Annotated in this window: 46 protein-coding genes (1 of these 46 running past the window's edge); 23 read left to right on the top strand and 23 right to left on the bottom strand. The window is 70.1% G+C overall.

Features of this window, described 5'->3' with window-relative positions; genetic code table 11:
• A protein-coding gene (locus ACEU5R_RS04890) for a filamentous haemagglutinin family protein (RefSeq protein ID WP_392409299.1) crosses the window boundary here: on the top strand, positions 1-8,058 show its 3' portion. The gene continues 4,497 nt to the left of window position 1, outside the view; 8,058 of the gene's 12,555 nt are visible here — the last part of the coding sequence; its start codon lies beyond the left edge, outside the window; its stop codon occupies positions 8,056-8,058.
• An 84-nt stretch (positions 8,059-8,142) separates the two neighbouring features.
• Here the strand turns inward: ACEU5R_RS04890 and ACEU5R_RS04885 are convergent, their stop codons facing one another.
• A complete protein-coding gene (locus ACEU5R_RS04885) occupies positions 8,143-9,318 on the bottom strand; it encodes a hypothetical protein (RefSeq protein WP_392409298.1) in 1,176 nt (391 codons plus the stop codon).
• Positions 9,319-9,749: 431 nt separating this feature from the next.
• Here ACEU5R_RS04885 and ACEU5R_RS04880 point away from each other — a divergent pair, with 431 nt between their 5' ends.
• From ACEU5R_RS04880 to hcaB, 4 genes are all read left to right on the top strand, one after another.
• Complete coding sequence (locus ACEU5R_RS04880) at positions 9,750-11,849, top strand: TonB-dependent siderophore receptor (protein ID WP_392409297.1); 2,100 nt, start codon at positions 9,750-9,752, stop codon at positions 11,847-11,849.
• Between the two features lie 150 nt (positions 11,850-11,999).
• Positions 12,000-12,812 (top strand): 2-keto-4-pentenoate hydratase, encoded by an 813-nt coding sequence (locus ACEU5R_RS04875; RefSeq protein ID WP_392409296.1) that lies wholly within the window; start codon positions 12,000-12,002, stop codon positions 12,810-12,812.
• A 145-nt stretch (positions 12,813-12,957) separates the two neighbouring features.
• Positions 12,958-13,872, top strand: coding sequence for a LysR family transcriptional regulator (locus ACEU5R_RS04870; RefSeq protein ID WP_103274299.1), 915 nt, complete (start codon positions 12,958-12,960; stop codon positions 13,870-13,872).
• A 181-nt stretch (positions 13,873-14,053) separates the two neighbouring features.
• The gene (gene hcaB / locus ACEU5R_RS04865) at positions 14,054-14,869 is read left to right on the top strand and encodes a 3-(cis-5,6-dihydroxycyclohexa-1,3-dien-1-yl)propanoate dehydrogenase (RefSeq protein WP_392409295.1); all 816 of its coding nucleotides are present in this window, start codon (positions 14,054-14,056) and stop codon (positions 14,867-14,869) included.
• A 48-nt stretch (positions 14,870-14,917) separates the two neighbouring features.
• On the opposite strand, the gene ACEU5R_RS04860 is transcribed toward hcaB, so the two are convergent.
• The 3 genes from ACEU5R_RS04860 to ACEU5R_RS04850 are packed head-to-tail and all read right to left on the bottom strand — an operon-like array spanning position 14,918 to position 17,811.
• The gene (locus ACEU5R_RS04860) at positions 14,918-15,913 is read right to left on the bottom strand and encodes a VOC family protein (protein ID WP_103274300.1); all 996 of its coding nucleotides are present in this window, start codon (positions 15,911-15,913) and stop codon (positions 14,918-14,920) included.
• A 14-nt stretch (positions 15,914-15,927) separates the two neighbouring features.
• Complete coding sequence (locus tag ACEU5R_RS04855) at positions 15,928-16,818, bottom strand: alpha/beta fold hydrolase (protein ID WP_392409294.1); 891 nt, start codon at positions 16,816-16,818, stop codon at positions 15,928-15,930.
• 39 nt (positions 16,819-16,857) lie between these two features.
• Positions 16,858-17,811 (bottom strand): PDR/VanB family oxidoreductase, encoded by a 954-nt coding sequence (locus tag ACEU5R_RS04850; RefSeq protein WP_392409293.1) that lies wholly within the window; start codon positions 17,809-17,811, stop codon positions 16,858-16,860.
• 324 nt (positions 17,812-18,135) lie between these two features.
• Here ACEU5R_RS04850 and ACEU5R_RS04845 point away from each other — a divergent pair, with 324 nt between their 5' ends.
• From ACEU5R_RS04845 to ACEU5R_RS04810, 8 genes are all read left to right on the top strand, one after another.
• The gene (locus ACEU5R_RS04845) at positions 18,136-19,479 is read left to right on the top strand and encodes an aromatic ring-hydroxylating dioxygenase subunit alpha (protein WP_392409292.1); all 1,344 of its coding nucleotides are present in this window, start codon (positions 18,136-18,138) and stop codon (positions 19,477-19,479) included.
• Complete coding sequence (locus tag ACEU5R_RS04840) at positions 19,464-20,027, top strand: 3-phenylpropionate/cinnamic acid dioxygenase subunit beta (protein WP_103274304.1); 564 nt, start codon at positions 19,464-19,466, stop codon at positions 20,025-20,027. The genes ACEU5R_RS04845 and ACEU5R_RS04840 overlap by 16 nt, the downstream gene beginning before the upstream one ends.
• 94 nt (positions 20,028-20,121) lie before the next feature.
• Positions 20,122-21,450, top strand: coding sequence for an MFS transporter (locus ACEU5R_RS04835; RefSeq protein ID WP_103274305.1), 1,329 nt, complete (start codon positions 20,122-20,124; stop codon positions 21,448-21,450).
• Between the two features lie 114 nt (positions 21,451-21,564).
• On the top strand, positions 21,565-22,560 hold the full coding sequence (locus ACEU5R_RS04830) for an ABC transporter substrate-binding protein (protein ID WP_392409291.1): 996 nt from the start codon (positions 21,565-21,567) through the stop codon (positions 22,558-22,560).
• A gap of 6 nt (positions 22,561-22,566) precedes the next feature.
• Positions 22,567-23,448, top strand: a complete 882-nt coding sequence (locus ACEU5R_RS04825) for an FAD binding domain-containing protein (protein ID WP_392409290.1) — start codon at positions 22,567-22,569, stop codon at positions 23,446-23,448.
• Complete coding sequence (locus tag ACEU5R_RS04820; RefSeq protein ID WP_392409289.1) at positions 23,445-23,948, top strand: (2Fe-2S)-binding protein; 504 nt, start codon at positions 23,445-23,447, stop codon at positions 23,946-23,948. The genes ACEU5R_RS04825 and ACEU5R_RS04820 overlap by 4 nt, the downstream gene beginning before the upstream one ends.
• On the top strand, positions 23,945-26,314 hold the full coding sequence (locus tag ACEU5R_RS04815) for a xanthine dehydrogenase family protein molybdopterin-binding subunit (RefSeq protein ID WP_392409287.1): 2,370 nt from the start codon (positions 23,945-23,947) through the stop codon (positions 26,312-26,314). The genes ACEU5R_RS04820 and ACEU5R_RS04815 overlap by 4 nt, the downstream gene beginning before the upstream one ends.
• Positions 26,314-27,099 carry an SRPBCC family protein gene (locus tag ACEU5R_RS04810; RefSeq protein ID WP_392409286.1) on the top strand — a complete coding sequence of 262 codons (786 nt, stop codon included), beginning with the start codon at positions 26,314-26,316 and terminating at the stop codon, positions 27,097-27,099. The genes ACEU5R_RS04815 and ACEU5R_RS04810 overlap by 1 nt, the downstream gene beginning before the upstream one ends.
• A 37-nt stretch (positions 27,100-27,136) precedes the next feature.
• Here ACEU5R_RS04810 and ACEU5R_RS04805 read toward each other — a convergent pair whose 3' ends face one another.
• A complete protein-coding gene (locus ACEU5R_RS04805) occupies positions 27,137-27,550 on the bottom strand; it encodes a hypothetical protein (RefSeq protein ID WP_392409285.1) in 414 nt (137 codons plus the stop codon).
• A gap of 148 nt (positions 27,551-27,698) precedes the next feature.
• On the opposite strand from ACEU5R_RS04805, the gene ACEU5R_RS04800 reads away from it, so the two are divergent.
• Both ACEU5R_RS04800 and ACEU5R_RS04795 read left to right on the top strand, forming a co-directional pair.
• Positions 27,699-28,547: a hypothetical protein gene (locus ACEU5R_RS04800; protein ID WP_392409284.1), complete on the top strand. Its 849-nt coding sequence runs from the start codon at positions 27,699-27,701 to the stop codon at positions 28,545-28,547.
• A 60-nt stretch (positions 28,548-28,607) separates the two neighbouring features.
• A complete protein-coding gene (locus ACEU5R_RS04795; RefSeq protein ID WP_103274311.1) occupies positions 28,608-29,486 on the top strand; it encodes a hypothetical protein in 879 nt (292 codons plus the stop codon).
• A 22-nt stretch (positions 29,487-29,508) separates the two neighbouring features.
• Here ACEU5R_RS04795 and ACEU5R_RS04790 read toward each other — a convergent pair whose 3' ends face one another.
• Complete coding sequence (locus ACEU5R_RS04790; RefSeq protein ID WP_392409283.1) at positions 29,509-30,435, bottom strand: LysR substrate-binding domain-containing protein; 927 nt, start codon at positions 30,433-30,435, stop codon at positions 29,509-29,511.
• Positions 30,436-30,573: 138 nt separating this feature from the next.
• On the opposite strand from ACEU5R_RS04790, the gene pcp reads away from it, so the two are divergent.
• A complete protein-coding gene (gene pcp / locus ACEU5R_RS04785) occupies positions 30,574-31,221 on the top strand; it encodes a pyroglutamyl-peptidase I (RefSeq protein WP_392409282.1) in 648 nt (215 codons plus the stop codon).
• An 11-nt stretch (positions 31,222-31,232) separates the two neighbouring features.
• Positions 31,233-32,126 (top strand): alpha/beta fold hydrolase, encoded by an 894-nt coding sequence (locus ACEU5R_RS04780; RefSeq protein WP_103274314.1) that lies wholly within the window; start codon positions 31,233-31,235, stop codon positions 32,124-32,126.
• A 102-nt stretch (positions 32,127-32,228) separates the two neighbouring features.
• On the opposite strand, the gene ACEU5R_RS04775 is transcribed toward ACEU5R_RS04780, so the two are convergent.
• The 3 genes from ACEU5R_RS04775 to ACEU5R_RS04765 form a co-directional block, all read right to left on the bottom strand.
• Complete coding sequence (locus tag ACEU5R_RS04775; protein WP_103274315.1) at positions 32,229-34,325, bottom strand: PhoX family phosphatase; 2,097 nt, start codon at positions 34,323-34,325, stop codon at positions 32,229-32,231.
• A gap of 106 nt (positions 34,326-34,431) precedes the next feature.
• Entirely contained in the window at positions 34,432-35,397 is a 966-nt protein-coding gene (locus tag ACEU5R_RS04770) for a helix-turn-helix domain-containing GNAT family N-acetyltransferase (RefSeq protein WP_103274316.1), read from the bottom strand.
• Between the two features lie 111 nt (positions 35,398-35,508).
• Entirely contained in the window at positions 35,509-36,396 is an 888-nt protein-coding gene (locus ACEU5R_RS04765) for a LysR family transcriptional regulator (RefSeq protein WP_392409281.1), read from the bottom strand.
• 146 nt (positions 36,397-36,542) lie between these two features.
• Here ACEU5R_RS04765 and ACEU5R_RS04760 point away from each other — a divergent pair, with 146 nt between their 5' ends.
• From ACEU5R_RS04760 to ACEU5R_RS04750, 3 genes are all read left to right on the top strand, one after another.
• Positions 36,543-37,733 (top strand): MFS transporter, encoded by a 1,191-nt coding sequence (locus tag ACEU5R_RS04760; protein ID WP_392409280.1) that lies wholly within the window; start codon positions 36,543-36,545, stop codon positions 37,731-37,733.
• Positions 37,734-37,829: 96 nt separating this feature from the next.
• Positions 37,830-38,756: a sulfurtransferase gene (locus ACEU5R_RS04755; RefSeq protein ID WP_103274319.1), complete on the top strand. Its 927-nt coding sequence runs from the start codon at positions 37,830-37,832 to the stop codon at positions 38,754-38,756.
• Positions 38,756-39,931, top strand: coding sequence for a YeeE/YedE family protein (locus ACEU5R_RS04750; protein WP_392409279.1), 1,176 nt, complete (start codon positions 38,756-38,758; stop codon positions 39,929-39,931). The genes ACEU5R_RS04755 and ACEU5R_RS04750 overlap by 1 nt, the downstream gene beginning before the upstream one ends.
• An 87-nt stretch (positions 39,932-40,018) precedes the next feature.
• Here ACEU5R_RS04750 and ACEU5R_RS04745 read toward each other — a convergent pair whose 3' ends face one another.
• The 12 genes from ACEU5R_RS04745 to ACEU5R_RS04690 form a co-directional block, all read right to left on the bottom strand.
• A complete protein-coding gene (locus ACEU5R_RS04745; RefSeq protein WP_392409278.1) occupies positions 40,019-40,693 on the bottom strand; it encodes a PepSY-associated TM helix domain-containing protein in 675 nt (224 codons plus the stop codon).
• Positions 40,690-41,763: a YncE family protein gene (locus ACEU5R_RS04740; protein ID WP_392409277.1), complete on the bottom strand. Its 1,074-nt coding sequence runs from the start codon at positions 41,761-41,763 to the stop codon at positions 40,690-40,692. The genes ACEU5R_RS04745 and ACEU5R_RS04740 overlap by 4 nt, the downstream gene beginning before the upstream one ends.
• Positions 41,764-41,765: 2 nt before the next feature.
• Positions 41,766-44,174, bottom strand: a complete 2,409-nt coding sequence (locus ACEU5R_RS04735; protein WP_392409276.1) for a TonB-dependent siderophore receptor — start codon at positions 44,172-44,174, stop codon at positions 41,766-41,768.
• Positions 44,175-44,317: 143 nt separating this feature from the next.
• Positions 44,318-45,277, bottom strand: a complete 960-nt coding sequence (locus tag ACEU5R_RS04730) for a FecR domain-containing protein (protein WP_392409275.1) — start codon at positions 45,275-45,277, stop codon at positions 44,318-44,320.
• Complete coding sequence (locus tag ACEU5R_RS04725; RefSeq protein WP_392409274.1) at positions 45,274-45,789, bottom strand: sigma-70 family RNA polymerase sigma factor; 516 nt, start codon at positions 45,787-45,789, stop codon at positions 45,274-45,276. The genes ACEU5R_RS04730 and ACEU5R_RS04725 overlap by 4 nt, the downstream gene beginning before the upstream one ends.
• A gap of 169 nt (positions 45,790-45,958) precedes the next feature.
• The gene (locus ACEU5R_RS04720; RefSeq protein WP_103274321.1) at positions 45,959-46,450 is read right to left on the bottom strand and encodes a heme-binding protein; all 492 of its coding nucleotides are present in this window, start codon (positions 46,448-46,450) and stop codon (positions 45,959-45,961) included.
• Between the two features lie 170 nt (positions 46,451-46,620).
• Positions 46,621-47,367 carry a class I SAM-dependent methyltransferase gene (locus ACEU5R_RS04715; RefSeq protein ID WP_392409273.1) on the bottom strand — a complete coding sequence of 249 codons (747 nt, stop codon included), beginning with the start codon at positions 47,365-47,367 and terminating at the stop codon, positions 46,621-46,623.
• Positions 47,368-47,383: 16 nt separating this feature from the next.
• Positions 47,384-48,421 (bottom strand): cytochrome P450, encoded by a 1,038-nt coding sequence (locus tag ACEU5R_RS04710; RefSeq protein ID WP_392409272.1) that lies wholly within the window; start codon positions 48,419-48,421, stop codon positions 47,384-47,386.
• Between the two features lie 582 nt (positions 48,422-49,003).
• On the bottom strand, positions 49,004-49,645 hold the full coding sequence (locus ACEU5R_RS04705) for a response regulator transcription factor (protein WP_103274324.1): 642 nt from the start codon (positions 49,643-49,645) through the stop codon (positions 49,004-49,006).
• Positions 49,642-51,090: a sensor histidine kinase gene (locus tag ACEU5R_RS04700; RefSeq protein WP_392409271.1), complete on the bottom strand. Its 1,449-nt coding sequence runs from the start codon at positions 51,088-51,090 to the stop codon at positions 49,642-49,644. Before ACEU5R_RS04700 ends, ACEU5R_RS04705 begins: the two co-directional genes overlap by 4 nt.
• 86 nt (positions 51,091-51,176) lie before the next feature.
• Positions 51,177-52,313, bottom strand: coding sequence for an HPP family protein (locus tag ACEU5R_RS04695; protein ID WP_392409270.1), 1,137 nt, complete (start codon positions 52,311-52,313; stop codon positions 51,177-51,179).
• Between the two features lie 78 nt (positions 52,314-52,391).
• A complete protein-coding gene (locus tag ACEU5R_RS04690) occupies positions 52,392-53,288 on the bottom strand; it encodes a LysR family transcriptional regulator (protein ID WP_392409269.1) in 897 nt (298 codons plus the stop codon).
• A 177-nt stretch (positions 53,289-53,465) separates the two neighbouring features.
• On the opposite strand from ACEU5R_RS04690, the gene argC reads away from it, so the two are divergent.
• Together argC and ACEU5R_RS04680 are read left to right on the top strand one after the other, a co-directional pair.
• Entirely contained in the window at positions 53,466-54,395 is a 930-nt protein-coding gene (argC, locus tag ACEU5R_RS04685; protein ID WP_103274328.1) for an N-acetyl-gamma-glutamyl-phosphate reductase, read from the top strand.
• 134 nt (positions 54,396-54,529) lie between these two features.
• Complete coding sequence (locus tag ACEU5R_RS04680) at positions 54,530-54,874, top strand: DNA-binding protein (RefSeq protein WP_249205050.1); 345 nt, start codon at positions 54,530-54,532, stop codon at positions 54,872-54,874.
• 235 nt (positions 54,875-55,109) lie between these two features.
• Here ACEU5R_RS04680 and ACEU5R_RS04675 read toward each other — a convergent pair whose 3' ends face one another.
• Together ACEU5R_RS04675 and ACEU5R_RS04670 are read right to left on the bottom strand one after the other, a co-directional pair.
• Positions 55,110-56,012 (bottom strand): MBL fold metallo-hydrolase, encoded by a 903-nt coding sequence (locus ACEU5R_RS04675; protein ID WP_392409268.1) that lies wholly within the window; start codon positions 56,010-56,012, stop codon positions 55,110-55,112.
• Between the two features lie 101 nt (positions 56,013-56,113).
• The gene (locus tag ACEU5R_RS04670; protein WP_233772428.1) at positions 56,114-57,034 is read right to left on the bottom strand and encodes a LysR family transcriptional regulator; all 921 of its coding nucleotides are present in this window, start codon (positions 57,032-57,034) and stop codon (positions 56,114-56,116) included.
• Positions 57,035-57,170: 136 nt separating this feature from the next.
• Between ACEU5R_RS04670 and ACEU5R_RS04665 the strand changes: the two genes are divergently transcribed.
• Positions 57,171-57,671 (top strand): AMP-binding protein (locus ACEU5R_RS04665; protein ID WP_392409267.1); only part of this gene is annotated, 501 nt, incomplete at its 3' end.

Here is a 57,671-nt window from a genome sequence, read left to right as displayed (position 1 = left end):
GGCGACGCCACCACCGAGTTGGGCACCAACGGGGACCTGCGCATCACCAGCGCGCAGCTCTATCCGGCCACCGGCGCCAGCGCGACCATCTGGGGCGGCTATGAGACCGGCCGCCGCCTGGAAATCCTGCGCCAGCCCGGCACGGAGTCGGTGGCGCCGCCGCTGTCGGTGTTCGGCTCGCTGAGCCTGGGCGCGGACACGGTGATCCAGGCGGGCACCGTGCGCGCGCCCATGGGCTCGATCAGCCTGGGCCAGGATGCCCGTGGCAGCGACAGCTGGCGCGCGCGCTCGGTCGAGCTGATGCCCGGCAGCCTGACTTCTGTCAGCGGCGCCGGCGTCATGGTGCCTTATGGCGGCACGGCGGATGGCCTGACGTACACCTATGCCGGCGCGCCGCTGAAACCGCGCGAGCAGAATGCCGGCGGCATTGCGTTCTCCGGCCATACGCTGACGGGCCGCCAGGGCGCGGTGCTGGACCTGAGCGGCGGCGGCGAGCTGCGCGGCGCCGCCTTCGTGGCCGGGCGCGGCGGTTCGGTGGACATTCTGCGCACACCGCTGGTCAACGCCAATCCGACATTCGCCAATAGCGCGGCCGGCAATGCGATCTACGCCATCGTGCCGGGCCATGCCGGCGGCTACGCGCCGGTCGCGCCCGACACGGCGGGCAGCGAACCCGTCGTGGGCCAGACGCTGACGTTGACGCAGGACGCGGGCGGGTTGAAGGCCGGCGTCTACACGCTGATGCCGGCGGCCTATGCGCTGATGCCGGGCGCCTACCGCGTCGAGCTGGGCCCGGAGACCTTGCAGCCTGGCGCGGCGCCGACGCCGCAGGGCTCGCTGGTGGCGTCGGGCTACCTGGGCGTGTCCAACACCGGCCTGCGCGCCGCGTTGCCGCGCCAGCTGCTGCTGACGCCGGGAGAACGGGTGCGCTCGCATTCGAATTACAACGAGATGAGCCATGACGCCTTCGTGGCGGCGGACGCGGCGCGCAAGGGCGGCCTGCGCGGCCAGATCACGGCCGACGCCCGCACCCTGCGTCTGAACTACGAGCGCGTCCTGCCGCAGGAAGGCAAGCCCATGCTCGGCTTCGACGGCGTGGCGCGTTTCGCGGCCGCCAAGGGCGGGGTGGACGGTACGCTGGAGGTCCTGGCCAACGACGTGGAACTGCTGGCCGATGGCGCGGGTCGGACGGCGGGCTTCAACGGCGCGTCGCTGTCCGCGTCCGCCCTGAACCGTTTCAACCCGGTACGCATGATGATCGGCGGCCGGCTGGATCTGAAGCCGGGCGACAACTACGCGACCTTCGTGTCCAGCACCAACAACGTGACCGTGCGCGCGGGGGCCGCGCTCAGCGCCGCCGAGGTGTTCCTGATCAGCGGCGCCACCTGGGGCGGCATCACGGTGGAAGAGGGCGTCGCCATCTCGACCATCGGCCGTGGCAAGCCGGCCTACGATTCCAGCACGGGCTTGGTGTACGCCGCCGGCAGGACCGGCGTGCTGGGCCTGAGCAACGGCACGATCAACCTGCTGCCGGCCACGCCGGAGATGGCGCAGGGGCCGGGCTACATCAATATCGGGGCCTGCGCCGGCGCCTGCACGGGCGCGGCCACCACGCTGGCCGCTGAAGGCACCCTGCTGGTCGCCACCGACCGCGCCTTCACGCTGGCCGACAATGCGCGCTATGGCGCGCGCAACCTGCTGCTGGCGATGTCCACGCTGAACCTGGGCGACGAGGCCGCGCTGGCGCGGGCGGCGGCCGCCGGCGCCTTGCCGAACGGGCTGATGCTGAACCAGCGCGTGCTCGACAGGCTGCTCAAGGGCAATGCCGGCCCCGGCATTCCCGCCGTCGAAACCCTGATCCTGAACGCGCGCGATTCGGTCAATGTGTTTGGCTCGGTGACGCTGGACGCCACGCAGGGCAAGGGCGTGGGCCGGCTGGTGCTGGGCGCGCCGGCCATCTACGGTTATGGCGGCGCCGCCGACACCGCGACGATCCGCTCGCGCGAACTGGTGTGGACCGGCGTGTCCGCGCGTCCCTCCGATCTTTCGGGCCAGTACGATCCCGCGATACCGGGAGCGGCCATCGCGGACCGGCTGGGCGACGGCCGGCTGCGATTGGCCGCCGAGCGCATCGTGTTCGGCTACGGCCCGGACACCCAGCCCGTGAACTGGCTGTCGGCCCAACGCCTGGCGCTGGGCTTCGCCGGCGTCGACCTGCTGGCCGGCGAGCGCGTGACCGCCAATGGTCAGGGCACGCTCAAGGCCTATCACCGCCAGGGCGCGTACCAGGCGGGCAAGGGGTATGCCTACAGCGGCGGCGACCTGAACATCGTGACGCCGCTGCTGACGGGCGAGGCGAGCGCGTCCATGGCCTTCACGGCGGGCGGCAGCCTTACGCTGCGCCGGCCGCAGGGCGCGGCGGCGCTGCCCGGGCAAGCCGGCGCGCTGGGCGCGCAGCTGACGCTGGCGGGCGGTTCGGTGGACCTGGACGGCGCGATCGCGCTGGCCTCGGGCAAGCTGAAGATCAAGGCCGAGCGCGACCTGCGCCTGGGCGCGCAATCGCGCCTGGACCTGGCTGGCCGCGAAGTGCTGTTCTACGACCAGGCGCGCTACACCTGGGGCGGCGACCTGACGCTGGATAGCGCGGCGGGCAATATCGAGCAGGAGGCCGGCTCGGTCATCGACCTGTCGGCGCGCAAGCAGCGCGGCGGCACGCTGGCCGCGACGGCGCTTGGCGCCGGCGCCGGCCGGATCGACCTGCGCGGTTCCATTCTGGGCGGCGCGTCCGGCCTGTACGACGCAGGCGGCACGCGCGTGCCGTATGACGCCGCCGAGATCACGCTGCGGGCACGGACGCTGGCCGACTTCGCCGGACTGAACACGCGCCTGAACGCGGGCCAGGTTCATGGCGCGCGCCGTTTCCAGATCAAGCAGGGCGATCTGATCTTGGGCGACGAAGTGCGCGCGCGCCAGGTCAGCATCACGGTGGACGGCGGCAGCCTGACCGTGGCCGGCCGCATCGACGCCAGCGGCTTCCAGCCCGGCATCATCCGCCTGGCGGCCAGGGGCGACCTGAATCTGCTGGGCACGCTGGACGCGCATGGCGCGGGCCTGCGTCGCGACAGCCATGGCCAGATCATCGACAGCCCCAACCGCGCGCAGGTCTCGCTGACGTCGAGCCTGGGCACGCTGACGCTGGGTCCGTCGGCCAGCATCGACCTGCGCGCCGGCACCGAGGCCGCCGGCAACGACGGCCGCGCGCGCGGCACGCTGGACCTGAACGCGCGCCGCTTGGGCGGCGCAGGCACGCGCGGCGACGGCGCGGGCGCCGATGATGTGGCGATCCTGGTGCAGGGCCGGCCGCAGGTGCGGGGCGCGTCCCTCATCGCGGTGAACGCGTTCCGCGAGTATGCCGACGCAGAATTGGCGAGCGCGCCGGACGTGTCCGGCAGCAGGCCCCAGCTGATCACGCAGGACATGCTGATCCGCATCGACCGCGACAGCCAGGATTTCGTCAACGCGGCGCTGGGCAACGGCGCGCTGCGCGCGCGGCTCGCGGGGCTGGACGGCTACCGCCTGCGTCCGGGCGTGGACATCGTCAGCGATCCGCTGATCAATCCCGCCGGCAACCTGACGGTGGTGGGCGACCTGGACCTGTCGGGCCTGCGCTACGGCCCGGGCTCGGACCGCAACGATCCCGCGCGGCGCGGCTTCGGCGAGCCGGGCGTGCTGAACATCCGCGCGGCCGGCGACCTGACCATCCACGGCAGCATCAACGACGGCTTCGCCCCGCCGCCGGCCACGCCCGACGATCAAGGCTGGTACCTGTTCGAGTGGCGCAATGCGCAGAACAGCGGCAACACGCCGTTCGGCGGCGATATCGTGATTCCCATCGACGGCGTGTCGCTGGACAAGGGCACCGTGTTCCCCAAGGGCGCCGTGCTGAACTACGACCTGCCGACCGAGGGCGTCACCTTGCCCAAGGGCATCGCCTTGCCGGTGGTGGTGGAACTGGCCGGCAACTACGTGCTGCCGGCGGGCGTGGTGCTGGGCGCGGACGTGTACCACGGCGACGGCTCGGTGGCCTGGCGCGCCGGCACGGTGCCGACGGCCGACGTGACGCTCGCGCCGGGCATGAAGCTGGGCGCCGGCACGGTGCTGCGCGCCGAGACGCTGGCGGCGGCGCTGACCTGGCCCAAGGGCGTGGCCTTGCCCGCGCCGATGACGGCCAGCGGCGTGCTGGCGCTGGCGCGCGGCGCCTTGATTCCGGCCATGACCAAGATCGAGCTGCCCGACGACAAGCCGGTCAACCTGCGGCCGAAGACCGGCGAGTTCCAGGGCGCCAACTGGGCGCTGGCGCCGATGCTGCCGCAGGGCGCCACCAGCTGGAGCCTGCAGCTGACGGCAGGCGCCGACCTGGGTTCGGCCGATCCGCGCGCCGTCGATCCGGCGTCGCGCGGGTCGCTGGTGCTGGCCGACTCTCACGCCTCGACTCGCATGAAGATCGTGCCGGGCGGCGTTGGAATGGTGTACGCGCCCAACGATCTCGGTTACCCCGTGGGCGAGCCGGTGGATCCGGACTGGGTCAGCGATTGCGACCTCTTCCCCGGGCTTTGCGTGACCGATCCCAAGCGCATCAAGCGCACCTGGACGCAAGCCGGCTCCGACATGTTCGGCACGGAAGTGGATACGCCGGTGCAGGAAGAACTGGTTGTCTTCTGCGACATGATCCCGGGCGTCTGCAACGTCGAGATCCTGCCGATCCGCGACATCGCGTCGGCCGAGCTGCTGGCGCCCATGTTCAGCGTGGTGCGCACCGGCGCCGGCGACCTGGGCGCGGCGGCGGCCGGCGATCTGCGCATGGACACGCCCTATGGCTTCTATACGGCGGGCACGCCATCGACGGCGTTGCGCCGCGCCGACGGCAGCGATCCGTATGCGCAGCCGCGCGGCAAGCACATCTTCGATCCGGCCGGGGGCCCCGGGCAGGCCTCGCTGCTGGGCCCGCAGCAGGACGACTACAGCGCGGCCAACGGCGCGTACCAGGCCTGGTATCCCGAGCGCGGCGGCAACGTGGACATCGTCGTGGGTGGCTCCGTGTCCGGCGACGCCTGGACGGAATTCGCGCCGCCCAACCGCCCGCAGACGCCCAGCGCCAGCGTCGGCAACTGGCTGTGGCGCCAGGGGTCCGACGCCTTGCCGGCCTCGTGGTGGATCAACTTCGGCGCCTATGCCGTGCCCATGGCCACCAATATGTGGGCCAGCAGCCATCCGTACATCGTCGGCTTCACCGGCTTTGGCACGCTGGGCGGCGGCAACCTCAGCATCGCCGCGGGCGGCGACGCCGGCATCGTGGCGGCGCGCGGCCTGGGCGACTATGGCGCGCCGGAACCGCGCAGCCGCGCCCTGGTCGCGGCCGTGGGCGGCACCGGCCGCGTCGCGCCCGACGGCAGCCTGGTGCTGACCGGAGGCGGCGATTTGAGGCTGCGGCTGGGCGGCGCCCTGAACCCGGACCTGGACGCCTCGCAGTACGCCACGCAGTACCGGACCAATCGCCAGAAGCCCGACCTGGACGGCATGGTGACCAACCTGCGCGGCGCCATCCAGATCGAGGCACGCGCCATCGGCGGCTCGCGCCAGCTGTTCCGCCGGGACGCCGTCGCGCAGCCCGGCCTGACGGGCGACGCCATGGATCCGAGGCCAATCAATCCCTTCGTGCCGACGCTGTCGAGCGCCAGCGGCGGCATCACGCTGGTGCCGGGCGACTCCGCCGTCTATCTGGAGACCCTGGGCGACTTGGTGCTGTCCGGCGTGTCCGATGCCGGCCGCGTGCGCGTCCTGAATACCTCCATCCAGACGCCGGGCAATGGCCTGTCCGTGGGCGGCGGCCAGAGCTGGTTCTCTTTGTGGACGCCGGCCACCGCCATCAATCTGTTGAGCGCGGGCGGCAATGTCACGCCGGATACCTCGCTGAGCCACGAGGCCGCCGGCTCGGCTGCCGTGATCCGGGGGGACGACGTGACCGTGTATCCATCGATCCTGCGCGTGACGGCGGCCTCCGGCAATATCTACTACGGCCGTTCCGCCAAGAGCGGTTCGCCCGGCAGCACGCCCGCCGGCGGCCTGCTGCTGGCGCCCTCGGCCAGCGGCGAGCTGAGCTTCCTGGCGCAGCAGTCCATCTATGGCGGCGGCACGCCGGTCAGCATGTCCGGTTCGGACACGCCGCTGCCCACGCCGTTCATGCCGGCCTATGCCGGTTATGACCTGGCGGGCGGCCTGCAGCGCGGATCGCACAACAACAGCATCGACGGTTCGCCGGTACCGCGCGCGGACGGGCCCGTCGCGCCGACCAAGGACGCGCATCCGCTGTTCGCTTTCGGGCCGGACACGCCGGGCGCCCGATCCCCGCGCGCGGAAGGATCGGAACCGATCCGCTTCTATGCGGTGCAGGGCGACCTGGTCGGGCTCAGCTCGGGCATGTCCGTGCAGTACCTGCCGCAGACCAACCGCAGCATCCTCAACTGGCTGCGCGCGGCGGCGCCGGTCCAGGCGCTGGCGGGGCGCGACATCGCCGGCCTGGGCGGCGTGTTCCTGCACAACGGCCCGTCGGATGTCTCGCTGCTGCATGCAGGCCGCGACATCTGGTATGCCGACGTCAAGGTGGCGGGCCCCGGCCTGCTGGACGTGGTGGCCGGGCGCAATCTGGTGCAGGAAGACCGCGCCAGCATCGTCAGCGTCGGCCCGGCGCTGCGCGGCGACAAGCGGCCGGGCGCGGATATCGCGATCACGGCGGGCGCCGGCTCGGCCGGACCCGACTACGACGCGCTGGGCAAGCGCTACCTGGACCCGGCCAATCGCGCCGTGGCCGGCCAGACCCTGACGAGCCAGCCCGGCAAGGTGGTGCATACCTATGAGCGAGAGCTGGCCGACTGGCTGCGCGCCCGCGACGGTTTCACCGGCAGCGACCAGGACGTGCTGGCGCGCTTCGAGACCCTGCCGCTGGCCCTGCGCCAGGCCTTCCTGCGTTCGGTGTATTTCGCCGAGCTGCGGGCCGGCGGCCGCGAGTACAACGACGCGCAAGGGCCGCGTCCGGGTTCGTACCTGCGCGGCCGCCAGGCCATCGCGGCGCTGTTCCCGGAAGGCGCGGCGCGCGAGGGCGGCATCTCTATGTTCGGACCGTCCGGCGTGCGTAGCGTCGGCGGCGGCTCGATCCAGCTGCTGGCGCCCGGCGGCCAGATCGTGGTGGGCGTGCAGGGCGTGGCGCCGCCGGGCAGCGCGGGCCTGATCACGCAGGGCCGGGGCGACATCCAGGCCTATTCCAAGGGCAGCCTGCTGCTGGGATTGTCGCGCGTGATGACGACCTTCGGCGGCGACATCCTGGCCTGGTCGGCCGAGGGCGACATCAACGCCGGCCGGGGTTCGAAGACCACGGTGGTCTACACCCCGCCGCGCCGCGACTACGATGCCTTGGGCAATGTGGTGATGGCGCCGCAGACGCCGGCGGCGGGCGCGGGCATCGCCACGCTGAATCCGATTCCGGAAGTGCCGCGCGGCGACGTCGACCTGATCGCGCCGCTGGGCACGATCGATCCGGGCGAGGCCGGCGTGCGCAGCTCGGGCAACGTCAACGTGGCGGCGCTGCATGTGGCCAACGCGGCCAACATCCAGGCCCAGGGCAACAGCAGCGGGGTGCCGGCGACGGCGGCGGTCAACACCTCGGCGCTCAGTTCGGCCAGCGCGGCGTCGGGCGCGGCGGCGGCCTCGGCCGAGAGCGAGGCGAGCCGCTCGCGCAATGCGGCGCGCCAGTCGCAGCCGTCCATTATCTCGGTGCAGATCCTGGGTTTTGGCAACGATGGCGTCGAGGGCGCGACGCCGGCGCCCGCTGGCGGATCGGCCGGCGCGGCCTTGCCGGGCGCCGCGCGCGCCGACGCGGCGCGCTATGCGCCGGACGCGCCGGTGCAGGTGCTGGGGCAGGTGGACCTGGGTCAGGCCGAGCTGGGCCGGCTGACGGAGACCGAGCAGCGCAACCTGGCCAGGCTGATGGCCGAAGGGGGCTGAACGGGCTTGGCTTGAATGGAAAATGGGGCGGTCCGCAAGGGCCGCCCCATTTTTCCTGAAGCGGGCATCGAAGCGCGCTGGCGCTCAGGCCACACCGGTCGGCGCGGGCGAGGGAAAGTCCGGCAGCGAGATATCGCTATGTCCGGGCGTGACCCAGCGCACGCGTTCGCGGGTGGCGTCGATGCAGCCGCCTTCCTCGTACACGCCCTGCGGATCGCGGATGCGCATCATGCGCGCCAGCACGGCGGCGGTGGCGTCGGGATCGGCCAGCGTCTGGCGCACCAGCGTCTTGACGCGGTCTTCGTCGATATAGCCCTTGCCCCGGGCGTCGGCGCGCAAGGCATGCTGCCAGTGATGGATCTCCACGCACTTTGAGGTCAGCGTGAAGGGCTGGTCGCGTTCCCAGAAATTATTGAACAGGCCGCCGCCCAGGTAGAACACCCAGGAGCCTTCATAGCCTTCCACGTCGGACGACGCGGAATCCGGATTGCGGAACCAGAGCCGGTCGCCCGGCACGTAGAAGCGCTGCGGCAGCGGCTCGGCCAGCGAGCCGTATTCGTGCAGGAAGGTGTCGTGAAAGCGCCCGGACATCACCGCGCGCGTTTCCCACTGGCGCTGCAGGTCGCGCGCCAGCGCGGGATTGGCCTCTTCAAGCTCCTGGGCGATGCCCAGCACCGTGACGTACTCGGTCGCGCGGTAGCAGGAGAAGGCGTAGAGCTGGCCCGAGGCCTCGGGCTGGGTGGCGCGGCGCAGGCCTTCGATGAGCGAGCGGCCGGGCAGGATGGTGAAGCCGCGTTCCTCGTCGTAGGTCCAATAGCCCTCGGGGCGCTCGGCGTGCTCGGTGTCGAAGGCCAGGGCGGTCTTGCGCGCGGCCTGGACGATGCGGCGGCGGATGCGGACGGCGGACTCCAGCTCGGGCACGGACGGGAAGGGGAAGGGGACCGGGCTGCCCAGCATGGCCAGCAGGATCTCGCGCTCCAGCGCGCCTTCGTCGGCGCCGCTGTCCAGGCCCAGCGATTGCGCCAGGCCGGTGGTGTCGTGATCGGGCAGGTGTTGCGCCGCGAAGGCGGGCGCCAGGCTGGCCCGGCAGCCGGGCGCGGCGCCGTCCAGGTCCGTGCAGATCGTGATGTCCCGCAGGCGGGAGCGTGCCAGGAAGTCCTGGAGTTGCTGGCGGGCCGCGTCGGTCTGGGCGGCGTCCGCGGGAATGAGATGGATGCCGCCCAGGTCCGGGCGGCTGGGGGAGTGCTGAACGTGAGACATGTGAGGCTCTGGAATGCAGCGTTGAACCCGGGAATCGCCGACGGCGGCCAGTGGCGCGGCGGTCGGCGGGACAGTTGATGATTGCAGATCCGGGGCTGGCGCGGTAGTAGCGGGTAATACAGGGTTAATACCCCCCTCGCGCAGCCGGGCCCCGATCGCAGCGGGGCGGATTGTAGTCATGGCGCCTGACGCGCGCGTGTCATTTGACGGTCTGTAGCGGCTGGTTTGTGTCGTTGCCGCAACGCGGGGAAGTCCGGATTGGATTTTGCGCTTGCGCGGAATGAAAGCTTTATTACACAATTCAGTCGCAAATGCGAATGCCTTGCATTTGTATTTATCTGTTAAAGATCAGGAAAGGAACAACGATGGCGACTGGCACCAGGCCCGGCCCTAGCTCCAGGCGCGCCCAATCCCTGGGCGCGGCGATGTTGATGATGGGAGCGGGGGCGGTCGGCCCGGCGCTGGCCCAGCAGCCGCAGCAACAGGTGGAATTGCCCGCCGTCACCGTGACGGCGACCGAGGTGAATGAATCCCCGACCGGCCCGGTGCAGGGCTTCGTGGCCAGGCGCGCCGTCACCGCCACCAAGACCGACACGCCGCTGATGGAAACGCCGCAGTCGATCACGGTGATCACGCGCGACCGCATGGAACTGCAGGGCGCGCAATCGGTGCAGCAGGCGGTGGGTTATACCGCTGGCGTCACCGCCGCCGCCTTCGGCGTGGACAACCGCGGCGATTCGGTCAAGATCCGTGGCGCCGATTCCACCCAGTACCTGGATGGCCTGCTCAATTCCGTCGGCTTCTACAACAACACCCGTCCCGATCCCTATGCGCTGGAGCGCATCGAGGTGCTGAAGGGACCGTCCGGCATGCTGTACGGCCAGGGCGCCGTGGGCGGCATCCTGAACCAGGTCAGCAAGCGTCCGCAGGCCGAGGCCGCGCGCGAGATCGGCATCAGCTACGGCAACTACCAGCGCAAGCAGATCCAGGCCGACCTGACCGGCCCGATCGATGAAGAAGGCAAATGGCTGTACCGCGTGGTGGCGCTGGGGCGCGACAGCAACGCCTCGATCAAGCACGTCAAGGACGACCGCTATTTCATCGCGCCATCGCTGACGTACCGGCCCAGCGCCAGCACTTCGCTGACGCTGCTGGCGAATTTCCAGAAGGACGACAGCGGCACCATGCTGGGCTTCCTGCCCTGGCGCGGCACGCTGTACGGCAAGCCGGGCGGGCGCATCCCGCAGGACTTCTTCGTCGGCGAGCCGGGCTTCGACAAGTACACCGCCGAGCAGCGCTCGCTGGGCTATCAGTTCGAGCACGCCTTCAACGATACCGTCACGGTGCGCCAGAACCTGCGCTACACGCACAGCAAGGTCGATTACCGCAGCGTCTACACCGCCGGCTTCAATGGCGCCGGCCATGGCTGGGTGCCGGGCAGCGACACGCTGCTGCGCCGCACGATCTATCTGAACCAGCCCACGCTCGACCAGTTCGTGGTCGACACGCAGGGCCAGTTCAAGTTCGCCACCGGCGCGCTGCGGCATACGCTGTTGGCGGGCATCGACTACCAGCGATCCAAGCTCGCCGCCCGCCGTGGCGTGGGCGGCTCGGCCGCGCCCATCGACGTGTACAACCCGGTCTACGGCAATTACACGCCGCCGACGTCCACCGTGCGCGTGCCCGACTCGCACGCCAACCAGACCGGCCTGTACCTGCAGGACCAGATGGAGTGGAACCAATGGCTGCTGATGCTGGGCCTGCGCCACGACAGCTCCAAGTCGTCCGTGGACGGCACGCCGTCCGGCAGCCGCGACGACAGCGAGCTGAGCAAGCGCTTCGGCCTGATGTACCGCTCGGCCATGGGCCTGAATCCGTACATCAGCTACGCCGAGTCGTTCCAGGGCGTGGCCGGCTTCAACAAGGCCAACGAAGCCTACAAGCCGCTGCGCGGCAAGCAGTGGGAGGCGGGCGTCAAGTACCAGCCGCCGGGCGAGAACCTGACGGTCACGGCCAGCGTCTTCGACATGATCGAGAAGAATCGCCAGGTCGCCGGCGTGGTCAATGGCCAGGCCGACACCGTGCAGGTTGGCGAGGCGCGCACGCGCGGCCTGGAACTGGAGGCCATGGCCTCGCTGGGCCGGATGGACCTGGTGGCCACCTACACCTACCTGAATCCCAAGATCACCAAGGGCACGGCCACCGACCAGGGCCAGCGGCTGGCCAGCATTCCGTCGAACATGGCGTCGCTGTGGGCCAACTACCGCTTCAGCGCCTTCGGCGTGCCGGGCTTCCTGGCGGGCGCGGGCGTGCGCTACAACGGCCACAGCTTCGACGGCGTGGGCAACAACCGCGTCGAGGGCGTGACGCTGTACGACGCGGTGCTGGCCTACGATCGCGGCCCGTTCCGCGTGGCGCTGAACGTGACCAACCTGTTCGACAAGGAATACGTGGGCACCTGCATCGCGCGCGGCGACTGCTTCTACGGCACGCGGCGCACGGTGGTGGGCAGCGTGACCTATCGCTTCTGATCCGTCCGGCCCGCGCCATACCGATTCGCTATTTCACCAGTCCATATAAGCACGCACAGCGCGCCCGGATCAGGTTTACCTTGGCGGGGTGGACATCGGAAGCATCGATATTCGGCTTCCCGATGTCAGCCATCGAAAAGGGGAACCCGAGTGACAGAACATGCCATCGATCCGGCCTTCGCCATCGAAGAGGCCGCGCGCAGGCTGCGCGACGCGAAGATGACCGGCGCGCAGTGCGAGCCGGTTTCCAGCCTGCTGTCCGGGCAGGATATCGAGGCCGCGTATGCCGTGCAGCAATTGAACGTGGAGCGTCGCATCGCGCGTGGGCAGCGGCTCATCGGCCGCAAGATCGGCCTGACCTCCATGGCGGTGCAGCGCCAGCTGGGCGTGTCCCAGCCGGACTATGGCGCCTTGCTGTCGGACATGATCGTGGGCGACGGCGCAACCCTGCCGCCCGAGGGCCTGCTGCAACCGAAGGTCGAGGCCGAGGTGGCGCTGGTGCTGGGCAGCGACCTGGACCTGGACGAGCCCAATGTCGCGGATGTATTGCGCGCCGTCGCCTTCGTGCTGCCGGCCATCGAAATCGTCGACAGCCGGATCAGGGACTGGAAGATCTCCCTGGTCGACACCATCGCGGACAACGCGTCCAGCGCCCGCTTCGTGCTGGGCACGCCGGCGATCCGGGCGGACGGCTTCGATTTCGCCGGGTGCGTCATGGAGATGACGATCAACGATGCGCCGGCTTCCCGGGGTGACGGGCGTGCGTGCATGGGCAGTCCGCTGAATGCCGCCGTCTGGCTGGCGCGGCGCATGCGGCAATTGGGCACGCCGTTGCGGGCCGGCGATATCGTGATGACCGGCGCGCTCGGACCGATGTGCGCGATACGGCCGGGCGACCGGGTCATGGCGCGGATTGCCGGGCTGGGAACCGTGGGCTTCGAGCTGGGCGGGGCCGGATCCTGAGGGCGGCGCCGGGCGCCGGGACGGGGCAGGGGCCTTGGTGATACCCCTGTCTTGCTGACGGGCGGGATCCGGCCTAGGCTGTTGAAAAAAGGTCTGCGAAGCCGTCGCGTCGACAGCCGCGTTGTGGGGGGAGGCAGGGCCGGAAATGGACCTGAGACGATTACAGGCGTTCGTCGCCATCGCCGAGCTGAAGAATTTCACCAAGGCGGCCGAGCTGCTGCACATCGCCCAACCGGCGCTGGGCCTGAAGATCCGCAAGCTGGAAGAGGATCTTGAACAGCAGCTGTTCGTGCGGCATTCGCGCGGCGTCATGATGACCGACGCCGGAAAATTCCTGCTGCCGCAGGCGCGGGCGCTGCTCGCGCAGGCCTCGGCCCTGAAGCAGGTCATGCGCGACTTCAGCTGTCCGCCGCATGGCCGGGTGGTCATGGGCGTGCCGCCGAATGTCATGGAAGGGATCACGGGCATCATCGCCCGGCGCGCGATCCAGGAACTCCCGGACGTCAACCTGAACATGGTCGAAGGCCTGTCCCATACGCTGGAGGAATGGCTGGACGATGGCCGGCTGAATCTGGCCTGCGTGTTCGACGGCAGCGACGAGACCACGGGCAGGCCCGGACAGGTGCTGTACGAAGAGCCCTTCGTCTTCGTCGGCAATGCCGATGCGCTGCGGCCCGAGGACGGCCCGATCACGCTGGCCGAGGCGCTGCGCCAGCCGCTGGTGGTGCCGGCGGCGCCGCACCGGCTGCGCGCTCTGCTGGAAGACAAGGCGCGCGAGCTTGGCGAGCAGGTCCATGTGCGCTTCGAGGTGGAATCCGGTTCGATCATGAGCGATCTGATCGCGCAGAAGCTGGGATATTCCATCCTGCCGGCCAGCGTGGTCAGCAGCCGGGTCCAGCGCGGGGAACTGGCGATCCGGCCGATCTTCCAGCCAGACTGGTCCTGTACGCTGCGGCTGGTTTGGCCGCTGGGCGGCGATCTTTCCAGCGCGACGCAGGCCGTCATCAAGCTCGTGAGCGAGGTCGGCGAGGAAGCGCGCAAGTCGCGCGCCGGCGCTTAGCGGCCCGCGCGCGCCAGATCATTTCGGCATGGCAGGCGAGCCGAGAGACTTCTGGACCGGCGCGCGGGGCGCGCATTAAGGTGTTCCTGCATTGCCGCATGGGCCGCGCGGCGCGGCGCCGGCGGCATGCCTGGCGGACCCGGGTAGCGGTCCGCCTTGCGCGACACAGGACATGACGCAGATGGATATTCGAGGTGAAGTCGTCTTGATCACAGGCGGGGGATCGGGCCTGGGACGCGCGATCGTGGAACGCTTTCATGCGGAAGGCGCGCGGATCGCGGTATTGGAAAAATCCCCGTCCAAGGCCGGCGCGCTGCGTGAATCGCATCCCGACATCGTGGTTGTCGAAGGCGACTGTTCCCGTCTGGATCCCAATCAGCGGGCCGTGGACGAGACGCTGGCGCGGTACGGCAGGCTGGACGTCTTTATCGGCAATGCGGGCGTCTGGGACAACCGTACCGGCCTGCTGCAGCTGGAGCCCGAGCGGATCGGCCAGGCTTTTGACGAAGTCTTTTCGGTGAACGTCCGTTCGCTGGTCCTGGGCGCGCGCGCGGCGGCGCAGGCCTTGCTGCAAAGCCGGGGCAGCATGATCTTCACGCTGTCCAACGCCAGCTTTCACACCGGCGGCGGCGGTCCCCTGTACACGGCGTCCAAGCACGCCGCTGTCGGCCTGCTGCGCCAGCTGGCCTACGAACTGGCGCCGGCGATACGCGTCAACGGCGTGGCCCCGACGGCAATGGCTTCCGATCTGCGCAGCCCGGATTCCCTGTCGCGGCAGCCGGCGCGGGATCGTCCGGTCGATCCCGCGAGCCGGGAGGCCGAGATCGCGGCGATGCTGCCGCTGAACTTCTATCCTGTCGCCGAGGACTATGTGGGGGCCTACCTGTACCTGGCGTCCCGGACCGCCGCCCGCGTCTGCACGGGCAGCATCATCGCGTGCGATGGCGGCATCGACATTCGCGGCATCCGTCCCGCCTCGGGCGTGGCGCCGGCCTAGCGCCGAACGGGCGCCGGGCGGGGTTCCCGCCCGGCCATCCTGGGCGACTCAGCGGCGCAGCGCATCCCACCAGGGACAGGCGCCTTCCATGACGTGGTGATTGCCGGGCAGAACCTGGACCGGGCCGCGCACGCCCCGCGCCGCGGCGTCCAGGCGCATGGCCAGCGCCTGCGCGCGCCCCTCGGGAGGCAGCCAGGCGCGCTCATGGCCCCAGAGGCTGGGACCGTCGCGCAGTTCGACCGGCTGCCAGGCGTCGGGAGCGATGTCGCGGCCGCCCCAGCCGTACTCCACCATGAAGCCGGACGGGGTCCGGGCATAGAACGAGGTCATCAGGTCGTTGCTATGGCGTCCCAGGCTGACGCTGACGCAGTCGTCGGCGTCGGCCAGGTCCAGGCCCTGGCCGACATCGTCCAGGCTGTAGGTCTCCACCATCAGGTGATGCAGCCTGCGGCTGATCCCCGTCTCGGCCAGCGCCAGGCTATGGTGCCGCGCGTTGGTGTGGAAGAAATAGGCCTTGAAGGGATGCAGCATGTAATCGCTCAGGCGGAATTCGAGCACGTCGACATAGAAGGGGAGCAGGTCTTCGATGCGTTGCGCCATGAGCACGACATGGCCCATGCCCAGCGGACCGGTGCGAAAGCCCGACATGGCGCGGCCGGGCCGGAATGCGCGATCCGCCAGCGCGGGATCGCAAAAGGCTTCATGGCGGTTGCCCGACGGATCGAGGAAGCACAGGCCGCGCCCCACCTGGCGCCGGTCGGCGGCCGCCCGCGACATGGCCTCCACCCGGACGCCGGCCCGGTCCAGCCTGGCGGCGAGCCGTTCCAGCGCGTCGCCGTCGGCGACCTCCCAGCCGTAGAAGACGGCGCCGTCGGCGCTGCCCTGGTCCACCAGGATGCGCTGCTTGCGGTCGTCCATGCGGAAGGCCAGCGACGAGGCGGTGGCGTCCGCCACCTCCAGACCCATGATGCGCGGGCCGAAGACGCGCCATTCGTCGAGGCGGGTGGTTTCCACCCCGACATAGCCCAGGCTTTGCAGTAGCATGATCGGCCTTTCGTTCAAGAAGCCGGCGTGCAATCGGCGCCCACGGCGACCGAGTCCAGGAAGCCGAGCAGGCGCTGGTGGAAGCCGTCCGGATCCTCGTACTGCGGCCAATGTCCGCAGTTCGGCATGATGTCCAGGCGCGATCCCCGGACATGCCGGCTGGCCGTCTCGGCCGCCTGCCAGGGCGTGGTGGGATTGAATTCGGTCCAGAGGAAGTACGTCGGCGTGGCGACGCGCTCGAGCCGTTCGGCGGTGATGTAGAACTGCCCCCCGCGTTCGGGATCCATGATGCCGGCGATCATCGGCTGTATCCGCAGCATGTCCGGGTTGGACCAGAACCGCAGCCGCGTCTCCACCAGTTCGTCGCTGACGAAGCGCCCGGGTTCGTGGAACAGCCACTCCAGGCGCGCGCGGATGCTGTCGCGCGTCGGCGCCGCCGATGCCTGGCTGGAGCGCTTGCGCAGTTCCGCCACGCCGGGCGAGCGCAGGTTGTCGAAGCCGTCCACCTGCAGGCCGGCGCCCACGCAGCAGGTCCAGGACAGCACGCGCGACGGCGCGGCCTGGATCATCCAGTACGCGACCCAGGAACCCAGCGATTCACCGACGATGTGGGCGCGGGCGATGCCCAGCGTGTCCATCAGGGCCAGGATGTGGGCGGCGTAGTCCGGCAGCATGTAGTCGCCGTCCGGCTTGTCCGTCATGCCATGGCCCAGCATGTCCACGGCGATGACGCGATAGCGCCGCGCCAGGGGAACCACGTTCTTGGCGTAAGCCTCGACATGACCGCCTATGCCATGCAGCAGCAGCACGGCCGGGCCTTCGCCGGCCTCCAGGCAGCGGGTGCGCACGCCGTCGACGTCATGAAAACGCACGCTGGCGCCCAGCGCGTTCAGCCATAGGGACATCATTCTCTCCTTGGTGTGTCGGGCCGCATCGGCCCGGGACTACAGATCGAGCACCAGCCGGCCGCTCTTGCAGCCGGAAACGCAGATCAGCATTTTCTTGTTCGCCTCGCGCTCCTCGGCGCTGAGCAAGGTGTCGCGATGGTCCGGGATGCCTTCGATGACCCGGGTCGCGCAGGTGCCGCAGATGCCGTCGGCGCAGGAATGCGGAATATCCAGTCCGGCGTCCAGCAGCGTGTCCAGGATGGTGCTGCCCTCGGCCACGAAATGGCTGCCGCCGGATGCCGCGGCGATCACGGTGAAGCCGCCGGCGGCGACATCGCCGCCGCCCTTGAAGCGTTCGAGATGGACGTGGGATGGCTGCCGGTCCGCCGTCGCGGATTCGAACGCGTCCAGCATTGGCGCCGGACCGCAGCAATACAGCTGCGCGTCCGCCGGCGCGGTCCGCAGGAATCCCGCCAGATCGGCGGCGCCGCCTGCTTCCTCGTCGACGTGCAGGCTGAGCCGGTCCGGATAGCGTTGCAGCAGGATATCCAGGTAGGCGGCGCGGGCGCGCGAGCGCACGGCATAGAGCAGCCTCCAGTCGCGTTGCTCGGCTGCCAGGCGCTGGATCATGGCCCAGATCGGCGTGATGCCGATGCCGCCGGCGATGAGGAGGCTGGGGGCCGCGCCGGGCGCCAGCGGGAAATGATTGCGCGGGCCACTGGCCTGCAGCGTGTCGCCGGGGCGGAGCCGGGCATGGATGTAGGCGGAGCCGCCCCGGCTGGCGGCATCCAGCGCCACCGCCAGCACATACCGGCCGCTGGCGTCGCCGGGATTGGTCAGCGAGTAGCTGCGGATCAGGCCGCCCGGAAGATGCAGATCCAGGTGCGCGCCGGCCTCGATGGGCGCTGGCGCCCGGCCTTCGCCGCGCAGGTCCAGTTCGATGATGGTCTCGGCGATCCGCCGCAAGGCATGGACGCGCAGCGGCAGGCGCTCGGGAGCGGCGTGGGTCATGGTGCTGATCTCATGGTGCCGTGAAAGGGCCGCGCCGGCGCTCGTGGATGCCGGCATGGAGCGTAGGCATCTTAGGCAGGGGCTCGCGGGCAGGTCGAATACATTTGCGCGATGCCTGCCAGACCTTGATGTTCTGGAACGATCCGATCTGTCTTGCTGCGCCGCACGACGGGGCGCGAGCGCATTGCGGCATGCCTGCGGTCAATATTCTGTCTTGGACAGGAGCGCCGCCCGGCCATTAGCTTAGATGCCGGGACGTCGCGAGTATCGGCCGGCGGCGTCCAGCTTGCATGAGGCCGCAATCGGACGGGTGTGGACCAGCATATGGATGCCATTGCGAGCAGGGAAAAATACCGCCAGTACGTCAAGCCCGAGGCGGGGCTGGTGTCGCGGCGGATCTTCCACGACGAAGAGATCTACCGGGCGGAGCTGGACCGCATCTTCAAGCGGGCCTGGCTATATCTGGCGCACGAAAGCGAGGTTCCGGATCCCGGTGATTTCGTTCACGTCTACATGGGCGAGGAGCCCGTGATCCTGTGTCGCGACCGCGATGGCCAGCTCTATGGACTCGTCAATTCCTGCAGGCACCGTGGCAACCGCGTCTGTCGGGTGGATCGGGGCAATGCCCGGAGCTTCGTCTGTTCGTATCACGGCTGGGCATACAACACCAAGGGCAACCTGATCGGCGTTCCCGGCAAGACGGAGCTGTACAAGGATGACATCGATCAGCCCTCGTTGGGTCTGGTGCGCGTGGCGCGGATCGACAGCTACAAGGGCCTGGTGTTCGGCACTTTCGACCCGGAAGCGCCATCGCTCGAGGAATTCCTGGGCGACATGCGCTGGGGGCTGGACCTGCTGCTCGACCAGGGCGATCTGGTCGCGGCGCCGGGCGTGGTGCGCTGGAACATCGAGGGCAACTGGAAGTTCGCCGCCGACAACGCGATCGGCGACATGTACCACGCCGCCTGGACCCATCGTTCGGCCATGCTGGCGGGGCATCTGGGCGGCAACGGCGCGCAGTCGCTGGCGCAGTATGCGCCGACGCGCGAACAGAAGGGCATCACCTTGCTGGCGGCCTATGGGCACGGGCTCAACGCCGACTTCGCCGAGGCCGATGAGGTGGACCTGGGCTCGCCGCTGGCGGCCTGGCGGCTCGATCCCACCGTCCAGGCGCGGCTCGGGCCGGTGCGTTCCCGGGTGCAGCGCTCGAACATGAACGTGTTCCCGAATCTCTTCGTCAACAGCGGGTCGCGCGATCTGATGGTCCGGCATCCCAGGGGGCCCGGAAGGATGGAGGTCCGCAAGACGGTCCTGGTCGATCGCAATGCGTCGGAAGAGACGCGGCGCATGCAGATCCGTTCCTCCAACCGGCATTTCGGCCCTGCCGGGATGTTCGAGCAGGATGATGGGGAAAACTGGGACCAGAGCACGCACGGCGCGCGCAGCCTGGCCGCGCGGGACCGCGACCTGCACTACGCCATGAAACTCGGACGGGCCCGCCTGACCCGCCTGGGCGACAGTCCTCCCCTGATCGAGGATCTGGTCAACGAGCACGCGCAGCTGTGGCTGTATCACTGCTGGGCCGAATTCATGGATGCGGCGTCCTGGCCCGAGCTGCGCGCCGCCCACACCCAACCCACGGATTACTTTCGATGCGCGACGACCTGAACGCGGCCTGCGCCGCGCAGCCGGGGCTGATGGCGGGGATACAGGCCCTGTTGCTGCAACACGAGGTCGAGCAGTTCTACCACCGCGAGGCGGCCCTGCTGGACGAGCGGCGCTTCGAGGACTGGCTCGAACTGCTGGCCGATGACCTGAGCTACTGGATGCCGGTGCGCGAGACGCGGGCGGCCGGGCAGGAGGCCGGGGAGTTCAGCCGTCCGGGCGAGGGCGCCCTGTTCGACGAAACCAAGGCCTTGATGATCGTCCGCGTGCGCAAGCTGCGCACCGGCTTTGCCTGGGCGGAGGAGCCGCATTCCCGGACCCGGCACGTCGTCAGCAATGTGCGTGTCGTTGGAAGGCTGGGCGATGGCGGATTGCGCGTCGAAAGCAATTTCGTGCTGCACCGTTCTCGGCTCGAGAGCATGCAGGATCTCTGGTTCGGCTGCCGCAAGGATGTCCTGCGGCAGACCTCCGATGGGTTTCAGGTGGCGCGCCGGGAAATCTACCTGGACCACACCGTGATCGGCAGTCCGAACCTGAGCGTCTTTTTCTGACAGGACGGTTCGTCCGGCCCGATTGTCGCGGGCCGGCATCGCCGCGGGCATCGATAAGCATTCAAGCGTTGTTTCAGTGCAAGGGGGAAGGGACATGGACAATACCGCGACTGCGGCGGGGGCGGACCGGGCCGTGCAAGAGCCGGGCGACGGCGAGCGTCGGCCGTCAACGCTCAATCATTCCGTGATGGTCGGTGCGGTGGGGAACTTCGTCGAGTGCTTCGACTGGTTCGCCTATGCGCTGTTCGCGAGCTATATCTCGCGCCAGGTGTTCCCGGCGGGCGATCCGCTGGCGGGGCTGTTGTCGACCTTCGCGATCTTCGCCGTCGGCTTCTTCGTCCGTCCGGTGGGGAGCTTCATCTTCGGCATCTATACCGATCGCCACGGACGCAAGAACGCGCTGGCCGCGACGATTTTCCTGATGGCGGCTGGCAGCCTGATGATCGCCGTCGTGCCCACGTTCGCGCAGGCGGGCTGGCTGTCTCCGGCGATGCTGATCGCCGCGCGCCTGCTGCAGGGGCTGGCCATGGGCGGGGAGACCTCGGCGGGCGGCAGCTATATCGTCGAAGCCTCGCCCGCGCGGCATCGCGGCTTCAGCGGCAGCTTCTTCTACATCAGCGTCGGCCTGGGAACGCTGTCGGCCTCGCTGGCGGGTTCCTTGCTGACGCAGCTGCTGACGCCGGCGCAAATGGAGAGCGTCGGCTGGCGGCTGGTGTTCGTGCTGGGCGCGGCGCTGGGTCTGTTCGGACTGTACATGCGGCGTTCGGCCGCGGAATCCGAGCTGTTCCTGCAGGTCGCCAAGACCACGCGGAAGAAGGATCGCGGCAGCCTGCGCGTGGTCGCGGCCGAATACTGGCCCAGCATGCTCAGGCTGTTCCTGGTGGCCATCGGTCCGACCATGGCGCTCTATATCTGGGTTGGCTATGTGCCGAACATCCTGCGCGCCAAGGGCCTTGTGTCCGCGGCCACCACCTTCTCGGCGAGCACGCTGGGCCTGATCGTCTACACGCTGTGCATGCCCATCAGTGGCGCGCTGTCCGACCGGATCGGCCGCCGCCTGGTGCTGGGCGTGTCGTGGCTGGTCTTCGCGGCGCTGCTCGCGCCGATGATGCGCTACGTGATGGCCGATGCCGGATCGCTGCCCTGGGTGACCTGCGCCGCCATGGCCCTGATCGGCCTGGGCAGCGGCGCGGTTGCGGCCGGCTTCGCCGAGCAGTTCCCGACCCGGGTCAGGGCGATAGGCTGGGGCGCGCCGTACAACATCTCCATCGCGGTGTTCGGGGGCACGGCGCCGTATCTGGGCTCATGGTTCGCCAGCAAGGGCTGGCCGGATCTGTTCAACGGCTACATCGCCGTGCTCTGCGCGCTGAGCGGGCTGGCGGCGTTCGGCCTGCGCGATCTGCGAGGCAAGCCGCTGGACTGAGCCGGCAAGAGGCCGGCGACATCATGGGACAGGACATCCGGGTCGACGGCGGCCCGAGACATTCGATCTGACAGACAGGAACGGAGCGGCCGGAAGGCCCAGCGGAGCATTCACATGAACACCTTGCGTATCAGTCTCGCCTGCGGCAACTATGACCGTACCCGCGCCCTGTTCGATGGGCGGGCGCCCATCGAGGGCTGCGAGGTCGCCGCCGTCGCCCTCGAACCGGAAGAGGCGTTCCACCGCGCCTTCCGCTATCGCGAGTTCGACGTGACCGAGATCTCGTTGAGCAGCCACATGATGACGACGGCGCGGGGCGACAACGACTATGTCGCCATACCGGCGTTCATCTCGCGCGTGTTCCGCCAGTCGGGCATCTACGTGCGCACCGACCGGGGCATCGCCACGCCCCAGGACCTGCGCGGCCGGATCATCGGCGTGCCGGAGTACCAGATCACGGCCAACGTCTGGATCCGAGGAATCCTGCAGGACGAGCATGGCGTCCGGCCCGAGGAGATCGGCTGGCGCCGGGGCGGCGTCGAGGAGCCCGGACGCGGCGAGCGCGCGCCCATCGATCTGGGGCCTGGAATCGACCTGCGGCAGATTCCCGACGACAAGACGCTGTCGGGCATGCTGGAGCACGGGGAGATCGACGGCTATATCGGCGCGCGCGCGCCATCCTGCTTCCTGCGGGGCGCGCCCAACGTGGGCAGGTTGTACGGCGACGACTACATCGAGGCCGAGAAAGCCTATTTCCGCCGCAGCGGAATCTTTCCGATCATGCACATGGTGGGCATCCGGAAATCACTCGCGGCCGCGCATCCCTGGCTGCCGGTCAGCGTCTACAAGGCCTTCATCAAGGCGAAGGAGCTGGCCGTGCGCGATCTAGGCGAGATCTGCCATCTGGCCGCGACGCTGCCCTGGATGGTGCATCACCTGGACGAGGCGAGGGCGCTGATGGGACAGGACTTCTGGCCCTATGGCCTGGAGGCCAACCGCCACGCCATCGACACGTTCTCGCGCTATCACTTCGAACAGGGCCTGTCCAAGCGGCGCGTGGCGCCCGAGGAATTGTTCGCGCCGTCGGCGCTGGACCTGTCGAAGATCTGAGCGATCATGAAAGCGCCCGCCTTCCGCTACCTGGCGCCCGACACGCTGGCCGAAGCGCTGCGGCTGCTGGCCCGGGAGCAGAACGCCCGCGTCCTGGCGGGCGGGCAGTCGCTCGTGGCCATGCTGAACATGCGCTTCGCCTTTCCCGATTGCCTCATCGACATCAACCGGGTGGCGGAACTGGCCTATCTGCGCGAATCGGACGGCGGCATCGAGATCGGCGCCATGACGCGGCAGCGCGATGTGGAGTTCTCGCCGTTGGTTGCCCGGCGCCTGCCGCTGTGGCGCGAAGCCATCCTGCAGGTCGGGCATCGCCAGACCCGCAACCGGGGCACCGTCGGCGGCAGCCTGTGCCAGCTGGATCCGTCCGCCGAGCTGCCGACCGTGGCGCTGGCGATGGACGCCGAACTGACGGCGGCCAGCGTGCGCGGCCAGCGGCGGCTGCGGATGGCGGATTTCTTCGCGGGCTACATGACGCCGGCGCTGGAGGCCGATGAGATGCTGACGTGCATCCGCGTCCAGCCCTGGCCCGCCGGACATGGCCATGCCTTCCTCGAATTCGCCCGCCGTTGCGGGGACTTCGCCATCGTCTCGGTCGCGGCGCTGGTCGCGCTCGATGCATCCGGGCGGCTGGCGCGCGTCTCGCTGACGCTGGGCGGCGTGGCCGCCGCGCCGCTGCGCATGCCCGAGGTGGAAGCGGCGCTGACGGGCGGCCAAGGCGCGCAAGACGATCTGGACCAGGCGGCGCGCCTGTGCGGCGAGGTCGTCGCGACGGGCGACAGCCAGGTGCCCGCCTGGTATCGCCAGCGCCTGGCCGGGGTGCTGGCGCGGCGCGCATTGGCGCAGGCCATCGCGCGCGCCCGCGCCCACGATGAGAGGGAACCATGAGCAGGCACGACGAGGCACAGGCGCTGCCCATCCGGCTGCGCGTCAATGGCGCATCCCGGCAGGGACGCGCCGAGCCGAGGATGAATCTGGCGGATTTCCTGCGTGGCGAGCTGGGCATGACCGGCACCCATGTGGGCTGCGAACATGGCGTGTGCGGCGCGTGCACCGTGCTGGTGGATGGCTGTTCGGCGCGCGGCTGCCTGATGCTGGCGGTGCAGGCCGAGGGGCGCGAGATCGGCACGGTGGAAGGGCTGGCGCGGCCCGACGGTTCCTTGCATCCGATCCAGCAGGCTTTCCATGAATTGCACGGCCTGCAGTGCGGGTTCTGCACGCCGGGAATCCTGATGTCGGTGGCGGAGCTGCTGGCCCATGAACCGGATCCGGACGAGGCGCAGATCCGTGATGTGTTGTCCGGCCACTTGTGCCGTTGCACCGGCTACCAGAACATCGTGGATGCGGTACTGCTGGCCGCGCGGCTGATGCGCGGGGGTGGCGCATGAGCAGCGACGCTCCGGTCGAATCCGCCGCGGCCACCGGGATGGGGGCGGGCACGCCCCGGATCGAGGATGCGGCCCTGCTGCGGGGCGAGGCGCGCTTCCTGGACGACATTCCGGTGGCGATGCCATTGCACGCCTGTTTCGTGCGCAGCCCCCATGCGCACGCCCGCATCGTGTCGATCGACCTGTCCGCCGCGCGGGCCATGCCGGGCGTGGCGGCCGCCTACGCGGCGGCGGATCTCTATGGCGAGCTGACGGAATGGCGCATGCCGCTGGGATTCGCGCTGGCCGATCTGCCTGCCAACACGACGCCGTTCGTGCTGGCCTCGTCGGAAGTCGCGTTCGCCGGCGAAGCCGTGGCGGTGGTGCTGGCCGACAGCCGGCGCCAGGCCGAGGACGCGGCGGCGGCGGCCCGGGTGGACTATGAGGCGCTGGCGGCCGTGGCCGATTGCCGCGCCGCGCTCGACGAAGGATCGCCGCGCGTGCGCAGCGAGCTGGAATCGAACCTGCTGCAGCGCTATACGCTGGAACACGGGGATTGCGAGGCCGCGTTCGCTGGGGCGGCCTGGGTGTTCGCCGAGCGCTTCTGGACGCATCGAGGCGCCGCGCATCCGATGGAAGGGCGCGGCGTGCTGGCGGCGCCGGACGTGGCCGGCGACGCGCTGACCGTCTGGTCCTCGACGCAGATGGCGCATGAGCTGCACTACGCCATCGCGCTGATGCTGGGCCAGCCCGAGGACCAGCTGCGCGTGATCGCACCCGAGGTGGGCGGCGGCTTCGGCGCGAAGTTCATGATCTATCCGGAGGAGATCGTCGTGCCCGCCGTCGCGCGCAAGCTGGGCAGGGCGGTCAAATGGGTGGAGGACCGGCGCGAGCATTTCCTCAGCGCGATCCAGGAGCGCGATCAGTATTGGAGTGTGGAGTTCGCCGCCGACGCGCGCGGCCAGATCCTGGGCGTGCGCGGCGAGATGGTGCATGACCACGGCGCCTATACGCCGCAGGGAACAAACGTGCCGTATAACTCGGCATCGTCCCTGTCCGGTCCTTACCTGGTGCCGGCCTGTCGGCTGCAGGTGAGCGTGGTCCATACCAACAAGGTGCCCGTGGCCACCGTGCGCGGCGCGGGCTATCCGCAGGCGGCATTCGTGATGGAACGCATGCTGGACCGGATCGCGCAGGGCGTGGGCATCGACCGCGCGGAATGCCGCCGGCGCAACCTGATTCCGGCGGACCAGATTCCCTATGTCAAGCCGCTGAAGTCCAGGGCCGGGGTGCCGCTCACGATCGACAGCGGCGATTTTCCTGCCCTGCAGGCGCGCGCGCTGGCCGAGATCGGCTATGCGGAATTCGACGCGCGCCGGCGCGAGGCGGCCGCGCGCGGTCTGTGTCGTGGCATCGGCCTGGCCAATGGCGTCAAGCCGACGGGGCGCGGGCCGTTCGAGTCCGCGCGGGTCCGTATCGCGCCTTCAGGACAGATTTCGGTCTATACCGGCGCGCTGGCCATGGGGCAGGGCATCGCGACGACCCTGGCGCAGCTGTGCGCGGCGCATTTCGGCGTGGCGGCGCAGGCCGTCCAGGTGCGGGCCGGTGACACCGCGTTCGTCAGCCACGGCATGGGCGGATTCGCCAGCCGCCAGGCCATGATGGCGGGATCGGCGGTGACGCTGGCGGCGAGCCGGGTGCGCGCCAAGGCCTTGCGCAGCGCTGCCGCGCTGCTGAGCGTCGAGGAGGACTGCCTGCTGCTGGCCGATGGCGAGATCAAGACGCCGGACGGCCGGGCGGTCTCGCTGGCGCGGCTGGCCACCTTGTGGAAGGGCGTGCCGGGATACGCGCTGCCGGGTCGCGACGATCCCGGGCTGGACGAGACCGCGCATTTCCATTGCGACGCCCAATCCTACGCCGGCGCCTCGCATGCCTGCGAGGTCGAGGTCGACCCCGGCACCGGGGCGGTGCATCTGCTGCGCTACGTGGCCGTGCACGACAGCGGCCGCATCATCAATCCCGTGCTGGCCGGCGGCCAGGTCCACGGCGGCGTGGCGCACGGCATCGGCAACGCCCTGTTCGAGTGGATGGGCTATGACGCGGGAGCGCAGCCCATCACCACGACCTTCGCCGAGTACCTGTTGCCGACGGCGCCGGAGCTGCCCCGCATCGAAGTGCTGTTCCAGCCGTCGCCCACCACGCTCAATCCCCTGGGCGTCAAGGGCATAGGCGAATGCGCCACGGTGCCGGTGGCCGCCGCCGTGATCGGCGCGGTCGAGGATGCCCTGCGCGCCCATGGCGTGCGGATCGCGGAGTTTCCGCTGACGCCGATGCGTCTTCTGGCCTTGATCGACCAGGGGCGCGGTTCAATCCCTGGAGATTGCTGATGGAGTTCACGAATCGGTTTCATGTGCCCTTGCCGCTGGAGGACGCATGGGTGCTCATGCTGGACGTGCCGCGCATCCTGCCCTGCCTGCCGGGCGCGCGGCTGACCGGGGACTCGGGCGACGGCAAGTACAGCGGTTCCGTGACGCTGCGGCTGGGACCGATCAAGCTCGCCTTCGACGGCCAGGCCGAGCTGTTGCGCCAGGACGACGCCGCGCACATCGCCTGGCTGCGCGGTTCGGGGAGCGATCCCAAGGGGCGCGGCGCGGTCAGCTCGGAGTTCAGCTTCGCGCTCGAGCCGGCGGCGGGCGGCACCGCTGTCGCGGTGACGACCCGGCTGGAACTGTCCGGCTCGGTGGCGCAGTACGGCCGGGGCAGCGGCATGATCACCGAGGTCGCCGCGCGGATCCTGGCGGAGTTCGAGCGCAATCTGTGCGTCATGCTGACACAGGGGGCTGGCGGCGCGGCGGTCGTCACAATGGCTGGCGACGAGCGGCCGGGCGGTGCGGCGGCGGATGCGGGAGGGGCGTCGCCGCGCGAGGCCACGGCGCCAGGGTTTGACGCCGGCCACGGATCGCCGCAGGCGCAGGCGCTGTTGTTCCAGGCGCAGGCGGTGCTGGCCCAGGCCCAGGCGGTGCTGGCGCAGGTCCAGTCCAGGGGGATCGCCAGCCGGCCGGGGCGAGAGCCCAGGCCGTCCGCCGAACTGAACATGCTCAGCATCGGCCTGCGGGCCGTTTGGGCGCGGATCGGATATGGAATTTCCCGGCTGTTTGGCAGGGGGCGATGAGCCGGCGAGCGATGGACGCGGTCGGGATCAGCCGGGATCAGCCGAGACGCGTCCGCCGCGACGGCCGGGGCGACGGCGCCACGCCGATGCGCGGGTCGCGCGCCAGCGTCAGCGAGACCAGCTGTTGCGCGACGGCTTCGAACGATTCGTCCTGCTGCGGGATGTACAGCCATTTCCCGAGCACGGCATGGGGTTGCAGGTTTGGAATGTCGCCGGTCAGCGACGCATGATGCGCCTGGGACGTTCCGACCAGCAGCCCGTCCCAGGGCGCATCGCGATCGGCCGCCACCAGGCAGAGCCGGCCGTCGAGGTAGGCGGCGTCACAGCCGAACATCTTCTTGAGCAGGTAGCCGGGATCACGCTCCAGCGGGTCGAAGATCCACAGCAGCGAGTTGGGGCGCGGGGCGCGCTGCTTCCTGGGCGGGGCGAAAAGAGGCGTGCGGCTGGACATGGCTGGCGGGAGCGGGAGATGCAACCTGGCCAGTGTAAGCCTGGAGCCTGGTCGCGGCTGACGCCTGTCGCTCGCACAGGATGAACGGCGACGACGCTGACGGTACACTGGCTGCTCGTTCAGCCACTGACCTCGGATCATGATCACCATGTCTCGCTGCTTGTCCTACATTGCCCTGTCCGCTCTGCTGACGGCGGGCGCCGCGCATGCCGCGCCCGCGGATTGCCCCGAGGCCGCCGGCATCGTGGCCGCGGCTTACCAGGACGCCTCGGCGCCGGACAAGCTGGGCCGCATCCGCCTGAGCGGCAGCGGCGACGTCATCGCCTTGCAGAGCGGGAATCGCCACAATCCTTTCGCGGTCACCTGCAAGGCCTGGCCGGCCAAGCCCGAGCTGCTGCTGGCCGCCGTGCCGGTGATGCGCGATCTCTCCGGCGCGAAGGCGGCCGACGGCCACGACGGCGACCTGGACGTGCTGGTGCTCGAGCGCGCCACCTTGCAGCCCTTGCGCAAGCGCCGGCTGCCCGGCCTGATGAAGGATGACGCGGTGCGCCTGACCGGCGTCGTGTTCGACACGGCGCGCTACGATCTGTCGCAGGACGAGCGGGCGTTCGGCATACGCGTCACGCGCAGCGCCTCGTCCACCGGCAGCATGCAGGGCGAGACCAGCCTGCGGCTGTTCGTGATGAGCGAGCATGAGCTGCATGTGGTACTGGACGGCCTGCTCGTCAGCCGGCTGCAAGGTGCTTGGGAGAACGAGTGCGACAGCCGCGAGGAAAAACGCGACGTGACGCTGTCCGTCGACGAGGCCAAGAGCGCCGGCTATCAGAATCTGGTCGCCACGGACACGCGTGTATCGCGGGTCTACGCGCCGCAGGGCGCCAAGTGCGTGGATCGGGTGACGGACAAGACCACGGCGCGCCACACGCTGGCCTTCGACGGCAAGACCTATTCGATTCCCGAGTCGCTGCGCGCGCCGGACCGGCGTCTGGGTAACTGAACCGTGTTCCACGAAGGCCGCCTCTTCCCTCGTTGTGCCGTGGCCTGTTTCGGCTCGGCCATGAGCCTTGCGCGTCCCCTGGCCGCCGCGCTTTGTCTTGGCGCGCTCTCGACCCTGTTTGCCGGCGCCGCGCAAGCCGCGCCCGACGCCTGCCCGGACGACGCGGACATCGTCCGCGCCCTCTATCCCGGCGTTCAGGCGCCCGATGCGCGCGGCCGCGTGCATGTGCCCGGCACGGACGCCGTCATCCTGGTCGCCAACGTGGCGGCGGGCGATCCCTTCGGGCTGACCTGCAAGGCCTGGCCGGCCAATCCGGACCTGCTGCTGGTGGCGGTGCCGCTGATGCGTGACCAGTCGGAGGCCGAGGCCGCCGACGGCCACGAGGGCGATCTGGACGTGCTGGTGCTGGAGCGCGCCACGCTCAAGCCGCTGCGCCAGCGCCGGCTGAAGGGGCTGATGATGGACGACGCGGTGGCCCTGACCAGCCTGACGTTCGATACCGCCCGCTATGACCTGATGCCGGACCGGCGCGCCTTCGGCATCCGGATCTCGCGCGCCGCCGGCTCGCGCGTCAGTCTGTATGGAGAATCCAGCCTGCGGCTGTTCGTGATGGGCGAGCGGGAACTGGAGATGGTGCTGGACGGCATGGTGGTCAGCGGGACCCGAGGCGACTGGGACACCCGCTGCGCCGGCGATGTCGAGGAGCGCAAGGTGACGGTGGGCCTGGGCAGCGGCAGCAGCCAGGGCTACCGCGACCTGTCGCTGACCGAGGCGCGCGAGCGGCGCCTGTTCGAAACCCAGGGCGATGATTGCGGCGAGCGCACCGTCGGCAAGGACAAGATCCGGCACACGCTCAGGTTCGAGGGCAAGGGCTATGTGATACCGGAGGCGCTGCGGTCCATGGACCGCGCCTTCGTCGAAGGTAGCGGCCAGCCCTAGGGCTGGCTGCGGGGGGCGGGCGCTAGTCCCGCAAGCGCAGCGCGGCGTCGCGGACCCGCTGTTGCAGCCAGGCCAGCGCGGCGTCGCCGGGCGCGCGCCGGCTGCACACCATATCGATGGAGAAGGGACCAGGGTCCACCTCGGCCGGCAGCGGCCGCAGCGTGAGCCCGTCGCCGGCCAGCCGCGCGGCGGCGCGGCGCGCCAGCGTGGCGATCAGGTCGGTGCCCCGCACCGCGTGCGGCAGCGCCACGATGTGCGCGAAGGTGCAGGCCACGCGCCGCTTGCGGCCCAGGCGCGCCAGGCTGGCGTCGACCACGCCGCGCGCCGAGCCGTCGTCGCTGGGCGTGAACAGGGCGTGGGGCAGGGCCAGATAGCGTTCCAGGTCCAGTTTGCGGCCGCGCAGCGCCGGATGGCGCTGGTCTGCGATGCAGACGAAGCTCTCGTCGTACAGGCGTTCGGACAGCATGCGCTTGGGCGGCGCCAGATGGCCGCCAATGGCCAGGTCCACGCTGCCATTGTCCAATTGTTCATAGAGCTGGGCGCGGTCCAGCCGCGCCACGCGCAGGTCCGCCCCGGGCGCGTCGCGCCGCAGCGCGGCGACGATGTGCGGCACGATGACCACATCGGCGTAATCACTGGCGGCAATGGTGAAGCGGCGGCCCTGCGCCGAGCCCGGATCGAAGGGCGCGCCCTGCGCCAGCGTCTGCCGGATCTGGTCGAGCGCCGCGCTGACGGCGGGCATCAGCGCGTCGGCCTTGGGCGTGGGCTGCATGCCCTCGGCCGTGCGCAGGAACAGCTCGTCCTGGAACAGCCGCCGCAGCCGCCCCAGCGCGCTGCTCACTGAAGGCTGGGCGCGATGGATGCGCTGGCCGGCCAGCGTGACGTTGCGGGTGTCGTACAGGGCCTCGAAGGCGACCAGCAGGTTCAGGTCTATGGCGGAAAGATTCATGCCGTCAATATTACGAATACTGAATATCGATTTCAACAATTTGGCAGGCCCGGCATAGGATGACATGGCTGCGCGCCGGATTGTTGGCCGGATCGGCGCGGCACTGCCTTCTTTCTCATCCGCTTTCAGGACCACGCCATGCCCACCGTGCTGCTCACCGGTATCGAACCCTTCGACGGGGAAACCATCAACCCTTCCTGGGAGGCGGCGCGCCGGCTCGACGGCGCCGTCATCGGCGGCGCCACGGTGGTGGCGCGCCAGCTGCCCTGCGTGTTGAGCGAGGTGCTGGACCGGCTGCACGGCGCGCTGGAAGAGACGCGGCCGGACCTGGTGGTGTGCCTGGGCCAGGCCAGCGGCCGGTCCGACGTGTCGGTCGAGCGGGTGGCCATCAACCTGGTGGACGCGCGCATTCCCGACAACGCCGGCCGCCAGCCCATCGACGAGCCGGTGATCGCCGGCGGCCCGGGCGCGTATTTCTCGACGCTGCCGGTCAAGGCCATCGTGCGCGCGCTGCGCCAGGGCGGCGTGCCGGCCTCGGCCTCGCTGACGGCGGGCACCTACAACTGCAACGCCATCTTCTACGGCCTGTCGCACTACATCGCCACCCGGCGGCCCGAGCTGCGCGGTGGTTTCGTGCACGTGCCGTACCTGCCGGAAATGGCGGCCGCGCATCCCGGTCAGCCCAGCATGGCGCTGGATACGCTGGTGGCCGGCGTGCGGCTGCTGATCGCCACCGCGCTGGAGGTGCGCACCGACATCCGCGTCGTTGGCGGCGCGGTCAACTGAAAGGGGGCGCGATGAGCAAGGGATATGCGGACGCGGCCGCGTTCGAGCTGGACGGCGCGCCGTTCCGTCATGCGCGGGTCGAGGTGGACGGGCTGGGCTATCACGTGGTGGAGGGCGGCGAGGGTCCGGCGCTGATCCTGCTGGCCGGTTTTCCGCAGAGCTGGTACGCGTGGCGGCGGGTGATGCCGCTGCTGGCGCCGCACTTCCGCGTGTACGCGGTGGACCTGCCGGGCCAGGGCGATTCCGACAAGCCGCTGGACGGCTATGACACGCGCACCGCCGGCGAGCGGCTGCGCGCCTTGTTCCACACGCTGGGACTGACGCGTTATGCGCTCGCCGGCCACGATATCGGCGCCTGGATCGCCTATCCGTATGCCGCGCGCCATGCCGACGAGGTGGAGCGGGTGGTGCTGCTGGACGCCAACATTCCCGGCGTGACGCTCAAGCCCGCCATCGAGCTGGGGCCGGACAACTGGAAGAGCTGGCACTTCCTGTTCAACTCGGTGCCGGATCTGCCCGAGGCGCTGCTGCAGGGGCGCGAGCGCATCCTGATCGAGTGGTTCTTCAGCCGCAAGACGGCCAACAAGCCCGGCGTGTTCAGCGCCGCCGACATCGACGAGTACGAACGCGTCTACCAGACGCTGGGCGGCCTGCGCGGCATGCTGGGCTACTACCGCGCGGCGCACCAGGACGCCTTGCAGAACCGCGAGCTGCGCGACGCGCCATTGACGGTGCCGGTGCTGGCGCTGGGCGGAGACCGGGGCAGCGCGCCCAATCTGTACGAGGCGTTGAAACCGCTGGCGCGCGACCTGCAGGGCGGGGTGTTGAGCGACTGCGGCCATTACATACCGGAAGAGCAGCCGCGCGAGCTGGCGCGCAGGATGCTGGCGTTCCTGCGGGGATAGCGCGGCGACCGGGGCGAGGCGATCGGCGCCAGGCGGAACGCGCCAACAAAAACGCCGGAGCCTGCGCTCCGGCGTTCCCGCTTGATCAACCGCGATCCAGGCTCAGCTGCCCACCGCCGTGCCGTCCTGCTTCCAGATCACCACCGTGGCCGGGCGCGGCCGGGTGGCGCTGGCGCCGTCCGGCCATTTCGAGGCGATCAGCGGATTGTTCTGCGCATCCGTCACGCTCGGGCCTTCGCCCGGGTGCTGGATGTTGATGAACAGATACTTCAGGTCCGGCGTCCAGGTCAGGCCCGTCACTTCGCAACCGACCGGGCCGGTCATGAAGCGGCGGATTTCCTTGCTGCCCGTGTTGGCGACCAGCATCTGGTTGTTGCCCTGGCCGGCGTAGGCGCCGGTGTTGGAGTAGTTGCCGTCGGTCTCGATCCACAGCAGGCCGCGCTTGTCGAAAGCCAGGCCGTCGGGGCTGTTGAAGGTGTTCTCGGCGGTGACGTTGGCCGAGCCGCTGCGCAGGTCGGTGCGCGGATACAGCGTGGGGTTGCCGGCCAGCACGAAGATGTCCCATTCGAAACTCAGCGAAGCCGGGTCGCCGCTCTTTTCGCGCCAGCGCACGATCTGGCCGTAGACGTTGTTGGCGCGCGGGTTGGCGTCGTTCGGGCCGGGGTGCTTGGTGCCGGGGTAACGGTCGTTGCCGCTGCCGCGCGAGCTGTTGTTGGTCAGCGTGACGTAGGCCTCGCGCGTCACCGGGTGGGTGGTGATCCACTCGGGGCGGTCCATCGGCGTGGCGCCCACGGCGTCGGCCGCCTGGCGGGTCTTGACCAGCAGTTCGCCCATGTCCTGGTTGAACAGCGCGCCCAGCGTGCCGCCGGCCAGCGCCGGAGTGTCCAGCTTGAGCGGGATCCATTCGCCCACGCCCATGGCGTCACCCTGCGCGGCGCCGTCCAGGAAGCGCGCCACGTACAGCGTGCCCTTGTCCAGCAGCAGGCGGTTCAGCGCCGGGCGGGCCGGATCGTACTTGCCGTCGGAGACGAACTTGTAGATGTACTCGCTGGCCTGGTCGTCGCCCATGTAGACCACGACGCGCTTGTCATCGGCCAGCGTCATGGCGGCGTTTTCGTGCTTGAAGCGGCCCAGCGCGGTCAGCTTCTTGGGCGTGGAGTTCGGATCGAACGGGTCGATCTCCACGATCCAGCCGCAGCGGTTGTATTCGTTGGGCTCGATCGACCAGTTGAAGCGGTCGTCGAAGTAGTCCCAGCGGTACGAGCTGCTGGAGGTCTTGCCCGTGCCCTTGTAGCGCTCCATGTGGCGCTGGTACTCGGTGTCGGGGTAGTTCACCGAGGCGGGCGCGGCGTTGCTGATGCCGAAGTAGTCGGTGAAGTTCTCTTCACAGGTGAGGTAGGTGTTCCACAGCGTGTAGCCATTGCCGCAGTTGCCGAAGGTGCCGAAGCAGCGCGTGCCGGACGGGTCCGCGTTGGTCTTGACCAGGCGGCTGCCGGCGGCCGGGCCGACCAGTTGCATGGCGACATTGGCGTTGACGCTGCGGTTGAACGGCGAATCCAGCACCGGCTCCCACTTGCCGTTGTTCAGGCGGATGTGCAGCACCGACACGCCATGCGCGTGCTGCGACTTGCGCACCCAGTCCAGGTTCCACTGGGCGTTGCCCGGCACCACGCCCACAGGGTAGAAGTACTCCGGCGTGGTGTATTCGTGGTTGGTGACCATCAGGCCTTCGACGCTGCTGCCCGTGGCGCTGTCGGTGCCGTCGATGGGGAAGAAGTGCATGCCGTCATGGTTGTAGCCGATCTGGCGCGCCTGATCGGCGCCGCCGTTGCTGGCGTCGGCCTTGAAGGCGGGCGCGCCGGCGAACAGCGGATCGCCCCAGCGGTTGAGCACGGCGTACTGGTAGCCCTCGGGCACCACGACGGTGTCGGCCGTGCTCACGGGCACGGCCTTGAAGTTCAGGTCGACCGGCTTGGGCTGCTCCGGCGTGGGCTTGCCCGGCGTCGTGGGCTTGGCGGGAGAATCATCATCGTCATCGCTGCCACAGGCGGTCAGGCCCGCGCCCATGAAGCCGACCGCGCCGGCGCCCAGACCGGCCTTCAGGAAGCCGCGGCGCGACAGCACGCGGCTCACCACGTCGTTGAAATGGGGTGCGGTGGACGCGTTGGACGGGATGTCGTCCAGATCCGGAGTGCTCATCAGTGTTCCCGTGATGTGTCATTCGTGTGACAGACGCCACCTCGGCGCTGCCTGCGAGCATCATCGTTCGGGAACATTGCCCGGGAATGACAGCAAACTGAAAGCGTTAAGACAGCGGGGCCGGGCGGATGAACTGCTGTTCTGTGACCGTCGAACCCCATTGCTCGCCGGCTTCCTCGCGCACCAGCTGGAAGCCGACTGATTCATACAGCTTGCGGGCCGCATCGAGTCCCTTGAAGGTCCAGAGCCGGGTGGCGGCGAAGCCGAGCCGGTCGCAGTAGGCCACGGCCTCGGCCAACAGCTGGCGGCCCACGCCGCTGCCGCGACAGCCGTCGTCCAGGATGAACCAGCGCAGGTGCGCGTGGTTGTTGCCCAGGTCCTGGCCGTCGATGGCGACCGAGCCGACGATGCGGTCGTTCAGCAGCGCCAGCCAGACATGGTTGCCGGTCTGGTTGAGCCGGCCGGCGAATTCGGCCACGCCGGTCGCGACCTGGCTTTCGAAGAACTGGCCGAAGCCCGCGTGGCGCGCGTAGAACGCGGCGTGCATCTCGGTGATGCGGCCGATCATGCCGGGCTGGTAGCCGGCGTGGATCGTGATCGGATTGGATGCGCCGGGCCGGAACGCCTCGTCGTTTTCGCGGCAGGCCTGCAAGGCCTGGGCATAGGCGCCCAGACCCTGGGCCACGGCCTGGCGCTGCGAGGGATTGAGCCGCGCCATCGCGGTGTTGACCTGCATCCGGCCATAGGCGTGGATCTGGTCCACCTTGCGCTTGCCGGCCCGGGTCAGCGACAGCTGCTTGACGCGGGCGTCGTCGCCGGCCACGGCTTCCTCCAGCTCGCCGGCCTCGATCAGCTTGGCCAGCATGCGGCTGATGCTGGACTTGTCCAGGCCCAGGAAGGGCGCGAGCTGCGCCGCCGTCATGGCGCCGCGCGCGTCGATCTCCAGCAGCGTGTGCACCGCCGAGGCGGAATGGCCGCTGGCCGCCAGCGTGGACTGCATGAAGCCGAGTTCGCGGACCATGCTGCGGGACGCGGCGCGGATGTCTTCGACGAGGGATGGGTCGGTGCTCATGGCGGCTCCATGGTGGGGCGGTGCAGGATTGGTTGTATCATACAACTAATATTCTGGCCGCGTCCAGCATCGTGCAATGGCAAGGGGCCGCCCGGAGCCGGCGGCCGGTCTTCAGGCGGAATCGAACAGGCGCAGGATGGCGTCGCGCGCGTGGACAGTGCGCGGATTGCGCATCGCGCCCTTGTTCCAGACCAGGTACAGATCATTGCGCTGTGCGACCGCGCGGCGCGGGGCCAGGGCGGCCAGGCGGCCGGCCTTGAGGGCAGGCGCGCACAGATAGTCGGGCAGGACGGACCAGCCGTGGCCCGCGATCACCAGGTCCTGGATGATGCGCAGGTCCGGGATGGTCATGGCCGCCTGCAAGGCGGGGGGCAGGCGGAACATCGCGTTCCAGACAGGTCGCACCAGGGGCAGGTCCTCGTCGTAGGCGATGAGGGGCAGCGATGCCAGTCCGGCGGCCAGGGCGCGCTTGTCCAGGCTGGCCGCCAGCGCGGGCGCGAGCACCAGCTGGAACCGCTCGGTGAGCAGTCTGGCGTAGCCATGCGCGCGCTCGTCGGGCAGGGACGCGGTGACGGCCAGGTCGGCGCTGGCGTCGCCGAGCAGGCCGTAGATGCGTTCGCGGTTGCCGGTGTGCACGCGGATCCGCAGGCCTTGCTCCATGAGCGGCGCCAGTCCGTCGGCCAGCCGCGCGGCGATGAAGTCGGCGGGGCCGGCGATGTGCAGCGTGCCGGACAGGTCGCCGCCCAGCTTGTAGCTGGCCAGGCGGGCTTGCAAGCCGTCGAGCATGGGGCCGACGGCGCGCGCCAGTTCATGGGCGGCGTCGGTGGGGGTGACGCCGCGCGCCCGCCGCAGGAACAGCGGCTTGCCGACGAAGGCTTCCAGCGCCTGGATGTGCAGGGACGCTGCCGGCTGGGTCATGCCCAGGCGTTCGGCGGCCCGCGAGAAGGATGAGAGCCGATAGGCCTCGATGAAGGTATGCAGATGATCCAGGTGGCTCATGGCGTCGTGCCGCCGGGCGGCGCGTGGTGGCCCCAGCCATAAGAAAAATTGGCCTGAGGGCATGAAATCATCATTTTATCTATCGATGGCGCTTGCCTAGAGTGTGCGCGTGTCTTGATTCACGCTTCATCCTCAGAGGGTCCATCATGCCGTTCGTGGTTTATCTTTTCGCGCTCAGCGCATTCGCGCTGGGCCTGGCCGAGTTCGTGCCGATCGGGTTGGCGCTCGCCATCGCCCGGGGGCTGCAGGTCGGCGTCGGGCAGGCGGGCAGCGCCGTGACGCTGTACGCGCTGGGCGCGACCTTCGCCGCGCCGGTGTTGAGCGCCGTGACGGCCGGCTGGCCGCGCCGGCGCGCCGTGCTGGCGGCGATGCTGGCGTTTGCGGCGGGCAGCCTGGCCGCCGCGCTGGCCCCCGACCTGGCGTCCATGCAGGCGGCGCGTTTCGTCGCCGGCATGGGACATGGCCTGTTTCTCGCCGTCGCGTCCGCCGCCGCCGCGCAGCTGGCGGGAGACGCCAAGGCCGGCCGCGCCGTGGCCGTGGTGTTCGCGGGCTTCACGGCCGCGATGGCGATCGGCGTTCCGGTCGGTGCCTATATCGGCGAGACGATCTCCTGGCGGCTCGTGCTGGCGGCGATCGCGGCTTGCGGCGGCGTGGGATGCGCGGGGCTGCTGTGGGGCATGAAAGCGCAGCCCGCTACGGACGCGGCGCGCGGCGCGGGGTCGGCGGGGCGGGCGCTGAAGACGCTGCTGCATCCGGCCTTGCTGGCCGCCACGGCGGTGACGGTGCTGGCCTACGCGGGATCGTTCTCGGCCTATACGTACGTCGCGCCGCTCCTGCTGGACACGACAGGCGTTGATGTCCGCGCCGTGGGGATGTACATGCTGGCCTACGGGCTGTTCGCCGCCATCGGCAATGCGCTGGGCGGCAGGTTGACCGACAGCCTCGGCGTGCAGCGCGCCAGTGTGGCCATCGTGGCGGGCATCGGCGCGGCGTCCCTGGGCATGTGGGCGGGCGCGCGTTCGCCAGTGGCGATGGGCGTGGCGGTCGCTGTGCTGGGCTTGTTCACCTATGCGGCGGTGCCCGCGCTGCAGGCCCGGCTGATGGGCATCGCCAGGCTGCGCGCGCCGCAGGCGCAGGGCGTGGCCGCCGGGTTGAACATCGCGGGCTTTAATTCCGGCATCGCGTTGGGCGCTTGGGCGGGCGGTCTGACTCTGGGGCTGTCGGGGGTGGCCCGAGTCGGACTGGCCGGCGGGCTGCTCGCGTTGCTGGGGCTGGCGCTGCTGCTGTGGCAGGCACGCACGCCGGTCAGTGTTGCTGACGAATGCCTGAATGAGTAATCAGGATATAAAAACTCTGTCGTTCGCGCGCGCCCGCGCCGCCGATATCGTCGCGGTTCGAGAGGGAAGCCTTCCCGACATGACAAGGAGAACCCGATGTCCCTACGCAATCTGCTGGCCGGCGCGGTCGCGGCGCTGGCCTTGCTGGCCGCCGCGCCCGCGACGGCGCAACACGCCAAGTTCCTGGTCAGCACCGACTGGCTGGAACAGAACCTGAAGAACCCCAAGGTGCGCGTGGTCGAGGTCAGCGTGAATCCCGGCCTGTACGAGCGCGGCCATATCCCGGGCGCGGCCAACGTCAGCTGGCATACCGACCTGGTCGACACCGTCAGCCGCGACATCGCGCCGCCCGCGCAGTTCCAGGCGCTGCTGGCGCGCGCCGGCATCGACGCCGATACCACCACGATCCTGTACGGCGACAACAACAACTGGTTCGCGGCCTGGGGCGCCTGGGTGTTCGACATCTACGGCATCCAGAACGTGAAGCTGCTGGACGGCGGCCGCAAGAAATGGGAGGCCGAGGGCCGGCCGCTGGCCAACAGCGCCACCGTGCACGCGCCGGGCAACGCCCGCGTCAAGGACGCCAACCCGGCGCTGCGCGCGCGGCTGCAGGACGTGCTGGCCGTGGCGCGTAAGGAAAAGCCCGGCGTGCTGGTCGATATCCGCTCGGCCGACGAATACAACGGCAAGATCTTCGCGCCCAACGGCGTGCCCGAGCTGGCGGTGCGCGCCGGCCATGTGCCGGGCGCGGTCAACGTGACCTGGAGCAAGCTGGTGGCCGAGGACGGCACCTTCAAGTCCGCCGAGGAACTGAAGGCCATCTACCAGGCCGCCGGGGTGGACGGCAGCAAGCCGGTCATCACCTACTGCCGCATCGGCGAGCGTTCCAGCCATTCCTGGTTCGCGCTGAGCAAGCTGCTGGGCTACGAGACGCGCAACTATGACGGTTCGTGGACCGAGTATGGCAACAGCGTGGGCTCGCCCATCAGCAACCCGGCCGGCACGGTCTGGGGCAAGACCTGATGCGCGCAGGCCTGACGGCGGCCGCCGGCGTGCTGGCGGCCGTCTTGTTGTGGGCAGGCTGGCTGTCGGGCCTGCCCGAGGTCGGGCGGGCGCTGTCCCTGTCGGCGCTGCTGGGCGCGGCCTTCGGCGTGGTCTTGCAGCGCTCGCGCTTCTGCTTCTATTGCATCGCGCGCGACTTCATCCAGCGGCGCGAAGCCTCGGGGCTGTACGCGGTGCTGATCGCGCTGGCCGCCGGCACGCTGGGCTATCACGCGGTGTTCGGCGCCTTTCTGCCGGTGCCGGGCGCCGATCGCCTCCCGCCGGGCGCGCATATCGGGCCGGTGAGCGTGGCGCTGGCGGTCGGGGCGTTTGTGTTCGGACTGGGCATGCGGATCTCGGGATCCTGCATCAGCGCGCACTTCTACCGCATCGGCGAGGGCGCGTCGGGCTCGTCCTTCGCGCTGCTGGGGGCGGCGGTCGGCTTCGCGCTGGGCTTTGCCTCTTGGAACACGCTGTACCTGTCGCTGATCCAGCAGGCGCCGGTGATCTGGCTGCCGCGTCATCTGGGCTATGGCGGCTCGGCGCTGCTGCAATGCGCGGCGCTGGCGGCGCTGGCGTGGGGGGTCGCGCGCCTGTCGCGGCCGGACGTCGCCGCGCGCGATGCCGGCGACGCCACGGCCGATGCGTGGCAGGTCGCGCTGCGGCTGCGCTGGCCCGCCGCCGCAGGCGGGCTGGCCGTGGCCTTCATCGCCGTGATCGCCTATCTGCGCGTCGCGCCGCTGGGCGTGACCGCCGAGCTGGGCAGCCTGGCGCGCACGGCGGCCTTCGATGCCGGCTGGCTGCCGGCGCGGCTGGCGGGGTTGGATGGTTTCGCCGGTTGCGCCACGGTGGTCAAGCAGGCGCTGCTGTCGAACAACGGCGTGTTCGTGCTGTCGCTGGTGGCGGGCGCCTGGGCCGCCGCGCTGGCGGCGGGGGCGTTCAAGCCCAGGCTGCCGTCGGCGGCGCAGATCGGCCGAAACTTCGCCGGCGGCGTGCTGATGGGCTGGGGCGGCATGACCGCGCTGGGCTGCACCGTGGGGACGCTGCTGTCGGGCGTGATGGCGGGGGCCTTGTCGGGGTGGGTCTTCGGGGCCTGCTGCTACGCGGGGATCTGGGCGGGGTTGAAGCTGGCGCCGGGCAGGGCGGCTGCCGCTTGAGGTCGAAGAGGGCGGGCCGGCAATGGCCCGCCGTGTATCGGAACGTCAGGGACGGACTACGCGCGGGTGTATCCGCGGGACGGCACACTAGGCCCAGGACAGCGCCACCGCCGCCACGGTGGTGGCCAGCGACGCCAGCGCCACGGCCGCGCCGATCAGCTTGCGCTTTTCCAGCTCGGTCCACAGCAGCACCCCGGTTAGACAGAGCGCGATCAGCGCGCCGCCGATGGTGTCGGACAGCAGCACCCAGGCCACGCCGGCGCCGTTGGCGCGATGGAAGTTCTGGATCACGCCCCACCAGCTCGCCGTGCTGCGGCGCGCGCTGGCCATGCCGCTTTGCGGCCAGAACTCCACCTGGACCTGATAGCCGGGCGCGCGGAACAACGCCTGCCAGCGCTCGGGCTGGCGCGCCACGGTGTCGCCCCAGCGCACGTCCCGCGCCGGCTCCTTGCGGATGCGCTCGGCCGGCTTGTCCAGCCGCAGCGCCTGTTGCAGCCAGCGCGCCACGTCGGCGTCGGTGCGCGGCAGGTCGGCAGGCGCCTGCAGATGCAGCGTCTCGACCACTGGGCCGGGCATGTCGATCTTCAGCACGGCGCGGTGGTTCTGGATGATGCCGCTGACGCCGAACAGCAGGCCCAGCAGCGCGCCCCACAGGCCCAGCCAGCCGTGCGCCTTGCGCAGCGCCTTCAGGTAGGTGCCACGCCGCGAGGGCGGACGGGGTCGGGCCGGCGCCTGGACGGCCACGTCGCGGGCGGCGCTCATGGCCGGGCCTCGCGCAGCCGCAGCGTGGTCACGGCATAGCTGTCCGCCGCGAAATGGCGTTGCGCCTCGCCGCCGCTGGCGGCGTAGACCTCGGTGTCGTCCATGCTGGGCAGATAGGCGATGCCGCGTCTGGCGTCATAGGCCATGTTGTGGGCCCAGGGACGCGTGCCGATGGCGGCCAGCCGGCGCAAGCGGCCGGACTCGCGGGCCTCGTAGATCGACAGCCGTGCGTCCGTGCCGCTGGGCGCCAGCAGCCAGCCGCGCCCAGCGTCGTAGGCCAGCGCGTTGATGTCGCGGCCGGCGGGCGCGCTGGCCAATACCGCGCCGCTGGCGGCGTCCAGGCTCAGCACGCGCGGGTCGGCGCCCCGGCAGGCCACGAACAGCCGCGCGCCGGCCGGATCGGCGGCCAGCGCGCCGGGACGCGGACACGAGGGCGGCTGCCACAGCCGGGTCACGGCCATGCGCCGCAGGTCGATGACGGCGACGCGGCCTTCATCGCGCAGCGGCAGCGCGGCCAGGCCCGGGCCCAGCAGGACGGGCGCGTCCAGCTTGGCGGCGGGCAGGTCCAGCTGGGCGCGCACGCAGTCGCAGGCCGGATCCAGGCGGTAGACGCGGGTCACGGCATCGCGCCGGCCGCTGGTCAGCAGCACCTGGCCGCTGTCCGGGTCGTACAGCACATTGTTGAGGTTGCCGGCGTCCACCGGCAGGCGCTTGAGCACGTGGCGATCGGAGGCGCGCACGACGATCACGCTGCCGTCCATGGAGGCGACGTAGATCCGGTCGGCGGATGGCGCCACGGCGGCGGCGTTGGCGCCTTCGGTGCCGGGAATGGTGACGGGCGCGGCCTGCGAGGCCGTGTCGTACACAGCCAGGCCGTTCTCGCGGCGCGCCAGCAGCAACTGGCCGCCGTCCGGCGTGAGCGCGGGGAAGCCCCAGCCGCCCGCGGCGCCGGGCATCGTGACGACGCCGCGTCCGGCCAGGATCGGATCGGCGCCATCGGCGCCGGCGGATGCGGCGGACAGATGCGACGCGCAGGCGGCGGCCAGCAGCAGGGAAAGCCGGATGCGCATGATCAGAACTCCACGCGGGTGGACAGCACGACCTGCCGCGCATCGCCCATGGAAATGAAGTACCGGTTGGCGCTGGAGGTGTAGTAGGTCCGGTCGAACAGGTTGTTGACGTTGAGCTGGAACTGCACGTTGCGCCCGGCGATGCGGGTGTCGTAGGTGGCGAAGGCGTTCATCACCGTGTAGGCCGGCAGCGTGAAGGAATTGGCCGAATCGCCCGGCCGCGTGCTGACGTAGCGGCCGGAGGCGCCCAGGCGCAGCCGGCCCTCGCCGATCTGGCCGGCGTTGTAGACCAGGGCCAGCGAGCCGGTGTGACGGGCCACGTTCCACAGGCGCTTGCCCTGGTAGAGCGGATCCTCGGTGGTGACGGCCTGCAGGTAGGCGTAGCTGGCGATGAAGTCCCAGCGCCGGGACAGCGCGCCGCTCACGTCCAGCTCCACGCCGCGCGAGCGCGCCGCGCCGCTGGTGCGCCAGTCCGTCAGTTTGGTGACGTCGTTGTATTGCGAGACCAGCACGTTGCGCTTGCGGATGTCGAACAGCGCGAGGGTGCCCGTGGTCTGTCCCGGCATGTCCCATTTCAGGCCCAGCTCCCAGGACTTGGCCTGTTCGGGCGCGACGCCGGAATCGATCATCGCGCCGCTGGACAGCGGCGCGATGGTGGAGGTGGGTTTGAGCGATTCGGTATAGCTGGCATAGAGCGACAGTTCGGGCGTCCATTTGTAGACCAGCCCGGCGCGCGGCAGCCACTTGCCGCCGGCGATGTCGGTGTTGGTCTTGAAGGGTCGGCCACGACCGGCCAGCTGTTCGTAGTGCTGGTAGCGCAGTCCGCCCACCAGCAGCCAGCGTTCATTCAGGTGCAGCGTGTCCTGCAGGAAGAACGAGGTGGCGCGCAGCTTGTCGGTCTGGTCGCTGTCGCTGGCGACCACGGTGGTGCCCGGTCCCTGCCGGTCGTAGACCGGGTCGACGTAGCTGAAGGGACGCGAGATGGCCTGGCGGATCAGGTCGGAGCGGAAGATCTTGCGCCGCTCGTAGTCGGCGCCGACCTGCAGGTCATTGCGCAGCCCGCCCAGGTCGACGCGGCCGTCCAGGTAGCCGATCACGTAGTGGTCGGTGGACAGCGCGCCGCGCGTGCCGTCGTTGCTGCGCCGCAGGGTGCCGGCGGCGGGGTCCAGGCTGGTGACCCGCACCTGATTGGCGTCGTAGCGTTCCTGGTTCCAGCTGTAGCCCAGGTGGGCCTTCCAGCGCTCGTCCAGCCGCTGGTCGACCGTGACCTGCGCCAGTTCGGTGCTGCCCCACATATTGTTGTAGGGCTCGTCCAGCCGGCGGCGCGAGGGAATGTCCAGCGGCTTGCCGGTGTTGGGGTCCAGCGCGGTGCCGCGGTCGAACGGGTACATGTAGTCGCGGTGTTCGTAGGACGCCACGACCTGGGTGTCCTCGCCATACCAGGCCAGCGACGGAGCGACGAGCGTGTCGCGGCGGCGGCCGAAGTCGCGCCAGTAGTCCTCGTTGCTGGTGTCCACCACCAGGCGGTAGGCCAGCCGCGAATCGCCGATCGGGCCGGTGCTGTCCAGCGTGGCGCCGACGCCGTTGCGGCTGTGCGCGTAGGTCGAACCGCTCAGCGTGATGGCGTGGTACGGCGTGAGCAGGGGGCGCTTGCCGACGATGTTGATCACGCCGCCGGGATCCATGATGCCGTACAGCAGCGAGGCCGGGCCTTTCAGCACTTCCACCGTCTCGGCGGCGGCGTTCAGGCCGCGCCCCTGCACCAGCGGCATGCCGTTGCGCATGATGGAGCCGTCGCGGTTGGCGCCGAAGCCGCGCTTCATCAGCGTGTCTTGCGTGCCGGCCAGCGTGTTGCCCTGGGTGATGCCGCTGACGTTGGCCAGCGCGTCGTCCAGGTTGCGCGGGCGCTGGTCCCGCAGCACCTGCGCGGGCACCACATTGATGGCTTGCGGCTGGTCCAGCACCGGCACGGACGAGCGCGCCACCGAGGCGGTGGGCTCGGGCTGGTAGCCGCCCTCGGCCACCGACGCGCCTTGCACCGTTACGGGTTCGAGTTGCGCGGCGTCGGCGGCGGGCGGGGCAGGGCGCACGGTATAGACATTGTCTGCGCGCCGCTCGGCCCGCAGTCCGGTGCCGTCCAGCAGGCGCGAGAAACCCTGTTCGACGCTGTAGGCGCCGTTCAGGCCCCGGCTCTGCAGGCCGGCGACCAGGCGGGCGTCCAGCGACAGCGTGACGCCGGCCTGGCTGGCGTACTGGTTGAGCGCCTGCGCCAGCGGACCGGGCGGCACCTGGAACGCGGCGGGCGCCTGCGCCTGGACGGGCGTCGACAGCGCCAGGACGCCCAGCGGCGCGGACAGGACGGCCGCCAGCGCGCGGGCGCGGAACGGGGTTCGGAGACGACGGACTTGCATGGGGATTCCTTGGCGGCGGACGCGCGGCGCGCGGCGTACATCAGGCATGCCAAGCGAGATGGGAAAAGGGGAACCGGAAAATCGTCGCTGTTACAAAATAGTTGGCAACGCCCTTGCCGGCGTCGGCGCTTCGACGGTACAGCTCAGGCGCTTTCCAGCCTGACCCAGCCCGGCAGCACGCGCCGCGCCCGCACCGGTAGCGTCGCTTCCAGCGCGCGCAGCGCGCGGTCGGTGTCGGCCAGCGGGAAGACACCGACCAGCGGCAGGTCGGCGACGCCGGGCGCACAGGTGAGCAGGCCACGGCGATAGCGCGCCAGCTCGGCGGTGAAGTCCGCCAGTGGCACGGCGTTGGCCACCAGCTCGCCGCGCGTCCAGGCGCCGCTGCCCGGCGCCAGCGGTTCCGGCGCGCCGATGGCGTTGCCGTCGATCGCACAGCCGAATCCGGCCTGGACCTGGCGCGCGGGGGCATGCCCGGGCTGGATCTCCACGGCGCCGGCATGCACGTCCAGCCAGGCGCGGCCGCCATCCCGGCGCACCGCGAAGCGCGTGCCCAGCGCGCGTAGTCGCGCATGACCCAGGTCCAGCACGAAGGGGCGGGCGGGGGCCGTGGCGTCGGGCTGGGTTTCTATCATGGCCTGGCCGTCGATCAACACGACGCGGCGGACATGGGTGTCGAAGCGCAGGTCGACCGCGCTGGCGGTGTCCAGCCACAGGCGCGAGCCATCCGGCAGCGTGTCGTGGCGGGTCTGGCCCACGTCGGTGCGCAGATCGGCCAGATGGCGCCGGGTGACGGGTTGGGTCCAGGCGGCCGCGCCCAGCCCGCCCGCGCCGGCCAGCAGCGCGACGGCGCGCAGCACGCGCCGACGGCCCTGGCCCGCGCGGGTCAGCGCGTCCAGCTCGGCCTGGCCGGCAATGGCGTCGAAGCGGGCGCTGACGGCCATGACGGCGTCCCAGGCCTGGCGGTGCAGCGTCGAGGCGGACAGCCAGGCCTGCCACTGCCGGGTCTCGTCGGCGCCGGCGCGGTCGTCGCGCAGGCGTGCGTACCATTCCGAGGCGGCTTCCAGCGCCTGGCGGTCGGGGCTGGAGCAGGCGGCGGTCCTCATTGCAGGCCTTGTCCGATCAGCAGGCATTGCAGCATGGCCTGGGCCATGTATTTCTTCACCATGCGCTCGGACACGCCCAGCCGCAGGCCGATGTCGGCATAGGTGTGGCCGCCCAGCTGGGCCAGCAGGAAGGCCTCGCGGGCGCGGCCGGGCAGGCGGTGCAGCATGGCGTCGATTTCCAGCAGCGCTTCGAGCACCAGCGCGCGTTGCTCCGGCGACGGGGCGCAGGCCTCGGGGCGCAGCGCCAGCGCCTGCAGGTAAGCCTGTTCCAGGTCGCGGCGGCGCCACAGGTTGACGATCAGGCCGTGGGCAATGCGGGTGAGGAAGGCGCGCGGTTCGCGCAGCGCGTGGCCGTCGCGCGAGACCATCAGGCGCAAGAAGGTGTCCTGCGCAAGGTCGGCCGCGTCGTGATCGTCGCGCAGGCGCCGGCGCAGCCAGGATCTCAGCCAGGCGTGATGCGATTGATAGAGCGATTCAACGGCATGCGGGGCTGACAGATCGCCGGAAGACACGGTAACTCCAAGCCTGAAAGAATAATAGGAATCGTTCCTATTATTGTAGCGAAGGAGTCGTGATGTGGCGCGGTCTTGGCGGAAAAAGGCGGGATACCGGCAGGCGGGGGATGCCGCCGGCCGGTTTTCGAGATGGCGGCGCGCTGGCGGAAAGCCTGCTCGCGCGGCCTTACTTGAACAGCGCCGCGTTCTCGGCCAGCGCCGCGTCGGCGCATTCCGCGTCCAGGTGGCCGCCGGGCGCGCCGGCCACGCCGATGGCGCCGATCACGGCGGAGCCGGCCTTGACCGGCACGCCGCCGCCCAGCAGCAGGAAGCCGGGGATGTCCGTCAGGTTGGCGGCGCCGGGGTTCTTCTGCGCGTTTTCCATCATGGCCAGCGTGGGCGACTTGGCCGAGACCGAGGTGAAGGCCTTGGCGCGGCTGGCCTCGACAGTGTGCGGGCCGGCGTTGTCGGCGCGCACGAAGGCCTTGAGCACGCCGGCGCGGTCGACGACCGCGGCGCTGACGTTGTAGCCCTTGGCCTGGCAGGCGGCGACGCTGGCCGTGGCCAGCTTCTGCGCGTCGGCGGTGGAGATATTGCTTTCGGTGAGCACGGCGGCCTGGGCCATGCCGGCGGCCAGGGTGGAGGCGAGGGCCAGCGCGGCGAGCGGGAATCGGGTCATGTCTGCGTCCTTTCTACGATGTGTGATCAGGTGCGGACAGTGTGGCCAAAAGCGCCGCGCGCCGGTATACGCCCGATTACGCCCGGGCCTCCGTAGCGCTATGGAGGCGGGCCTGGCGGGGCCGGCGGATGGCCTGCCGTCGCCAGTATGTCAAGGCGCGCGGGGCGCTCCTATCCGGCGCGGCACTCGTAGGTGCGCACGGCGTGCGTGGGGCCAGGCCGGGCTTGCGGCTCGACTTCCTGGCCCGACTCGTCGAACGCGCGCGCGATGCTGAAGCCGGCGCGCGCCAGCGCCTGCTGGAGCGCGGCCGAATCCAGGATGCGCATGGTCAGCGTGCGCTCGGCCACCTTGGCGCCATCCTTGTGGATCTCGAACACGCGATGGTTGACCTTGGTGGCGGGGTCGAACGTCGAGGTGCCATAGATCTCGAAGGTCACGCCGCAGGCATCGATCGCGCTGCCGACCTTCTGCCGTGCATGATTCAGCGTGTCCAGCGTCTCGGGCTCGCGCAGGCCGGTCTGGAACAGCGCGCGCGAGCCCGGTCCCATGTGCGCCCTGATCGAGCCCAGCGCCGCGTACAGCGCCTCGTCGGTGCAGGCGTGCTGCAGCGCGTTGTCGACGGCCATGACCAGGTCGAACGGGCGTTCCAGCCGCAGCGTGCGCATATCGCCCTGGACAAAGCACAGGCCGGGCCTGTCGCCGTGCGCCTGCGTGGCCAGCGCCACCATCTCCGGCGAGGCGTCGACGCCCGTGACGTCGGCCCGTTGCGCCAGGCGCGCCGCCAGGTTGCCGCAGCCGCTCGCCAGCTCCAGGATGCTGGCGGCGTCGCCGGCGAGCCGGCACATGAAGGCGTGTTCCGCGTCGTCCTGCGGCGTGAGCAGCTTGTACACGGAGGCGTCGGTGTAGATCGATTGCACGGTGGATTCTCCTGGTTCAGACGGCGACGACGTTCACGCGCGTCGGGCACAGCAGCGATTTCAGGGGGACTTGCACCGACGTCTGCCGGCTGTCGGTCCAGTGGTCCTGCATGGCGATCTGCCTGATGGTGTGCTCGGCCAGCATCAGGACCAGCTCGCGCGCCCAGCAGCGGTCGTGCGAATGGCCGAACGGCAGGTAGTGGTCGGAGGCTTCTGGGTTGCTCACGCCCAGCCAGCGGTCCGGTTCATAGGCGTCGGCGTCGGGCCAGTGGCGGGGATCGCGCTGCGTGATCAGCGGAATGACCAGCACGTCGTCGGTCTCGCGGATGCGCGCGTCGACAGCGGTGAATTCCTGGCAGGCGTTGCGGTGGTACATCCAGGCGGGCGGCATCAGGCGCAGCGTTTCGGTGATGCAGTCGCGCGGCCGTTCGCGCGCGTCGCGGGCGGATGCCAGCCACAGCGCGTTCGTCACCAGGCAGGCCACCGTGATGCACATGGAACGGGCGGTGCGCCGGTACAGCGTTACGGCCCGGCGTCGCTCGTGGGCGTCGGGCGCTTCGTTGACCAGCTGCGCCAGCGCCGAGGAATGGATGGGCGCGCAGCGATGCAGCAGCCGCGTCATCAACCGCGACGACAGGCCGTCCACCAGCGGCTTGAGCCAGCCGGTCCGGTTGGCGACGCGATGGGTGAGGGCGTAGATGGGCCAGGGGTCCGACGCGTACAGGCGCTGTTGCAGATAGAGGTAGCCGGCGTCGGGCCAGCGCCCGGCCAGGCTGGGGCCGGGCTCGGGCGGGCTTTCGGCGACGCGCCGCGCGTCCTGCCCGACCGCGCGCATCACGGCCGAGAACGTCGTCTTGGCGATCGGCTGGCCCAGGATGGGCTTGAAGACGATGCGCTCGAAATCGTACATGGGCCGCGCGGCCAGGATGGCTTTCGACAAGGGGCCGTCCGTCACGCCCACGGTCTGCTCGTCGATGCGGAACACACCGCGCTGGCTGGGGTCGTCGAACAGCCGGCGTATTTCCTTGTGATAGTGGATCGTTCTATTGTCCATTTCGTACATCCGCGTGTAGACCGTCCCGGCTCGCGAGCGAGCGGGAATCCAGTGCTGTCATGGCGGTCCGGATGGATGCGGCATGACAGGAACGAGGCGCGACAAACCACGGCCAACGCCGCTCGGAGAGCGGTTGGCGGTCAGGATGATGAGGCGGGCGGAAAGGCGCTATCCCGCTGCCGGGCGTGGACGTGCGGTCAAAAAAGAACGCCGGAGCCTGAACCCCGGCGTTCTTTCTTCACGCTAGATGAGGTAAGGCCGCCAGGCGGCGGCCTTGAGCTTCGACGAACGGCTGAAACGCGAGAGCTGCTTTTTTATCGATTTGATCATAGCCTTCTCCGTTAAGTGTAGTAGTCGAGTCGTAGGGTGGGAGACGAAACGACAGCGGATGTACTGCACCGGCCACTGCGATTCATCGCCCGCGCAAAAGCTAGCATCAGCAATATTTTTGGGTCAAGCGGCATCGTGTTCAGAGGGGCGTAAGACAAAGCTTTGGGTGGGCGCGTGCTACGCGCGCCGCGCAGCATCGGCGCGGGTGGGCCGATGAGCATTTTCTTTTCGCGGCTTGCTCAGCTTTCGTGACTACAGGCCCTGATCCAGCAGCGATGCGTACTGGCGGATCAGCTGCGCCAGCGAGTCGGCCTCGAGCTTGGCGTAGACATTGGCGCGATAGGTTTCCACCGTGCGCGGCGACAGCTCGAACTCGCGCGCGATTTCCTTGTTGCTCAGGCCCTGGACGATGCGCGCGGCCACGTCGCGCTCGCGTCCGGACAGGCGCGCCAGGCGGTCGCTGGCGGCCTGCGTCAGCGACAGTCGTTCGCGGCTGGCGACGTGCGCGCGCACGGCGGCCTGCACCGCGTCCAGGAACACATCGTCGTCCACCGGTTTTTGCAGGAACTCGATGGCGCCGCCCTTGAAGGCGCGGCGGCACAGGTCGACGTTGGCGTGGCCCGTCAGCATGATCACCGGCAGGTCCGATTGCTCCGCCAGCCGCGACAGCACGTCCAGGCCGCCGATGCCCGGCATGCGGATGTCCAGCACCACGCAGCCGATGGCCTGGGGCGGCAGCGAATCCAGGAAGGCGACGGGATCGCCGTGGCCGACGCTGCGCAGGCCGACGCTGCGCAGCAGCAGGGCCAGCGCGTCGCGCACCGCGTCGTCGTCGTCGACCAGGTAGACCAGCGGGGATTGGGCGTGCGCGTGGGCAGGAGGGGATGTGGTCATGGGCGGACTCCGGCGCGCGGCAGGCGCACGGTGAAACAGGCGCCGGCGGGCGTCAGGTTGCGCGCCTCGATGCGCGCATCCATCGCGCCGGCCAGGGTCTCGCACAGCGCCAGGCCCAGGCCCATGCCTTGCGCGCGGGTGGTGTAGAACGGCTGGTACAGGCGCGGCAGCGCCTCGGGCGCGATGCCGGGGCCGTTGTCGCGCACGCTGAGCAGGTAGTGGTCGCCATCCACCGCGCCGTTCAGCTCGATCAGCCCCTGGCCGGCGGCGCCGGCGCGCATGCCGGCCAGCGCGTCAACGGCGTTCTGCACCAGGTTGTGCAGGATCTGTTCCAGCGCCACGCGGTCGCCCAGCGGGCGTTCGCCGGGGGCGTCGTTGCGCCACGCCAGGCGCACGCCCTGGCGCGCCAGCTCCTGCTCGCGTAGGAAGCGCAGCGAATTCGCCAGCGCCTCGGGATCCAGCGCCTCGCGCGCGGCGGGCGCGCTGGGGCGCACCAGCGCGCGCATGCGGGCGATGATGTCGGCCGCGCGGCGGGCCTGGCCGGCGCTGGCCCGCAGGGCCTCGCGCACGGCGGGCCGTTCGTCTTCGTCGTCCAGCATGCGTTCGGCGGCGCGGGTCTGGGCCAGGATGGCGGTCAGCGGCTGGTTCAGCTCGTGGGCGATGCCCGCGGCCATCTCGCCCAGCGTGCCCAGGCGTTCCATGGCCGCCACGCGGGCCTGCTCGCGTTGGCGCAGGGCCTCGGCGCGGCCGCGACGCCAGGCGGCGGCGCCGGCGACCAGCAGCGCGCTGGCGGCGGCCCAGGCCAGCCATTGCGCCCAGGGCCAGGAAGCGGGCGTCAGCACGCGTTCGCTGCGCAGGGCGAAGGGCTGGCTGGCGGCGCCCAGCGGTTTCTGCAGCGACAGCGTCCAGCCGTGCGCGCCGGCGTCCTGGCGCGCCAGCAGGCGCAGCGGCTCGGGGCCGATGGACAGGCTCAGGTTGGCCAGCGCGTCGGGGAAGTCGCCGTCCTGCAGCAGCTGGCGCGCGTCCAGCAGCAGGCTCCAGCTGGACGGAGCCACCAGCCAGTAGCGCGCCGCGTCCACCGGCAGCGTGACGGGACGACCCTGCGCGCGCGCCTGCGCCACGGCGGCGTCCAGGCCGGCGGGCGGCGGCAGGCTGCCGGCCCAGGCGCCGTCGCGCAGCTGGCCCAGCCCCAGCAGCTGCGGCAGCGACGGGCGCAGGCTGGGATACAGGCGCTCGGGCGCGGGCGGATGCGACAGGGCGGCCAGCGTGGCCAGCACCGCCTCGTGCTGTACGGTCTTCTGGCTGAGCATGCGCTGGGCGATGCTGGTGCCCTGGAAAAAGGCGTCGTACTGGCGCAGATAGTCCTGCCGCCCGATCCAGGCGGCGCCCAGGCCGAACAGCAGCAACCAGCAGAGCAATGCGCCGTAGCGCGCAGGGAATTTCACCGGGGCATTATGCCTCGCGGCGCAGGCGGGCCGGCATCCGTAAGGCTACGGAGGCGCCGTGCCCGCGCCGCTCGCCAGGCAGGCGCTCAGGCGTTCGGGCGGCCAACCGCCCCGGCTGGCGTCGCCACGGTCATCTGGTACAACGCCGCGACCAGGTCGGACTGTGTCACCAGGCCGCGCAGCACGCCGTCCTGGTCCAGCACCGGCACGCAATGCAGGCCGTCCGCCATGGGACGGGCAAGCTCCACGGCCGGCAGTTCCGGCGTGGCGAAAGGCCCATTCGAGCGCATGCAATCCATGACCAGCAGGTCCGGGCCCTCATGCACCGGCGCGAGCCTGGCCTTGCGCGCCAGCACGTCGGCCTGGTCGATCATGCCGGCATAGCGCCCGGCGGCGTCGAGCACGGGCAGGGTCTGCAAGCGGTGCTTGCCGTACAGGCGGATGGCATAGTCCAGCGGATCGTTCTGCTGCACCGAGACCAGATCGCGCGACATGATGTCGGCGCAGCGTACATCGCCGAAGCGTCGCACGCTGGCGCGCAGCTCGGCTTCCATCACGATGTCTTCCAGGTCTTCCTTGCTGATGTCCAGCAGCTCGCCGCGCTGGCTCAGCGCCTGGTCCAGGTCGGCGCGGGAAAAACCCAGGCGCGCGCTGGGCGCGGGGTCGCGCGTCAGATGCGAGGCGGCCGGCTCGGCGTGGCGGCGCGGATAGTTGCGGCGCAGCGCGCCGTTGAAGGCCACGGCGATGGACAGCAGGATCACGGAGTTCAGCGCCACCGGCCACAGCACGAAGCCGTAGCCCAGGCTGGCCACGGCCGGGCCGCCCAGGACGGCGGTCAGCGCCACCGCGCCGCTGGGCGGATGCAGGCAGCGCAGCGTGAACATGGCGGCGATGGCCAGCGAGCCGGCCGCCGCCGCGGCCAGGCCCGGATCCGCAATGGCATGGGCGCAGGCCACGCCGATCAGCGCGGACACCAGATTGCCGGCCATGATGGACCAGGGCTGGGCCAGCGGGCTGGCGGGCGCGGCGAACAGCAGCACGGCGGACGCGCCCATCGGCGCGATGAACCAGGGATTGGCTTCGCCCAGCGCGTGGCGGCCGACCCATTCGGTGCAGAACAGGCCGATCAGCGCGCCCAGCGCGCCATAGATCTTTTCGCGGGCGCTCGCGCCCACGGGCGCCGGGGCGAACGATGCCAGCCAGCGCTTGAATGCAACATCCAACTTTCTCTCCTCGCGGGCCGCAGGGCGGGGTCGCGGGGCAAAAATTTAGCACGGCCGCCATAACGGGCGGTCATGAGCTTATGCCGGAGTCGCGGCGGCGCGCAGCGCCCACAGCACGTCCAGCACGTGGCGGGTGGCCAGCTCGATATCGCCGGCGCGGTGGGCGATGCCCAGCGGACGCCACAGCGCGGGACGCAGCGGCCGCATGGCGATGCGCGGGTCGGGCTGCGGCGCGGTGGCTTCATGGGGCAGCAGCGTCGCGCCGTAGCCGGCCGCCACCAGGCTCTTGATGGCGTCGTTGTAATTGAGCTGGATGCGCGCGCGCGGGTTCAGGCCGGCGGCGGCGAACCATTCGGCGGTCAGGCGCGACAGCCGCGTGCTGGCATCGTTCAGGATCAGCGGGCGCTCGGCCAGCCAGGCGGGCGTGAGGCGGGCCGGCGCCCGCCAGGACGCGGGCAGGAAGGCCAGCACCGGATCGCGCCGCCACGGCCGCAGCACCAGGCCGTCCATGGGCGGCTGGGGCAGCGCCACCAGGCCCAGGTCCAGCGTGCCGTCGGCCAGCCGCAGCAAGGTTTCCTGCGAGGTCAGCACGGCCACCTGCACGTCGATGCGCGGGTGGTCGCGCGCCAGCGTTTCCAGCGCCTGCGGCAGCAGGTGGGCGATGGCGCCCGTGGACGCGCCCAGCCGCACGCGGCCCTCCAGCCCCTGGACCTGGCGCTGCACGTCGTCCAGCGCCTGGCTGGCGTCGGCCAGCAGGCGGCGGGCGCGGGCCAGCAGGGTTTCGCCGATGGCGGTGGGGCGCACCTGCCCGCGCGTGCGCGTGAGCAGCGCCGCGCCCACCTGCGCCTCCAGGTCGGCCACGTGCAGGCTGATGGTGGGCGGCGCCAGGTGCAGGGCGCGCGCGGCGTTGGCGAAGGAGCCCAGGTCGGCGATGGCGACCAGGGTGCGCAGCCGGTCCAGGCTGATTTCCCGCATGACGGATCCTTATTCAGAAAAACTGAATCAGGCAGTCATGATATTCGACTTTGATAATCTTGGCGTCTGGCCGAAGATGGATGCCATCACGCCGACCCGGGGATGACGGAGCGCAGCAAGCATCCGAGACCCGGGCGGCCCGTCCACCGCAATCCCATCACCAGGAAGCACCGCGCCATGACGCAACCCCTCGTATTCATCGACGGCGACCAAGGCACCACCGGCCTGCAGATCCATGAACGGCTCCAGGGCCGCGACGACCTGCGCCTGCTGACGCTGCCGGCGGCCGAGCGCAAGGACGCCGCGCGCCGCGCCGAGGCCATCAACGCCTGCGATATCGCCATCCTGTGCCTGCCGGACGAGCCGGCGCGGCAGGCGGTGGCGTCCATCCGCAATCCCAAGGTGCAGGTGATCGACGCCAGTTCCGCGCATCGCACCACCGAGGGCTGGGTCTATGGCTTTCCCGAAATGACGCCCGGCCAGGACGAACGCATCGCTGGCGCGTCGCGGGTGAGCAATCCCGGCTGCTATCCGACCGGCGCCATCGCCTTGCTGCGCCCGCTGGTCGAGGCCGGCCTGCTGCCGGCCGACTATCCGCTGGCGGTGCAGGCGGTGTCGGGCTATTCGGGCGGCGGCCGCGCCAGCGTGGACGCCTACGAAGGGCCGGACGCGGCGGCGCAGCCGCCGTTCCAGGTCTACGGTCTGGGCCTGGCGCACAAGCACACGCCGGAAATCCAGCGCCATGCGGGCCTGACGCAGCGGCCCGTGTTCCTGCCGTCGTATGGCGCGTTCCGCCAGGGCATCGTGCTGACCGTGCCGCTGCAACTGCGGCTGCTGCCGGCCGGCGCGGATCTCGCCGCCCTGCAGGCCTGCCTGGCCGAGCGCTATGCCGGGTCGCGCCACGTGCAGGTCGCGTCGCTGGAGGAATCGGCGGCGCAGGCGCGGCTGGAGCCGCAGGCGCTGAACGGCACCAACGACCTGCGCCTGTCGGTGCATGGCAACGCCGCCGAGGGGCAGGCGCTGCTCGCCGCCGTGTTCGACAACCTGGGCAAGGGCGCGTCGGGCGCGGCGGTGCAGAACCTGGATCTGATGCTGGCGCGACACTGAAGACGTAAGACTCGTCCGATGTTGAGGGTCGGACGACCCGGGCAGGGGGGCTGGCGGGCTAAGCTCTGAGCTTGCGCCCGCCGCGCGGCTGCGTGGCGGGCTGTCCGGCAATCGACACGGAAGGACCTTGCATCATGTTTGGCCAGTCTCCCGATGAGTACATGTCCGAGCGTTACCGCCGCCAGCCCTCGCAGGCGCTGGCAGCCATCAACACCCATATCGCCTCTGGCGACCTCGCCAGCGCGCTGGAAATCCTGCGCCAGCTGGCCATGGCGCGTGGCGGCATGCAGATCGTGGCCGAGCGCGCCAAGCTCAACTCGACCCAGATCTATCGCATGCTGTCGCGCAAGGGCAATCCCACCCTGAGCGGCCTGACGGCTATCCTGCAGGCGCTGGACCTGGGAATATCCGTACACGCGCTGCCCGCTGAAACGCCCGACGCCACCACGCGTCAGCCGGAAGACCCGCGCATCACCTGACGCGCGCCGCGCACGGCAAGGCAAGCCGCGCGCGATGCCCCCGCAGCTCAGGCCTCAGACGAATCCCCCCAACCAGCACCAGCCTTCCCAGACCGGGGCCGCACGGAGCCGGCTTTGCCGGTCCGTAGCGGCGTCCCACGGGGGGAAGCGCGTAGCGCTCAGGGGGGGGCTTCTCTTCCGGTCCGTCGCGGCGCCCCTGGGGGAAGCGCGCAGCGCTCGGGGGGGACCATTTCAGTCACCACTTCATTTCGCCCTTGGCGACTTTCGCGCTCAGCTCCAAAGAGGCGGGCTCGCCGGCCTGCGGGTACTTCGCCTTCATGGCCGCGATCAGCGCCGCGCTGTCCTTGGCCTGGGCGGCGGCCGCGTCGAAGGCGCGGATGTAGCCGGCCGTGTAGCGCACGGATTCGACGGTCAGCGGCGCGCCTTGCGCGTAGTGGCCGGGGATCACGGTCTTGGGCTTGAGCGCCTCGATGCGCGCCAGCGTCGCCAGCCAGTCCTGGTGCGACTTGGGCGTCTGGGTGTCGGCCATCCACACATGCAGGTTGCCGAACACGACCACGCCGCCCGCCACGGTCCGCAGCGAAGGGATCCAGACGAAGCTGCGGTCGGGCTGTGCGCTGTCCAGGCCGTTGATCTCCAGCTTGCGGCCTTCCAGCGTCAGGCTGTTGCCGGCCAGCACCTCGGGAACCACGGTGCGGGCCGGGGCGTCGGCGCCCAGCTTCGGGCCCCAGTAGGCCAGCTTGCCGTCCACGGTTTCCTTGATGTGGCGCACGGTCGGCTCGGACGCGACCACCTTGGCGTCGGGGAAGGCGGCCAGCACGGTGTCCAGGCCGAAATAAAAGTCGGGGTCGCCGTGGCTGATGTAGATCGTGCTCAGCTTCTTGCCGCTGGCGCGGATCATGTCCACGACCTTGGCGGCCTGGGACTTGCCGAATTGGGCGTCGATCAGGATGGCTTCGCGCTCGCCCGTCACCAGCGTGGACGAAACCGGGAAGATCGCGGCGGCGCCGGGGTTGTAGTGGGTCACATGCAGCGCCTGCTCGGCGGCCTGGGCGGCTGGCAGGGCCAGCAGGACCAGGGCGGCGCCGGCCAGCAGGCGGCGCAGCGGGGCGGGGCGGAGGGCGAGGGGGGACGTCATGGCGGGTTCCTTTGGGTTCGGTCAGTCGATGGATGACAGTCTAGGGGCGCGCCGCATCCGGATAAACCGCAAGCCGGGCCAGAGTCTGTTGCACGGATCGATCAAATACCGCCCGGATCGGGCGGCTCACGGTCCGCCAGCGTTTCCACCACCAGCCGGCGCAGCCAGGAGCTGCCGGGATCGCTGTCGAAGCGCGCGTGCCAGTGCACCGTCACCGTCAGCTCGGGCAGCGCCAGCGGCAGCGGGCGGACCTCGAAGTCGCGCTCGCGGTTGAACCACAGCGCCACGCGGCGAGGCAGGGTGACGGTCAGGTCGGTGCGGCGCACGATCTCGGCGGCGGCGGTGAAATGGGGCAGGGTCAGATAGGGCTGGCGCAGCAATCCGACTTCGGCCAGCACGTCGTCCAGCAGCCGGTGGGCGCTGGCGCGCGAAGCCACCAGGATGTGGTCCAGCCGCTTGAACTGGCCGCGCGTCAGGCCGCGCGACAGCACCGGGTGGCCGCGCCGCGCCATGCAGACATAGTGCTCGCTGAACAGCACGGCATGCCGGGTATGACGGCCCAGTCCGGCCAGGTTGCCGATGGCCAGGTCGACGCCGCCGTCCTTGAGCGCCTGGGGCAGCGCTTCCATCGGCACCTCGACCACTTCGATCTGCAGGCGCGGCGCCAGCGCGTGCACCCGTTCCATCAGCAGCGGCAGGAACACCATTTCACCGATGTCCGACATGGACAGCGTGAAGCGCCGCGCGCTGGTGGCGGGGTCGAAGCGGTGCCGCAGGCTGAGCGCGTCGGCGAAGGCGTCCATGCCCTGGCCGATCGGCCCGGCCAGCGCGAAGGCGACGGGCGTGGGCTGCATGCCGGCGGCGGTGCGCAGGAACAGCGGATCGTCGAACTTCTCGCGCAGCCGCGCCAGCGCGTAGCTGACGGCGGGTTGCGTCAGATGCAGCCGCTCGGCCGCGCGGGTCACGCTGCGCTCCTGCATCACGGTCAGGAAAACCCGCATGAGGTTCAGGTCAAAGTCCAAGCGTTGCCTCTCATATCAGTCTGATTTATAAGAAAAATAATAACCATAAATTTGACGTATAAATAGTTGATACCTAGACTATTTTCAACAGTCGGCAGGCAGTCGCGGACCGACGCCAACAAGGGGAAACACGAGCATGCATGCGCAGACATTGCCGGCGATGCTGATGGACCAGGCCGCGCGCCAGGGCGCGCGCGCCTGGGTCCAGGCGCCGGGCGGAACACTGGAATATGGCGAGGCGCCGGCGCACGCGGCGCGCTGGGCCGCGCTGCTGGCCGCCCATGGCGTGCGCCGGGGCGACCGCGTGGCGCTGATGGCGGGCAACCGGATCGAGTTCCTGTCGGTGGTGCTGGGCTGCGGCTGGCTGGGCGCGGTGGCGGTGCCGATCAATACCGCGTCGCGCGGCATGCAGCTGAGTCACATCCTGGAGAACAGCGCCTGCGTGCTGCTGGTGGCGGATGCGGCTTCCTGCGGCGGGCTGGCGACGGTGGATGGCGACAGCCTGGCCCTGCGCGAGATCTGGCTGCTGGACGGCGATGCGCCGCCGGCGGGGCTGGCGCTGCCCGCGCCGGCCCGGGGGGGGCCCGCCGCGCCGCCCGCAGGGGTCGCACCCGGCGACCGGGGGGCGGGGGCGAAG

Origin of the sequence: Achromobacter sp. 413638, assembly GCF_043119405.1 — a bacterium.
Taxonomy (GTDB): Bacteria; Pseudomonadota; Gammaproteobacteria; order Burkholderiales; family Burkholderiaceae_B; genus Achromobacter.
Note: the sequence above shows the minus strand (reverse complement) of the source record. Positions and strands in the feature narration are given on the sequence as shown.

Coding starts and splice junctions, on each gene's coding strand:
- ACEU5R_RS04790 (WP_392409283.1), bottom strand. CDS start 30,435: ATGAATCTTTCCGCCATAGACCTGAACCTGCTGGTCGCCTTCGAGGCC.
- ACEU5R_RS04720 (WP_103274321.1), bottom strand. CDS start 46,450: ATGACCCGATTCCCGCTCGCCGCGCTGGCCCTCGCCTCCACCCTGGCC.
- ACEU5R_RS04825 (WP_392409290.1), top strand. CDS start 22,567: ATGAAAGCGCCCGCCTTCCGCTACCTGGCGCCCGACACGCTGGCCGAA.
- pcp (WP_392409282.1), top strand. CDS start 30,574: ATGCCCACCGTGCTGCTCACCGGTATCGAACCCTTCGACGGGGAAACC.
- ACEU5R_RS04675 (WP_392409268.1), bottom strand. CDS start 56,012: ATGACGTCCCCCCTCGCCCTCCGCCCCGCCCCGCTGCGCCGCCTGCTG.
- ACEU5R_RS04845 (WP_392409292.1), top strand. CDS start 18,136: ATGGATGCCATTGCGAGCAGGGAAAAATACCGCCAGTACGTCAAGCCC.
- ACEU5R_RS04820 (WP_392409289.1), top strand. CDS start 23,445: ATGAGCAGGCACGACGAGGCACAGGCGCTGCCCATCCGGCTGCGCGTC.
- ACEU5R_RS04745 (WP_392409278.1), bottom strand. CDS start 40,693: ATGAGCGCCGCCCGCGACGTGGCCGTCCAGGCGCCGGCCCGACCCCGT.
- ACEU5R_RS04800 (WP_392409284.1), top strand. CDS start 27,699: ATGTCTCGCTGCTTGTCCTACATTGCCCTGTCCGCTCTGCTGACGGCG.
- ACEU5R_RS04755 (WP_103274319.1), top strand. CDS start 37,830: ATGTCCCTACGCAATCTGCTGGCCGGCGCGGTCGCGGCGCTGGCCTTG.
- ACEU5R_RS04885 (WP_392409298.1), bottom strand. CDS start 9,318: ATGTCTCACGTTCAGCACTCCCCCAGCCGCCCGGACCTGGGCGGCATC.
- ACEU5R_RS04870 (WP_103274299.1), top strand. CDS start 12,958: ATGGACCTGAGACGATTACAGGCGTTCGTCGCCATCGCCGAGCTGAAG.
- ACEU5R_RS04860 (WP_103274300.1), bottom strand. CDS start 15,913: ATGCTACTGCAAAGCCTGGGCTATGTCGGGGTGGAAACCACCCGCCTC.
- ACEU5R_RS04840 (WP_103274304.1), top strand. CDS start 19,464: ATGCGCGACGACCTGAACGCGGCCTGCGCCGCGCAGCCGGGGCTGATG.
- ACEU5R_RS04855 (WP_392409294.1), bottom strand. CDS start 16,818: ATGTCCCTATGGCTGAACGCGCTGGGCGCCAGCGTGCGTTTTCATGAC.
- ACEU5R_RS04835 (WP_103274305.1), top strand. CDS start 20,122: ATGGACAATACCGCGACTGCGGCGGGGGCGGACCGGGCCGTGCAAGAG.
- ACEU5R_RS04705 (WP_103274324.1), bottom strand. CDS start 49,645: ATGACCACATCCCCTCCTGCCCACGCGCACGCCCAATCCCCGCTGGTC.
- ACEU5R_RS04760 (WP_392409280.1), top strand. CDS start 36,543: ATGCCGTTCGTGGTTTATCTTTTCGCGCTCAGCGCATTCGCGCTGGGC.
- ACEU5R_RS04740 (WP_392409277.1), bottom strand. CDS start 41,763: ATGCGCATCCGGCTTTCCCTGCTGCTGGCCGCCGCCTGCGCGTCGCAT.
- ACEU5R_RS04735 (WP_392409276.1), bottom strand. CDS start 44,174: ATGCAAGTCCGTCGTCTCCGAACCCCGTTCCGCGCCCGCGCGCTGGCG.
- ACEU5R_RS04770 (WP_103274316.1), bottom strand. CDS start 35,397: ATGAGCACCGACCCATCCCTCGTCGAAGACATCCGCGCCGCGTCCCGC.
- ACEU5R_RS04690 (WP_392409269.1), bottom strand. CDS start 53,288: ATGCGGGAAATCAGCCTGGACCGGCTGCGCACCCTGGTCGCCATCGCC.
- ACEU5R_RS04780 (WP_103274314.1), top strand. CDS start 31,233: ATGAGCAAGGGATATGCGGACGCGGCCGCGTTCGAGCTGGACGGCGCG.
- ACEU5R_RS04750 (WP_392409279.1), top strand. CDS start 38,756: ATGCGCGCAGGCCTGACGGCGGCCGCCGGCGTGCTGGCGGCCGTCTTG.
- ACEU5R_RS04680 (WP_249205050.1), top strand. CDS start 54,530: ATGTTTGGCCAGTCTCCCGATGAGTACATGTCCGAGCGTTACCGCCGC.
- ACEU5R_RS04805 (WP_392409285.1), bottom strand. CDS start 27,550: ATGTCCAGCCGCACGCCTCTTTTCGCCCCGCCCAGGAAGCAGCGCGCC.
- ACEU5R_RS04795 (WP_103274311.1), top strand. CDS start 28,608: ATGAGCCTTGCGCGTCCCCTGGCCGCCGCGCTTTGTCTTGGCGCGCTC.
- ACEU5R_RS04730 (WP_392409275.1), bottom strand. CDS start 45,277: ATGAGGACCGCCGCCTGCTCCAGCCCCGACCGCCAGGCGCTGGAAGCC.
- ACEU5R_RS04815 (WP_392409287.1), top strand. CDS start 23,945: ATGAGCAGCGACGCTCCGGTCGAATCCGCCGCGGCCACCGGGATGGGG.
- ACEU5R_RS04810 (WP_392409286.1), top strand. CDS start 26,314: ATGGAGTTCACGAATCGGTTTCATGTGCCCTTGCCGCTGGAGGACGCA.
- ACEU5R_RS04830 (WP_392409291.1), top strand. CDS start 21,565: ATGAACACCTTGCGTATCAGTCTCGCCTGCGGCAACTATGACCGTACC.
- ACEU5R_RS04880 (WP_392409297.1), top strand. CDS start 9,750: ATGATGGGAGCGGGGGCGGTCGGCCCGGCGCTGGCCCAGCAGCCGCAG.
- argC (WP_103274328.1), top strand. CDS start 53,466: ATGACGCAACCCCTCGTATTCATCGACGGCGACCAAGGCACCACCGGC.
- ACEU5R_RS04710 (WP_392409272.1), bottom strand. CDS start 48,421: ATGGACAATAGAACGATCCACTATCACAAGGAAATACGCCGGCTGTTC.
- ACEU5R_RS04850 (WP_392409293.1), bottom strand. CDS start 17,811: ATGACCCACGCCGCTCCCGAGCGCCTGCCGCTGCGCGTCCATGCCTTG.
- hcaB (WP_392409295.1), top strand. CDS start 14,054: ATGGATATTCGAGGTGAAGTCGTCTTGATCACAGGCGGGGGATCGGGC.
- ACEU5R_RS04775 (WP_103274315.1), bottom strand. CDS start 34,325: ATGAGCACTCCGGATCTGGACGACATCCCGTCCAACGCGTCCACCGCA.
- ACEU5R_RS04765 (WP_392409281.1), bottom strand. CDS start 36,396: ATGAGCCACCTGGATCATCTGCATACCTTCATCGAGGCCTATCGGCTC.